Origin of the sequence: Nocardia sp. NPDC050793, from assembly GCF_040654065.1 — a bacterium.
In the GTDB taxonomy this organism is placed as follows: domain Bacteria; phylum Actinomycetota; class Actinomycetes; order Mycobacteriales; family Mycobacteriaceae; genus Nocardia.
On sequence record NZ_JBFAHG010000013.1, the window covers coordinates 111,438 to 169,108 of the forward strand.

The window sequence follows — 57,671 nt, forward strand, 5'->3', positions numbered from 1 at the left end:
GACGTCGACGGCCATCTGCATCAACTGCTCCTGGAACAGCGGCACGCCGAGTGTGCGGCCGAGCGAATTCTTCAGCGCCGGATGGTCGTAGGTCACCTCTTCTCGCTCGTTGCGGCGGCGGATGTACGGATGCACCGAACCGCCCTGGATAGGACCAGGGCGGATCAGCGCGACCTCGACCACCAAGTCGTAGAAGTCGCGCGGCTTCAGCCGGGGCAGGGTGGCCATCTGCGCCCGCGACTCCACCTGGAAGACGCCGACCGAGTCGGCGCGCGAGAGCATTTCGTAGACGGCGGCTTCCTTCAGGTCGAGCTTGTGCAGTTCCACTTCGACGCCCTTGTGCTCGCGCACCAGATCGATCATGTAGTGCAGCGCAGAGAGCATCCCGAGCCCGAGCATGTCGAACTTCACCAGTCCGACCGCGGCGCAATCGTCCTTGTCCCACTGCAATACGCTGCGGCCTGCCATTCGCGCCCACTCCACCGGGCACACATCGGCGATGGGACGGTCGCAGATCACCATGCCGCCGGAGTGGATGCCGAGATGCCTCGGCAGCCCCTCGATGTCGGCGGCCAAACGCAGGACCTCGTCGGGGATGTCGGTGCCGGTCTCGGCCGCGACGCCCGTCCAGCGGCTCACCTGCTTGCTCCACGCGTCCTGCTGTCCCGGCGAAAAGCCCAGCGCGCGTGCGGCATCGCGCACCGCCGACTTGCCGCGATAGGTGATCACATTGGCCACCTGGGCGGCGTACTCGCGGCCGTACTTGGCGTAGACGTGCTGGATCGCCTCCTCCCGGCGATCGGATTCGATGTCCACGTCGATATCGGGCGGCCCGTCACGTTCCGGCGAGAGGAAGCGTTCGAACAGCAGCTGATTGGCCACCGGATCGACATTGGTGATGCCGATGGCGTAGCAGACCGCGGAGTTGGCCGCCGAACCCCGGCCCTGGCACAGGATGTCGTTGGCCGCGCAGAAGCTGACGATGTCGTGCACCACCAGGAAGTAGCCGGGAAAACCGAGCTGCTCGATCACCGCGAGCTCGTGTTCGATCTGGCGGTAGGCCGCCGGGTTCTCCCGCGGCGAGCCGTAGCGGCGGGCCGCTCCCCTGAGCGCGAGTTCGCGCAGCCAAGTGTTCTCGTCGTGGCCGTCCGGCACGTCGAAGGGCGGCAGCTGCGGCGCGATGAGGCGCAGGTCGAAGGCGCACTCACGGGCCAGCGCCGCGGCATTGGCCACCGCGTCGGGGCAGGCCGCGAACAACCGCGCCATCTCCGCGCCGGAGCGCAGGTGCGCGCCGCCGGTGGGCGCCAACCAGCCAGCGATGTCGTCCAGGCTGCTCCTGGCCCGGATGGCGGCCAGAGCCATGGCGCGGCGGCGTTGCGCCGGAGCGGCGAAATGCGCTCCGGTGGTGGCGATCACGGGCAGACCGAGCCGGTCGGCCAGGTCGATCAGGTGGGCGTTGCGCTCATCGTCCTCCGGGACGCCGTGGTGGGTGAGTTCCACGCCGACCCGTTCGGCGCCGAAGCGTTCGGTGAGTTCGCGCAGCGCGGCTTCGGCGCGCACCAGGCGGGTGTCGCCCCCGCGCAAGTCCTCGGCGAGTGCGCGACGGAGGTGGCCTTTGCGGCAGCCGGTCAGTATGTACCAGTGCCCGTCCGCCGCCGCGGTGAGGACGTCGAGGTCGTAGCGGAGGATGCCCTTCTCTCCCGCGGCGAGGTGGGCGGCGGCAATCTCGCGAGAGAGCCGCCGATAGCCCTCCTGGCCGCGGGCCAGCACCAGCAGGTGCGGTCCGGCTGGGTCCGGCGCGCCCGTGCGCGGCGCCGAGTCCGGCGCGTCGGCGTGCGTGGCCGCCGTCGGCGCGCGCCGCCGCGTGTCCGGCAGACCCAGCGAAAGCTCCGCGCCGAAGACCGTCGCCATCCCCCATTCCTTGGCCGCTTCGGCGAAGCGCACGGTTCCGTAGAAGCCGTCGTGATCGGTGAGCGCGATCGCCTCCAGCCCCAGCCGCACCGCCTCCTCCACCAGCTCTTCGGGCTGACTGGCGCCGTCCAGGAAGCTGTAGGCCGAGTGCGCGTGCAGTTCCGCGTACGGCACCGTCGGGCCGTCGGGGCGCATCGGCTCGGCCACGTACGGCTCGCGCTTGCGCGACCACGCCGGGCTGTCGCCACCGTCGCCCAGGTACATGGCGTCCGGGCTGGTCCGGCCGGGCCGGCCGGAGAGCACCCGCTCCAGTTCCGCCCAGGTCGGGGGGCCGTTGCTCCAACCCATGACGTATCACCTCCTTCGTCGAACATACATTCGATAGAGGAGGGCTGCGCACGGGCATGTCCAACGGATACCGAGTCGCAACAGGCGGACGGCGAACCCCTCATCGATCCGCCGCCCGCCCGCGACCCCGGCCGATCAGCCCTCGCGAACGCGCTCGGTGGAGCCGGCCGCCACCGCGGTGGCCACCCGGTCCAGCCCGTCGCGAATCATCTCGCCGTAGGCATCGTCGGCCAGGATCCGCAGGTGGCCGCGCGCGATCGCCAATTGCATTCGCGCGCCGTCGAAGTCGCCGAGCCTGCGGTGACTGTCGGCCAGATTCAGGTACAGCGAGGGCAGGAAACAGCGCAGGCCCTCGTCCAGCGGGATGCCCGGGCCGAACACTGCGGCGAGCGCGCGCTGATCCCAGCTCAGCGCGTCCTCGTCTTTTTCCTGTAGGACGGCTAGATGATGCGCGATCACGCAGCGCTGCAAGGGATCACCGGACGGGTCCAATTCCTCCCACAGCGCACCGAGCGCACGCCGCGCCGCTTCCGGGTTTCCGCTGCCGAGCCGCACCGCGGCAAAGATGTCCGCCATCCGATCGTCCGCCATGCGCACGAGTATCGCACATATGTTCGATCTATTCGAGGTTCCTTCGAACGCGTCCTCCAGCGTGACGAGCGCCACTTGGCGAGTAAACTTACTTCAGAGTAAGTTCGTGCCGACCCTGGCCGTCTCCATTGACGCGACAAAGGAGCAAACCCCGATGACCCAAGCTTCCGCCGACGACGCCGGTGTGCGCGGGCAGATCCGACACAACCGCCGCAACCGGGACCTGACCGGCAGGCACGTCCTCATCACCGGCGCCTCCTCCGGCATCGGCCGGGCCGCCGCGGTGGCCGTGGCCGCCAAGGGCGCCACCGTGTTCCTGCTGGCCCGCCGCGGCGACGAGCTCGCGACCGTGGTCGAGGAGATCCGCGCCGCGGGCGGCTCGGCGTACGGATACCAGTGCGACGTCACGGATTCCGATTCCGTCGACCACACCGTCAAGTCCATCCTCGACGAGCACGGCCACGTCGACATGCTGGTGAACAACGCGGGCCGCTCCATCCGCCGCGCCATTCACCGCTCCACCGACCGCCTGCACGACTTCGAGCGCACCATGGCGGTCAACTACTTCGGCGCGCTGCGCATGACGCTCGCCCTGCTGCCCCAGATGCGCGAGCGCAAGTTCGGCCACGTCGTGCAGATCAGCAGCGCGGGCGTGCAGGTCGCGACCCCCAGGTTCGCCGCGTACCTGGCCAGCAAGGCGGCGCTGGACAAGTTCACCGAGGTGGCGGCCGTGGAGACCATGGCGGACGGCGTCACCTTCACCACCATCCACATGCCGCTGGTACGCACGCCGATGATCACACCGAGCGGCGACCAGGGCCCCTCGGAATCGCCCGAATGGGCCGCGGCCACGATCGTGCGCGCGCTGACCGAACGTCCCAAGCGGATCGACGTCCCGATCGGCACCTTCGCCGAGTACGGCGCGCTGCTCACGCCCAAGCTCCGCGACCGCATCCTGCACCGCTACTACCGCGCGCTGCCGGACTCCCCCGCCGCGAAGGGCGAGATCACCGACACCGAGGACGACGCGGAACCCGTTGCCCCGCAAGCGGAACCGAAGCCGTCATCGACCACGCGCCGAGTCACCGGCACGGTGCTCCGCCGCGCCGCGCGCTGGGTCCCCGGCACCCACTGGTGACCGGGAGCTACCCCAGCACCAGGCGCGGCTCCGGCAGATAGGACCGCACCTGCGAGCGCACACCGTGCCACATCGCCAGGCCGATGGCTGGCGTGTTCGAGGCGATGTGCAGCTGCCGGTTCCCCAGATCCACCACCGCGGGCGTCACCACCGAGCCGAAGCTCATCGGCCGATTACGCAGCGCCTGCACGGCCCCGGGGTGCACGCGTTCGGAGACCAGCGCGGCCACACCCATCGCACCGCCCTTCATCCCGAACACGCTCCGCCTGCGCTGGTTCTTGGCGAAACCATTGACCTGGCGCGGAAAGTCGTCGACGGCGGCCGGTGAGATCTCTTCCAGCGTGGCGACGCACAGCACGAGATCGATCGGGTTCAGCGCGGTCGCGATCACCGCGGTGACGCCGACCAGGCTCATCAACGGACCGATCGTGTGCTGCGCGATCTGCATTCGGCCGACGGTCATGTGATGCGTCACCGCGGCGAGGTACGCCTTGACCGCGGGGGTACTGCCCGGCAATTCGAGATTCGGCGGAGCGGGATGATAGCCCGGCGGCGGAGCGGCATGCGGCGGATAGCCGGGCTGCACGGGAGCCTGCGGTGGCGGAGCGGGATACCCGGGCGGAGGCGGAGCGGGATACCCGGGTGGAGGCGGGATCGGATGACCGTGCTGTGCAGCGGGATACCCGCCGTGCGGTTCCGGCGGGTATCCGGGCACGCCACCGTGCTGCGGTCCCGGCGGATACCCCGGCGTGTGCGAGCCCCACGGCGGTGTCGTCATCTCGTCCCTCCCTCGACCGGCGCGCTTGCCGTCGGGACATTACTCGCTCCATGCCGCGGCCGGTCGCGCCGGCATTCGAAGCCGCTCGGTGGATAACCGGAAATGCGGCACAGGCGGCAGCCCAGGGATCAGGACAGCGGCTGGACGGGGTCGGCGACCAACGCGGTGACCGGTTTCGGAGCCGCGCCGCAGCTGGCTTGCCGTGGGGCGAAGGCGACCGTTCTGGCGGCGACCCGCCACCGCCTGCCGTCCCGGTGGGTGACGAGCGCACTGCCCGCATACGTGGGAGCGGCTGCGGCGGAGTTTGTTTTCAGGTTCCGAGTGCACGCTCAGGTCATCCAGACCCGCGTCGATCTCGGCGCGCACGGCGAGTTCGGCGACCTGTTCGACGGGCTTGTGTCCGCTGCGCCCGCGCAGGCCGGTGAGCGCCACCTCACCGCGGTGCACGGCGGCGACGGCCGCGGTCGCGGCAGCGGCGTCGACGCGGCCGTAGGTGAGTCCCGATGGCAGCAGCACCATGGCGGGCGCGAAACGGTGGCCGCCGGTGTGCGAGCACTCCCAGACCTGGCCGGGATGGGCGACCGACAACGCCGCGGCGATGGGACGGCCGAGCAGCGCGCAGCATTGGTCGCGCTTACCGTGCGCGCACACCAGGACCAGTGGGTCGGTCACCGGCGCACCGAGGCCCGGCGGCGGACCGTCGAGCAGGTGCAGGTCGAGGTCGAGCAACTGTTCCAGCTCGGTGATCTCGATGCGCTCGCACCAGCCGCCCTCGGCACGCGAGTTGACCAGCAGAACCGTTCGGGCGCCGGTGAATTCGTGGCGTCCGGGGCGGCGGATCAGGGTCGGGCGGACGCGCGCGGCCGCGGTGCGCGCGGCGAGCTCGGCGGTGATCTGCGCGCCGAGCACCTCGTCGCCGATCACGTCACGACCCCACGCGCCGGGATGTTCGACGCAGAGCCATCCGCTCACCCTCGTCGCGGTGCCAGGCAGCGGGACGTCGGCCGCGGCCGACGAACAGGGCAGACCGTCGAATGTGTTCACCGCGCGAGGAACGGAATGACCGCGGCTTCGAACTCGCGGTACCGGTCGCGATGGATGCTGTGACCGCAGGTGAAAGGGGTGACGGTGCAGTCGGGGACCAAGTCGAGCAGCACCGCCAGCTTCTCCGGATCGACCATGCCGCCCGGTCCGCCGCGCAACACCAGCGTTGGCGCGGTGATGTCGGACAGCCGGTCCCACCATTCCGGGTTCGGCTTGCGGAACTGTTCCAACGCGGTGCGGGTCATCGAGCGGTCGAAGGCCAGCACGGCGCGCGGATGCCGGATCAGGCTGGTCGTGGCGTGCCAGAGTTCGGGGATGGTGGGGAAGCGGCGGGTCAGCCGAAGTTCCTCGTCGCCGGAGCGCAGCGGAAGCGGGCATTCCTCGATCACCAGCCTGCGTACAAGCTCGGGCCGCTCCTGCGCGACGCAGGACGCTGCGTACCCGCCCAGCGAGTGCCCGACGAGATCCACCTGCCGCAGGTCGAGGCGCTCGCACAGGCGCAGCACGTCGGCGCCGAACTCGTCGAAACGGTAGGAATCGGTGTGCGCGCTGCGGCCGTGCCCGCGCAGGTCCGGGATGATCACCCGTCGCCCCGCCCGCGCCAACCGGCGCGCGAAGCGGTCCCAGGTGTGCCCGTCCCCACCCATGCCGTGCACCAGCACGACGGGCGTGTCGTCGACCGCCCCCGAATCGCGATAGGCGATCTGCACCCCACCGAACGCCATCCGGGCAACCGTCAGATCCACGATGTTCGAGGGTACCGACCACCACCCGGCCGCCACCCAGGATTTGTCGGCAGTATCACAGCAGCCGGACGCCGTCCCAACGACGAAATCTTGCGGGCAGTCGCCGTTCGGCGCGGTGGATGTCAGTCCTGGACGAGAGGGTGTTCCTCGCCCCACTTCAGCATGGCGTAGAGGATGCCGCTGAGACTCTCGCCGTCCTCGGTGAGTCGGTAGACGACGCGGGGCGGGACTTCGGCGTAGACGGTGCGGGTGAGGATGCGCTGATGTTCCAGGGCGCGGAGGCGGTCGGTGAGGGTCTTGGCGCTCGGCGAATTGAGTGCCGCACGCAGGTCACCGAAGCGCTTGGGACCGGTCAGCAGTTCTCGGACGATCAGCGTCGTCCACTTTCCGTCGAGAACCTTCAGCGTGCGCTCGACACCGCAACCCGAACAGGCGGCTTCTTGCAGGTATTTCAGCTGCTCAGCGCCAATGGTTTCCATGGGAAAACTATATAACTTCCTGGGTATTGCTTCATTTTCGAAACTAATGTCGCGACCATGAACACATCAACCGTGATCGTCCACGGCGCGACCGGAACCCAAGGTGCTGCCATTGTCCGCGGCCTGCTGTCGGCGGGGCACCGGGTGCGTGGCATCGTCCGCCAGAACTCGTCTTCCCGCGTGCACCCGGACGCCGAGCCGGTCCAGGCCGACCTGCTCGACTCCGGCTCGCTGGCCGACGCGTACTCGGGGGCCGACGCCGTGATCGTGCAGTTGCCGTTGGTCTTCACCGACGTCGCCGTCCGGCAGGCCGAGGCCGTGCTGGACGGACTCCGCAAGGCGGGCGTGCGGCGGGTGGTTTTCAACACCGGCAGCGTGATGCCGCCCGCGCCCGTCGGCGTTCCGTTCGTGGACGCCCGCGTGCTGCTGTCCGCCGAACTGTCCCGCTGCGCCGAGGCGGCCACGGTGGTCGCACCCGCTCGGCAGTACCTGGAGAACCTCGTCGCGCCCTGGTCCGCTCCGCTCGTGCTCGCCGGGGAGGTCGCCTACCCGTTGCCGAGGGAACTGCCTGTCCCGTGGGTCGCGCTGGACGACCTCGGAGCGGCCGTCGCGGGCTTGATCACCGCTACGGCTCCTCCGCCGCTGCGGATCGTGGCGGGACCGCAAGCGCTGACCGGAGACGAGGTCGCCGCCGAACTCAGCGCGGTCCTGGGACAGGCGGTGCGATGGAATTCCATATCTCCCAACACTTATCGGGAGATGCTCGCCCCGCACCTCGGGGTCGAGGCCGCCGAAGGGATCGCCGCGGTATACGCACCGCCACCTCCGGGAGCGCCCATGCCGCCCGAACCCGACCCGTCGGCGATCGAAACCGGAGCCACCAGCCTGCGCGACTGGGCGGCGCGCCAGGACTGGCGGGCCGATCAGTCGTAGAGTCCCTCGGCTCGCCATGACTCGTCGCTGTAGACGAGCAGCAGCACCCTGACCTCGCCCGCGTCGCCACCCAGTTGCACTTGGGCGCGGGCCGCCGCGGCGGAATCGGGGACCCACCAGTGCTCGTCCACCGGCCACGGTCCGGCCCAACCGGCCAGCGGCCAGCTGCGGCTGCCCCAGTGCAGGCGGGCCGGGTCGGCGGTGAACAGGCCGCGCTCGGTGACCAGCACGGGTGTTCCGTCGGCCGCCTCCAGACGCACCGCGGGACGGTTCACCAGCAGCACCGCGGGGGCGGGTTCCGGTAGCCGGCCGGGCCATGGCAGCTCCGGATCGGCCGCGGGCACCCGCTCGTCGCCGAGCACGACCATGGTGACGCGTTCGGCGGGTCCGCGGCCGCCGCTGAGCACTCCCACCTGGACCGCCTCGCCGCCGAGCAGTCCCTGCACCCGGACCAGTGCGCGGCGGGCCCGTTCGTCCTCCTCGCCGACGCCGCCCCACAGACCGAGTTGCAGCGCGCCCGCCCGGACGACCTCCACGGGTTCCAGGCGTAGCAGCGTGACCGGTGCGGTGGGGCGGTCGCGGCGGGTCAGCCAGCCGTCGAGCTGCCAGCGCACCCGGTCGGCGGTGTCCTCGGGGGTGAGCGGCTCGGCGCACCGCCAGATCCGGGAGAGCTGCTCGCCCGCTTCGGTTTCGGCGAAAACCGCGAGCCGGGTGCAGGCCAGCGCGGCGCCGGACAGCTTCGCGTGCAGCCGGGTGGCGAGCATGCGGCCCGCGAAGGCCGCCGCGTCGACCCGGTCGATCGGCGGGTCGCAGCGCTGCTCCACCGTGAGCTCCGGCGGCGGGCGGCGCACGGCGGGCGGGCGTTCCGGAACGGCGCGCGCGCTGCGGTGCGCGAGCACGGCGTCCGCGCCGAAGCGGGAGGAGACCTCGACGGGGCCGAGCGCCGCGAAATCACCGATCCGGCGTAAACCCAAGCGGTGCAGCAGGTCCACCAGCTCGGCGCGCTCCGGCGCGGCCAGGCTCGGCTCCAGCGCGAGTTCGGACACCGCGAGCGGCGCCAGGAATTCCGCGCCCTCGCCCCGCCGCACGATCGCCCCGCGCCGCGCCGCGATCACCGCCGTGGACAGCTCGTCGGCGATGCCGATCTGCGCTTCCACCCCGACCGCGGCCACCGCGTCGACCAGCCGTTCGGCGGCCGCCTCCTCGGAGCCGAAGAATCGGGCGGCCCCGCGCGCGCCGAGCACGAGCAGCCCGGGCCGCAGCACCTCCACGCCGGGCACCGTGGCGTCAACGGCCGCGACCACCGGCTCGAACAGTCGCGCATCCCGATCCGGATCCGCCTGCACCAGAGACAATTCCGGACACCGCGCCTGCGCCTCCCTGCGTCGCAGCCCGCGCCGCACCCCCTCGGCCCGCGCCACCGCCGAGCACGCCACCACCCGGTTGGCGGACAGCACCGCCACCGGCCGGGTCGGCGGTAGCTCGGCCACCGCCGCCGCCGCGACAGCGGGCCAGTCCTGGCACCACACCGCGAGCACCCGCGTCGCACCGCGCGACCGGCTCGGCCGAATCACGGTGCCGCACCGCCGCTCGCACCGAACCCAGCCCGAGACATTCGGCGGCAGCCGACGCCACACCGGCGGCCACCTCGCCGAGCCAACCAGAGCCGCGGGCTTTCGGCCGACACCCCGAGCACCGCTCGACCGCGCCGAAACCCTCGGGAAGGAGCGCACTCTCCCGGCCTGCACCACGGCGACGTGCACCGCACCGCGGCAGGCGACGACTGCGGAACCTCGACGCCACGCCGCCACCGCACGGAAGGCCGTGGCAAACAGCGCGCGCTCCCGGCTGCCTGCGCCACGCCGCACATCGCGCGGCACTTCGACCAACGCCCGAGGGCGCGGACCGGCCGGATACAGGACCGACGCGGCGCGGGATCGGACACCCGTACCGTGCCACGCACCCGGCTCGGCCGGATCACGGTGCCGCACGGCGACTCTCGTAGCCGCTTGGCACGACTACTCATGACGCCGCACCCCGCGCGATCGGCAGTTCGATGGGCGCGGGCGAGGTCTCCTGGGCGAACCATTCGACGCGACCACCGCTGGGGCGCAGTTCGACCCGTCCGCGCCGGGGCAGGCTCGCCCGGTGCCGCGCCTCGACCTCGAGGCTGAGGGAGCGCAGTCGGCCGTGGCCGGTGCCGAGGCCGACGTATCCGGCGATGCGGGCGTCGAGACGCAGGGTGGGGTTGGGCCAATCGCCGTCGGCGACAACCAGAGTGGCGCCCTTGCTGCGAGCACGCGCGGCGAGCACGCGAGTGCGCGCCGGAGGGACGGCGACGCCGTCGAGCCCGAGTACGACCAGGTCGAGACCGTCCAGCAGGACCGCGGCCACCTCGACCGGGTCGGGGCCGGGATCGGCGATCACGGCCAGCCGCGCCAGATCGGCGCCCATCTCCGCCGCCGCGAGCAGACCGAATCTCGGCACTCCGACCACCGCGGCGTGTCCGCCGTGCTCGGTCACCGCGGCGAGCAGACCGGCGAGCAGCGAGCGCGCCCCCGTGTAGGCGACCACGGAACCCTTGCCGAGACCGCCCTCCGGCAACAATTCCGCAAGGGCTCGGGGCACCGGCAGTGGTTCGCGGCGCATGTCCTCCGCATGCGGGGCGCGCGCGGCCGCCGACTCGCCGCGGCCTGGGATGGCGGCCATCCGACTGCGCAGCTCGTCCAGCTTCTGTTGTCTATCTGTCTCCCCCACCCGCACGTCCGAACCCATCACAACCACCTACTTCCCACGATGGACTCCGAGGCGAAGCGAGCGGACCGACCTCACCTCCACGCGGAGGAACGGAAGCCAGCACCGATCCAGCTATCGATCCATTATCGAATATACGTTCGATACGCCTTCAGTAGAAACCCACCCCCGGAATGTCGTCAAGAGCACCGGACGCGCCCGGGATCACCGCGTGCCCCGCGCCCGCTTTCCCCGCCGCCGAACGCCAGGCCGCCCGAAACCCGGCATATCGCCGGAACTTGTTCTCCCACCGCCCCTTGTCGGCACAAAGAGGCGCGGCGACGCAGGGATATTCGGATACCCTGCACACCATGATCGATCGCCCCCGTCCCATCGTCGGCCCCGAGTATCTGGTCGCAGGCCGCTACCGCCTGCGATCCAAGCTGGGCGGCGGCGGCATGGGCGCGGTGTGGCTCGCGCACGACCGGCTGCTCGACCGGGAAGTCGCCATCAAGCAGGTGCTCTCCACCGCCGGGCTGCCCGAGGCCGAGGCCACCGAGGTGCGCAACCGGATCATGCACGAGGGCCGGGTCGCGGCGAAGCTCTCGCACGAGCACGCGATCGCCGTCTACGACGTGGTGATCGAAGCGGGCGAGCCATGGCTGGTGATGGAACACCTGCCGTCGCGCAACGTGGCGCGGGCGCTGGCGCTGGTCGACACGCTTCCGGTGATCGAGGTCGCCCAGATCGGCGCCCAGGTCGCCGACGCGCTGGCCGCCGCGCACGCCGTCGGCATCGTCCACCGCGACATCAAACCGGGCAACATCCTCGTCGCCGACCGCGGCCAAGCCGTCGGCATGGCCAAGCTCAGCGACTTCGGCATCTCGCGCGGCGCGGGCGAGATCTCCGACGAGCCGGACGGCATCATCACCGGCACCCCCGCCTACCTCCCGCCGGAGGTGGCGCGCGGCGCACAGCCGACCGAGGCCAGCGACGTGTTCTCGCTCGGCGCCACGCTCTACACCGCGATCGAGGGCCAGCCGCCGTTCGGCTTGGACGAGAACAGCGACGTCCTGGTGGAGCGCGCCGCGATGGCCCAGATCATTCCGCCCTCACGCAGCGGCATCCTCACCAACGCCCTGCTGCACATGATGGAGCCCGCGCCGCAGCGCAGGCCGACCATGGCCGAGGCGCGCGACGAAATCCTCACCGCCGCTTTCGGTCCCGGCACCGGTCCTTATATCCTCGGCGCCCCCGTACGCACCGAAGACGGCACCATCCCACCTTGGGCGGCACGTAATTCGGCCTCCGGCCTACGCAGCCCGCACTCGGCCCCTCTCCCCCGCCCGCACCGCACCGCTCCGCGAACCACCCCCGCGCCCCCTCAACGAGCCCCCAAAAACCAACCCAAGAACGCCCCCCTGGCCATCGCCATCGGCCTCTTCATCGGCCTGCTCATCATCATGGGCATCATCATCATCGCGCTGTAACCGCACCTCGCAGACGTTCCACACGCCTCGCAGGGGCTGCATACGCTGCGAAGCGTGCGGAAGGTTTGCGAAGACTAATCGATGCGGCGGCGATGCGCCCAGCGGGTGAGGGCGTTGCGATTGGACTGCTGGGTTTTGCGAAGCACGTTGGAGGCGTGCGTCTCCACGGTCTTCACCGAGATGAAGAGGTTCTCGGCAATCTCGCGGTAGGTGTAGCCGCGGGCGAGCAGGCGCAGCACCTCGAGTTCGCGCGGAGTCAGCGAGTCCAGTTCCGGGTCGAGCGGCGGTTCTGGGACCGGGGACCTGCCGGTGAACGAGTCGAGCACGAATCCGGCCAGCCGCGGGCTGAAGACGGCGTCACCACCCGCGACCCTGCGGATGCCGTCGGCGAGCTCGGCGCCGGAGATGGTCTTGGTGACATAGCCGCGCGCGCCGGCGCGAATCACCGCGATCACGTCCTCCGCGGCGTCGGACACGCTGAGCGCCAAGCACACCGGGCCGTCCTCGATGCCCGCCAGCACCGCGACACCACCGCCATCGGGCATGTGCACGTCGAGCAGCACCACGTCCGGACGGGTGGACTTGATCCCGGCGATGGCCTCGGACACGCCGCCCGCCTCGCCGACCACCTCCATATCGGCCTCACGGCTCAGCTCAGCGCGCACGCCCGAACGGAACACGGCGTGATCGTCGACGAGAAAGACCCGCACGCTCACCTGCTTCTCCTCACCCTTCGGTGGAGCAATCCACCCTGACTGCGCCGACCGCCCGGAGGAGGTCCGCATTCCATCGGTACCACAACGCAGGCCCGACCACGGCATGTCCACCGCCCGCGTCTCATCGGCATCGACCACGTGTGGTCGCTTGCCGCTTCCACTCCGGTCACGCCGGTACGCGACCGTTATCGAGCGACGCGCTGCTCACGACCCCGTGGGGTTCCCGAGGCGACGAGAACGAGGGCGTCGCACCGTGGGCGAACGATAGCGGCGAACCGTCGAAGTGACGTGACCGACCGGCAGCTCCTGCGCCGCACGGCTCGGGCCCGTCGGGACCAGGCCAACCGGCACGTTCCGGCTCAGCACCGCACGACCCGATCACACCGAACCCCGGCGCACCGCGAAGGTGCGCGACCCATTCCGCACCGCGACTACTTACCGGACCGCACCGACTGCCTGATGCGCTCGGTCGGCGGATCACCGGCCACGCCCGCGGTGTCGCTGGCCTCTCCGGAGTCGCTGCGCGGCATGAAGATCCGCACCTCGGTGCCGCGGCCGGGGGTCGACAGAATCTCCACCTGGCCGCCGCGGCGTTCGATGCGGCCGCGGATGGATTTGGCGAGGCCCTGCCGGTCCTGCGGCACCGCGGCGACGTCGAATCCGGCGCCGCGGTCGCGCACGAAGACGCTCACCTGGTGCGGTTCGGCCTCGGCGAACAGATCGATGGTCGGCACGCCCGCGTGCTTGGCGGCGTTCACCATCGCCTCCCTGCTGGCGCCGAGCAGCGCGGTGAAATGTTCCTTGGGCAGGCCGCTTCCGGAGTCGTCCAAGTCCATCGAGACATCGCCGACCGTCACGGGGGTGACCTTGACGCCGTGCTGGTCCTCCACCTCGCCCGCGATGGTGCGCAGCGCCGCGGCCAGGCTCGACTGCGCGGGACCGGAATCCTCGAACAGCCACCTGCGCAGTTCCCGCTCCTGGCTGCGGGCCAGCCGCGCCACCTCCTGCGGGTCGTGCGCCTGGCGCTGGATCAGGGCCAACGTCTGCAACACGGAATCGTGCAGATGCGAGGCGATCTCCTCGCGTTCCTCGTTGCGGATGCGGGCGGCGCGCTCGGTGTTCAGCGCGCGCATCATGCGCAACCACAGCGGGACGGTCAGCAGCCCGGCGCCGATCAGGGTGACGGCCACGGCGATCAGCGCGGAACCGAGCGAGCTCAGGTCGATCCTGGCCAGCACCACCACACCGAGCCCGAGCACCACCATGGTGGCCCCGGCGACGATTCGCGCCCAGGTGACCACCGAGGGCCGCGCGGGCAGCCCGAGCAGCGAACGCGGGCCGTCGGTGTCGTATTCGCGCCAGACCAGCGCAGCGCCGACCGCGACGACGACGATCGGCACGATCACCTTCGCCGCGACGGTGCCGTTCATCAGCCAGGAGACCACCGCCGATAGTCCGAGCCCGAGCAGCGCGAGACCGACGGCCTGGCGCCGCTCGGCGTCACTCGGCTTGGCCGAATCGGCGCCGCTCGGGGTGAAGATCCACAGCAGGCCGTAGGCGATGATGCCCGCCCCCGCCAGCGCGGACAGCAGCACGAACGCCATCCGCACTTTGAACACGTCGAGCCCGAGATGGTCGGCGAGACCGCCCGCGACACCACCGACGATCCGTCCGCCCGACCGGCGCACCAGGCGCAGCTGCGGATGCCTGCCGAGATCGAGCACCGGAGCGGGCCCGAGGTCGCGCCCGGCGCCGTAGGCGCGGGAGGCGTCATACCCGGGCGCGCCCCCGAAGCCCGCAGCGGCGCCGCGGGCAGCGTCGAACGCGGGACCAGTCGGGTGCATGCTTCGATACTGGCACGCTCCCCCGACCCCGGCCATCAGGAATCACCCTGATCTTGCCGTCATACCCACAGGTTCATGACCGGACCCGCGCATCCTGGCCGCCAATGCTGTCCGGTCCGGACAAACAACCCTGCTGAGCTGGGCAGACGCAAACGTCCGCTCGGTCGTTCCCGCAGTCGGGACGCGGTGAGCCGGACCGCGCTCCTCGCCGGTCCGGAAAACCGACGCCGATGCGGCGACCAGGGCTTTCGCGCTCTTCACCCGCACGCGGCGCTGGGCCTGGGCAGCCACCGCCCCATACCTTTCCGTTGGGTCGTCGAAGACCCGGTCACCACCGGCATCACCCGGTTCGATCACCCGCATTCCGGCGGGAAAGCACTTGTTCGGGGAGGAACACATGAAGCACCTATCGGTACTCACGTTGGCATTCTCGGCCGCCGTCCTGGTGGTCTGCATGGTCCTCACGGGAAGCCCGTTCGCCGGAGCGGCACCGATGGCGCCGCACGAGAAGACGGTCGAAGGGCCGAACGGATTCCGGTTCACCGTCGGACACTCCGATCAGGCCTTCCATCCGGTGGCTCCGCTGAACGGCATGCCGACCAACCGGGAAGTATTCCTCGACGACACGTTCTACGGCCGGGTCGAGGCGGACGGAACCGGCACCTTGAAAGCCGGATACCTGGTCGCCTGCGCGGTCGACCTGACCGTCGGCATCGACCTAGGCGCCGCGATCGGCTTCGACGCGGGATTCCGGGTCGGCGGCTCGAGCAGCGGTGATTCGGCCTCGTCGAGCGTGGACGCGGGCCTCGGCCCCGACCTGAACATCGGCGCGAGCATCGATCTGTCGATAACGCCGGGCAAGGTGCAGCCCTTCGAAGTCGGCACCAAAGAGCTGCCGCCCGGCAGCACCGGTTATCTGATCAGCCGCGATTTCCACGTCGCGGTGCAGGACTGCGGCGGTCCGCTGACCATCCGCTCGTACACGATCGTCGACGCGCAGTCGCCGGAAGTCAGCGGGCGCGAAGCGGTCTACGGCGATCCGATCTTCCTGTGAGGTCGAGCTGGAAGGCGGTGCGCGACGCGGCGCACCGCCGCTGCCGGGAAGATGAGCGGCGGCCAGGCCGGGTAAATTGTCCCTGTGTTCGTACCGCCCAAACGTTTCCGTGGGTACGCGTGACAGGGGACGCGCCGCGGGGGGAAACTCGTTCGCCACGAGCGATTTTCGCTGAACGATTCGCCGACCTGTATGCCGCCGCGGGCAACCCGACGCTGCGCAGGGTCGCCGCCCAGGCGGAGAACCGCATGCGGGCCGCCGCGGCGGCGAACCCAGCGTCCGCCCAGCGGATCAGCGACTGGAAAGCGGGCCGAAATGTGCCCGCCCGCTTCGAATCCCTGTTGCCGGTGGTGCTGACGCTCATCGATCTCGCAAAGAAGCGCGGCGCCGCGCTACCCGCGAAACTCGCCGACCCGCAGGAGTGGAAGCGGCTGTGGACCGCATCGAACTCCTGGACGCCCGACGACGCCGACGACTCCACGTGCCCGTACCTGGGCCTGCAGTCCTATCGAAACACCGACAGCGACCTCTTCTTCGGACGCGAGCGGGCGACCGGAGAGCTCACCGAGCTGGTGCTGAACACCGCGCGCGACGGGGGCGGAATCGTCACGCTCATCGGCGCGTCGGGAGCCGGTAAGTCTTCGCTGCTCGCGGCGGGACTGGCATCCGAAGTTGCGCGGCGACAAGGCAACTGGCACATCGTCACAGTGACGCCCGGTGCGCATCCGTTGGACGCGTTGGCGAAGGTCCTTGGCGCGCAAGGCAAGAGCGCTGCCAGCGCAGACTCGCCGAAGACCTCCGACGTGCAGGGCAGTAGCGCCGCGGGCACAGGCTCGGTGAAGTCCTCCGACACGCACGGCAACGACGCCGAAGCGGTGAATTCCTCTGATGCGCAGGGCGAGGACGCCGCGGACACCGACTCGGCGAAGTCCTCTTACACGCAGGGCAAGGAGGCCGCAGGCACCGAAGCGGCGAATTTTCCTGGCGTGCAGACTGACGACGCTGCGCCGATCACCGGGCCTGGGCTACTGATCATCGACCAATTCGAAGAACTGTTCACCGTCTGCGCCGACGAACGGGAGCGCGACGAGTTCCTGGCGCTGCTCGATCGGCACGCAACCCAGAACGACCACATCGCCGTCGTGCTCGCCCTGCGCGCCGACTTCTACGCCCGCTGCCTCGACTACCCGATCCTGCAAGAGTCCCTGGAAAAGCGCAGCTACTTGCTCGGCCCCATGCGCGTCGACGAGCTGGCCGAGGCAATCACCGGCCCCGCCGAACGCGCCGGACTGAAACTCGAAGCCGGACTGGACGAACTCGTCATCACCGAACTCTGCGGCCTGGGCGACCACCAAGCACGCCAGAGCTACGACCCCGGAGCCCTGCCGCTGCTCTCCCACGTCATGGCCGCCACGTGGCAGCACCGGGAGGGACGCAAACTGACCATCGCGGGCTATCGGGCGGCGGGCGGTGTCGTCGGTTCCGTCGCCGCCACCGCGGAGCAGGCGTGGAGCGAACTGTCCGATCCGCAGCAGTCGGCCGCGAAAGACGTCTTGCTCGGGCTCGTCACCGTGGCGCGTGACTCCCGCGACACCCGGCGCATCGCGGCGCGCCCCACGCTCCAGCAGCGCAGCGCCGACCCGCTCTCCGCCACGGCCGCCCTGGAACTGCTCGCGCGCACCCGGCTCGTGACGCTGGACGCCGACGCGGTGTTCCTCACCCACGAGATCGTGCTCGACGCCTGGCCGCGACTGCGTGCGTGGATCGACGAGAACCGAGTCGGCTATCTGGTGCGACAGCGGGTGGAAGCGGATGCGGTCGAATGGGATTCGACGGATCGTGATCCGGCGCTGCTGTATCGGGGTTCCCGATTGGAGGCGGCGCTCGAGCATACTGCGGCGGCCGACGGGGTAGTGCGCGATTTCCTGCACGCCTCGCGCGCATCGCGTGGCCGGACCCGCCGACGCGCCTCGCTGACCCGGGTCGGTCTCGCGCTGGCGGGAGTGGTGCTGTTGATGCTCGGCCTCACCGCCTACACCCAGACCGAATTCGGGCGACGGCAGCGCGACGAGAAGAATTTCGCCGCCGTGCTGACCGAAGCTCAGCGCTTGCGCGCCATCGATCCCTCACTGTCCGCACAGCTCTATCTCGTCGCCGAACGGATGCGGCCCGGCGACGAGGCGGTGCGAAACCAGCTGCTCAGTACGCAGAATCAGCCACTCGCGACCACCGTCCCGGCCCACGTCAACGGGTACGTCGAGGTGACGCAGCAGCCAGGGGGTGCGCTGTTGGCCTCGGTCGACCACGACCGCGTCGCCTACCTGTGGGACACGCACAACGCACAGCACCCCCGCAAGCTGATGCAGCTTCCCGGCAAGATCTCGCAGGTCGGGTTCAGTCCGATCCGTCGCGTGATGGCGACGAGCGGCAACGAGGCCACACGGCTCTGGGACATATCCGAGCCGGGCACACCACGACAGCTGGCCGAGCTGCCGCGCGCCGAGGCGGGACCGTATGTGGCCACGAGCTTCAGTGCGGACGGCAACATCCTCGCCGCCGTGAACGCCGACTCGGTCACGCTGTGGAACGTCACCGATCCCGCTCGCCCGCAGCTTCGTCAGGTGCTGCCGCTGGGACGAGACATCAGTGCCGACGTGCTGTTCAGCCCTACCGAGCCAGTGCTGGCCGTCCTGACGAACAAGCTGTCTACGACCTCGCTGCCCAGCGATGGGCGGATTCAGCTGTGGGACGTCGGCCGCCCCGAGGGCCTCGTGCCGATCGGATCGCCGATCGAGGCCGACACGGCGGAACTGCGCCACATGGACTTCCGCCCGGATGGGCGAATTCTCGCAGTCGGCACCGGCGACGGGTCGCTGCGACCCGACGGGCAGGTGCAACGGGGGGCGGTGCGGCTGTGGCGGGTCGGACGAGACATATCGCCCGCACAGATCGGCGCACCGGTGGATGCCGGCGAGTCCGCCCTGTCGTCGTTCGTCTTCAGCCCGGACGGCCTGATGCTCGCGGTCGCCACCACCGAGCGGGCGGCACTGTGGACCGTGGCGGATCCGTCCCGGCCCGAACTCATCGATGAGCCGCTGGCGACCGGTCCGCTGACCTGCCAGTACTCGAACGGCTTGGCGATTCCCTGCCGTGGCGGTCCCACCGGCCTGGCGTTCGGTTCCGACGGGCGGACCCTGACCGTGGGCGGCCCGGACGGCAACCTGCGGGTCTGGTCCATGCCGCCTGGACTGGTGTCGGGCGCAGCTACAAGGTCGGCTTTTCCGTTCTTCGACGCGACAGGCCACCGCGCGGTCACCTATTCGGGCGCTGACGCGAGCGAGATCTGGGACACCCGAGATCCGTTGCGGTGGCGGCTGCTCGGTCGCTTCACGCACCGCCCCGGCACCTACCCGTTCGAGATCAGCCCAGACGGCACCATCATGCTCACCACTTGGTTCGAACGGCAGCTCACGCTGTACGACATATCCGATCCGGCGAACGTGCGTCGGCTAGGCGACTGGGCGAGAATGCTGGAGAACGCCGACCACTTCGCGATCCGGCCGGATTGGCGGATCGCCACGACGTCACAGGACGACTCGCTTCAAGTGTGGAGCCTCCAGGATCTCGCCAACCCCACCCCGCTCGGCGAAAAGATACCGCTCTCCAAGGCCGGAGACATCACGTTCAGCAGCGACGGCAGCATCCTCGCGGTTCGCACATTCGTGCCGGGCGACGGCGTCGTGCGGCATCCACTCAGGTTGTGGGACTTCACCGATCCGCGACGACCGATTCCACTCGGCGACGCCCTTCCCGAGCTGGGTACCTACCTCAACACGGTCCTGTTCGCACCTGACGGCCGGACGATGGTCCTGGTCAACAACCAGCTGATGCAGGTGTGGGACATCAGCGACCGCAGCCGAATCCGACCGATCAGCGCACCTATCGTCGCGGCCGGCCTTTCGGTCGACCGGATCTCCTTCACCGCAGACGCCCGCAGCGCCGTCAGCATCAGTCGCGATAGTCGAATAACGTTGTGGGACTTTACCGATCGCACTCAACCCCAACAGGTCGGCGCCCCCATCACACCGACCCGCGAGGGTGATACCTGGACCGCCCAATTCCTCCCCCACGGCAACCACCTCGTCATCTCCGGCGGCGGTCTCCGCGTCTGGGACCTCGACGTCTCCCACGCGATCGACCGGATCTGCGACGTCACCGGATCCCTGCTGACCGAAGACATCTGGCAACGCCACCTCCCCCAGCTCCCCTACCGCCCACCCTGTTCCTGAATCACACTCTCTTACAGGGACTTTCCAAGCATTCCTTCAGCACGCCCGACCAAGCTGAAAGCGACCACGGGGGCAGTCCGTGGTCACGCCGGGTAGGGAGCCCGGGCGTGGAACCGAGGGGGATACCCGAATGTATGGGAAGTCTGGGCTGGCCGCTGTCGCGATTGCCGTGGGTTGCCTCTCGGGGCTCGCTCCGCAGGCGGCGGCGGTCGATCTCGCACCGCACGAGAAGACGTACTCCGCCCCTGGCGGTCTGGAGTTCACGGTGGGCCACAACGAGCACGCGGCACGGCCGACCGGGTCGCTGAACGGCATGCCGACAAATCGGGACGTGTTCCTGGACAACACGTTCTACGGGCAGGTGTCGGACGGAACCGGCCACCTGAAGACCGGATACTTCGTCGCCTGCGCGGTCGACCTGGAGGCGACGCTCGATCTCGGAGCCGAGATCGGCATCGATGCGGACGCGAGCGCGCACCTGGGTTTGACGCCGGAGTCGCTGCTGCCCGGAGTCGATGTGAGCGTCGGCCCGTACCTGAGCGCGGGGATCGGCGTCGATCTCTCGATCAGCCCGGGCAAGGTGGTCGACGTGCCGGTCGGTGAGAAGGAGCTGTCGCCGGGCAGCCAGGGGTATGTGTTCAGCCGGGACCGGCGCATTCACGTCGAGGATTGCGGAGGGCCGTTGACGGTGCAGGCCTACGCGATCATCACCGTGGAAACGCCGGAGGTGATCGCGGACGGCGCGGTGTTCGGAGACCCGTTCACGATGTGATCGCCGGGACCCTCATCCGTCGGGCCGACCGGATCAGGCCGTTTTTCAGGGTTCACCCCGATGCGCCGCGCCGCTGGTCAGCCCCACTATGGGGACTATGACGAGAACAACCTTCGGCGATCAGCTGCAGCAGATGTGGCAGACGCGGCCCATCCGGTTGCCGCGGCAGGGTCCGGTCGCGGGCGTCGCGGCGGGGTTCGGGCAGCGCTACAACGTCGACCCGGTGCTGGTGCGGGTCGCGTTCGTGGTATCCACCCTCTTCGGCGGCGCGGGCATCGTGCTGTACCTGTTGGCCTGGCTGCTGCTGAACGAATCCGGCGACCGGTCCTCGGCCGCCGAATCGCTGTTCGGCAAGGGCCACAGCTCGCAGTCGCAGACCAAGACGGTCGTGCTGATCGTGGCGCTGGCCATCGCGGTCACGACGGTCGGCCCGATCGGCGTCGGGCTGGCCGGCTCCGGGATGATCAGCCTGGCCCTGATGCTCGCGGGCTGGTGGATGCTGTTCATGCGATGCCCGCAGCCGCCGCCCGGCACCAGCGCCATGGACGGCGGTTTCGCCGACAGCGGTCTCACCGACGGCCTGGCCGCGACGGGCTACCCGGGAGCGGTGTTCCCGACCGGCCCGCTGCGCAACCCCGGCTACCCGGTGCCCGACGTCCCGCCGGTGTACAGCCCGTACACCAAGCTGCCGGACGCGTACGTTCCCGATACCCCGAGCGAGCCGGAGACCACCGTGCTGCGCGCCGACGCGTCGGAGACCGTGTCGCTGGACAAAAGCGTCGACGGACCCGCCGAGGTGACCGACGCGAAACCCGAAGTGCTCGAAGCGCGGACCTCGTCACCGCAGCCGAGCGCCGGAGACTCGCTTTCGCTCGACAAGCCCGACACCGAGCCGAAAGCCCCCGCCGAGCCGAAAACGCTCGCGGAAAAGCCCGCCCACCCGACACCCGCGGCCTTCCCCGGCGTGCGGCCGCCCTCCTGGGATCCGCTCGGCGTGGCGCCGCTGGCCTGGGACCTGCCCGAGCCGGCCCCGGCCCGCCCGGTCGTCGCCTTGCCGCCGAAGCGTCCTCGTTCCCGGTTCACTCCGGTCGTGCTCGGCCTCGCCATCCTCGCCGCTGCGGTCGCGGGCGCGATCGCCGCCGCGGGTGTCGAGTGGATGACGCCCGGCCGCATCGCCGCGGTGGCCTTGGCCGTGATCGGTCTCGGCCTCGTGCTCGGCGCGTTCCTGCGGCGCGGCTACGGTCTGCTGGTCGTCACCGCTCCGCTCGCCGGCTTCGTCCTGCTCGCCTCGATGATCGGACCCATCGAATTCGACAGGGGCGCCATGGGCGAGCACGTGTGGGCGCCCGCGACGATGGCCGAACTGCAACAGGACTACCGGATCTCGATGGGTTCGGGGACGCTCGACCTGCGATCGCTGAACCTGACCGAGAACCGCACCGTGAACCTCGACTTGCAGATGGGCGAGGTCCGCATCCTGGTGCCGGAGAACATGACCGTCCGCACCGATTGCACCGTCACCATGGGCGACAACATGTGCCCGCGCGGCGTCACCGGCCCGAACACGCCGGGCGCCCCGGTGCTCGATCTCGATGTGGACGTTCAGATGGGCAGTGTGGAGGTGCAACGTGGCTGAGCAACCCCGAACCGACGAAACGAACGAGGGCCGCGGACCGTCGGCCTCCCTGCTGATCGTCGGCCTGCTGGCACTCGCGGTGAGCATATGGGGCTTCATCGGCCACGCCGCGACGGCCAGCGGAGCGATCTCCTTCGGCTGGATCGTCGTCATCGCCGCCATCGTCGTCGGCGTCCTGCTGGTGATCTCCCCCCGCAAAGGACGTTGACCGCGATGGCCCTTGTGCAGGAGAACCCCATGGCGCGAGAACAATTCGAGACAGACGTGGACGATCGGACACCGCCACCAGGACAGAGCACGCCCATCGCGCGAGTCGTGCCGGTTACGCCGGCGAAGGCCCCCGTCGGAGGTGGCATGCTACTCGGCCACCTCGTCCTCGGCCTCGGCTGGAGCCGCGCCGAGACGGTCTGAATCCCGAAACGCCGACGGCCCCCGCACACACCGTGTGCGGGGGCCGTCGAGGTCTCAGGGGATCACTCCCACTCGATGGTGCCCGGCGGCTTGCTCGTGACATCGAGCACGACGCGGTTGACCTCGGCGACCTCGTTGGTGATACGGGTCGAAATGCGCTCGAGCACTTCGTAGGGCAGGCGAGTCCAGTCGGCGGTCATAGCGTCCTCGCTGGAGACCGGGCGCAGCACGATCGGGTGACCGTAGGTGCGGCCGTCGCCCTGCACGCCGACGCTGCGCACGTCGGCGAGCAGCACCACCGGGCACTGCCAGATCTGCCGGTCCAGCCCGGCCGCGGTGAGCTCCTCGCGGGCGATCGCATCGGCCTGCCGCAGCGTGGCGAGACGATCACCGGTGACCTCGCCGACGATGCGGATGGCCAGGCCCGGACCCGGGAAAGGCTGGCGCGCAACGATTTCCTCGGGCAGGCCGAGCTCGCGGCCGACCGCGCGGACCTCGTCCTTGAACAGCAGCCGCAGCGGCTCGACGAGGTCGAACTCCAGATCCTCCGGCAGCCCGCCGACATTGTGGTGCGACTTGATGTTCGCGGTGCCGCTGCCGCCGCCCGACTCCACCACGTCCGGGTACAGCGTGCCCTGCACCAGGAACTCGACCTCGGGCGCTTGCCCGTCCTCGGCGCCGTGCTCGGCGACGACCTCGCTCACCGCGTCTTCGAAGGAGCGGATGAACTCGCGGCCGATGATCTTGCGCTTCTCCTCGGGATCGGTGACGCCCTTCAGCTCGCCGAGGAACTTGTCCACCGCGTCGACGGTGACCAGCTTGGCGCCCGTCGCGGCGACGAAATCCTGCTGTACCTGCTCGCGCTCGCCGGAGCGCAGCAGGCCGTGATCGACGAACACACAGGTCAGCCGATCGCCGATGGCGCGCTGCACGAGCGCGGCCGCGACGGCGCTGTCCACGCCGCCGGACAGGCCGCAGATCGCGTGCCCGTCGCCGACCTGCGCGCGGACCTGCGCGATCAGCGCGTCGGCGATGTTGGCCGGGGTCCACGCGGACGGGATGCCGGCGAGCTCATGGAGGAAGCGGCTGAGCACCTGCTGGCCGTGCGGCGAGTGCAGCACCTCGGGGTGGTACTGCACGCCCGCGAGGCGACGGGCGCGATCCTCGAACGCGGCGACCGGCGCGCCCGCGGTGGTGCCGGTGATCTCGAAGCCCTCCGGCGCGTCGGTGACCGCGTCACCGTGACTCATCCACACCGGCTGGATGGTGGGCAGACCGCCGTGCAGCAGACCGCCGTCGATGTTCAGCTCGGTGCGGCCGTACTCGCGGGTGCCGGTGTGCGCGACCGTACCGCCGAGCGCCTGCGCCATCGCCTGGAAGCCGTAGCAGATGCCGAAGACCGGAAGCCCGAGATCGAAGAGCCGAGCATCCAGCTGCGGCGCGCCCTCGGCGTACACGCTGGCCGGGCCGCCGGACAGAATCACCGCAAGCGGGTTCTTCTCGGCGATCTCCTCGACGGTGGTGGAATGCGGAATCACCTCGGAGTACACACTTGCCTCGCGCACCCGCCGCGCGATCAGCTGAGCGTATTGGGCGCCGAAGTCGACGACGAGGACCGGTCTCTGGGATTCTGCCACGGCCACAGTCTAGTGAGCCGGGTGCGCGCCCGAACCAACGGGCACGTCCCTGTGCAGGCACGTTGTGTGCTCTCGAAGCGGGCAACGCGAATCCCGAGTCGAGCCCGCCGTGGCTCGTTATCCTCTTGCTCGTGCCCTTCGCCCGTGCGATAGACGCCGACATCCATTACGAGGACAGCGGCGGGGACGGTCCGGTGGTGTTGCTAGCGCACGAATTCCTCATGGACCGAACCATGTTCGCTTCGCAGATGGCCGCGCTCGCGCCGGAATTCCGGATCGTCTCCTGGGATGCCCGCGGCCACGGACGCACCAAGGATCAGGGCCTACCCTTCACGTACTGGACCGCGGCGCGCGACGCGCTGACCGTGCTCGATCAGCTCGGCGCCGAGCGTGCGGTGTTCGGCGGCACGGCGCAGGGCGGCTTCACCGCGCTGCGCGCCGCGCTGATCGCGCCGGAGCGGATCGCGGGGCTCATCCTCATCAGCACCGAGGCGCACGGGCCGACGCCCGAGCAGTCCACCGCCACCCAGCGCTTCCTCGACGAGTGGTACGACGACGACAGCAGGGAGCACGCGGTCGACCGGCTCGCCACCTGGCTGATCGGCGACGACGACTGGTATCGGGCGATCTGGACCAAACGCTGGCTCGGCCGCGACCGGAGCGGTATCGAGGTCGCCGCAGGCTGCCTGCTCGCCAGGGAGTCGGTGCTCGACCGGCTTCCCGAAATCACCTGTCCCGCACTGGTCATCCACGCCACCGACAGCGGCATCACGCACGACCGCGCCGAACAACTGGCCGCGGGTCTCGCGTCGGCGACCTACGTGGAGATCGCGGGCGCTCGCCTCGCGGTCACCATGACTCACCCGGAACCGGTGAATCACACGATCCGGCAGTTCCTCCGCGATCAGGTGATCCCGACGCACGCGCGGTGACGTCTGTCCGCACGACCGGCGAGCACGGCCGAGCCCGCGCCCGATTCGTCCGGCGCGGGCTCGCGGCGAGCGGCCTCAGGCGCGAACGCTGAGTCCGACCTTCTGGAACTCCTTCAGGTCCGAGTACCCGGCCTTCGCCATCGAGCGGCGCAGGCCGCCCACCAGGTTCAGCGAGCCGAACGGGTCGTCGGACGGGCCGAAGAGCACCCGTTCCAGGCTCGGCCGCACCTGCTCGGTGGACTCGCCGCCCAGATCCCACGGATCGTCCACGTGCAGCAGCGAACCGCGCGGCACCGACGGGTGCGCGGCCGCCGACGGCCAGTACCAGCCGCGGCCGGGCGCCTCGGCGGCCAGCGCAAGCGGCACCCCGAGCATGGCGGCGTCGGCGCCGCAGGCGATCGCCTTCGCCAGCTGACCGGACGTGGCGACATCGCCGTCCGCGATGACGTGCACGTAGCGGCCGCCGGTCTCGTCCAGGTAGTCGCGGCGCGCGGCCGCGGCGTCGGCGATGGCGGTGGCCATCGGCACCCCGATGCCGAGCACCTCGCCGGTGGTCGTCGCGCCGGGGTACGAGCCGTAGCCCACGATCACGCCCGCGGCGCCGGTGCGCATCAGGTGCAGCGCGGTGCGGTGATCGCTGACGCCACCCGCGACGACGGGCACGTCCAGCTCCGCGATGAAGGTCTTCATGTTCAGCGGCTCGCCGTCACCGACGTGCTCCGCGGAAATGATGGTGCCGTGCACGACGAGCAGATCGATGCCCGCCTGCAACAGGGCGGGCGTCAGCGCGCGGGCGTTCTGCGGGCTGACCCGCACGGCGACGGTCACGCCCGCCGCACGCACCTCGGCCACCGCGGCCGCGAGCAGATCCGGCTGCATCGGCGCCGCGTGCAGCTCCTGCAGCATGGCGACGGCGCGCTCGTAGCCGCCCTTGCCGACCACCTCGAGCAGCTGATCGATCTTCGCATCGACATCGGCGTGCCTGGCCCACAGGCCCTCGCCGTTGATCACGCCGAGCCCGCCGAGACGGCCGAGCTCGATGGCGAACTTCGGCGACACGAGTGCGTCGGTCGGATGCGCGAGGAACGGAATCTCGAACCGGTAGGCGTCGAGCTGCCACGCCAGCGACACCTGCTTCGACGAGCGGGTACGCCGCGAGGGAACGATGTCGACATCGTCCAGTTCGTAGGTACGCCGGGCCGTCCGGCCCATGCCGATCTCGACCATGTCGCGCACTTGTCTGTCCTTTCGGTGTTTATTTGCGCGCTGCCGCGCGCGTGTTCGCGGCCGTGTCTTCGGCGCGCTGGCGCGCGCGTGTCCGCGGCCTTTTATGTCTCGCTTCCGAGCGGTCGAGACTCGCGACTTCGTCGCATGCGCTTCGACCGCTCGGAAGCGAGACGGCCGCGAACGGGCTCGTAAGACTCGCCCTCGAGGTGGTCGGGAGGGAGCCACGGGTTCAAGTCGCTTCGACTCGCGAACAGGTTAATCATGCACGGTTCGTCCGGGGTGATCGCAATCGCATCCGGCGCAGCGCACGGAATCCTGTCGAGCACCACGGTCCGTGCTTCGGTTGGCGGATCGCCTTCGGCCCGCCGGGTTTCTCCCGCGGCATTCAGCTGGTAGCTGCCGGAACCCGACGCTGTCAGGTCCCGGCCGCACCTGGTTACGTCAGCTACGACCGGTGTAGTTCGGCGCTTCGACCGTCATCGTGATGTCGTGCGGGTGGCTCTCCTTCAGGCCCGCCGCGGTGATCTGCACGAACTGCGCTTCCTGCAGCTCAGCAATGGACTGCGCGCCGGTGTAGCCCATGCCGGCCCGCAGGCCGCCGACGAGCTGGTGGATCACCTGGTTCACCGGGCCGCGGAAGGGCACGCGGCCCTCGATGCCCTCGGGCACCAGCTTGTCCTCGGCGAGCACGTCGTCCTGGAAGTAGCGGTCCTTGGAGAACGACTTGGCCTGGCCGCGGCCCTGCATAGCGCCCAGCGAACCCATGCCGCGGTAGCTCTTGAACTGCTTGCCGCCCACCAGGATCAGCTCGCCCGGGGATTCGGCGGTGCCCGCCAGCAGCGAGCCGAGCATCACGGTGGACGCGCCCGCGGCGATGGCCTTGGCGATGTCGCCGGAGAACTGGATGCCGCCGTCGGCGATGACCGGAACGCCGTGCGGCTTGCACGCGGCGACGGCCTCGAGGATCGCGGTGATCTGCGGCGCGCCGACGCCCGCGACCACGCGAGTGGTGCAGATGGAGCCGGGGCCGACACCCACCTTCACCGCGTCGGCGCCCGCCTCGACCAGCGCGGCCGCGCCCGCCCGGGTCGCGACGTTGCCGCCGACAACCTGGATGCGGTCGCCGACCTCGGCCTTGACCTTGGCGACCATCTGCAGCACCTGCACCTGGTGTCCGTGCGCGGTGTCGACGATGAGCACATCGACACCCGCGTCGGCCAGGGTCATCGCGCGCGACCATGCGTCCTCGCCGACACCCACCGCGGCGCCGACCAACAGGCGGCCGTCGCGGTCCTTGGTGGCGTTCGGGTATTGATCGGTCTTGACGAAGTCCTTGACGGTGATGAGCCCGCGCAGGCGGCCGTTGCCGTCCACGATCGGCAGCTTCTCCACCTTGTGGCGGCGCAGCAGCCCGAGCGCGGCCTCCGCGGTGACGCCCTCCTGGGCGGTGATCAGCGGCGCCTTGGTCATCACGTCGGCGACGCGGCGGTCCTGGTCCACCTCGAAACGCATGTCGCGGTTGGTGATGATGCCGACGAGGGCCCCGGTCTCGTCCACCACCGGAAGACCGGAGATGCGGAACCTGGCGCACATGGCGTCGACCTCGGCCAGCGTGTCGGTCGGGCGACAGGTCACCGGATCGGTCACCATGCCCGCCTCGGAGCGCTTGACCGTCTCCACCTGCGCGGCCTGGTCGGCGGCGGACAGATTGCGGTGCAGCACGCCCATACCGCCCGCGCGCGCCATGGCGATGGCCATGCGCGCCTCGGTGACGGTGTCCATGGCCGAACTGACCAGCGGGGTGCGCAGCCGGATCTCCCTGGTGAGCTGACTCGAGGTCTCCACCGAACTGGGAATCAGATCCGATGCGGCGGGCAGCAGCAGCACGTCGTCGAACGTGAGGCCGAGCATGGCGATCTTGTTCGGGTCGTCGCCACCCGTAGGGGGGCGGACTGCGAGTCGTTCGCCCGGTACGGGATTACTCATTCGGATCGACCCCTCCTGGAACGTCGAAAGCGAGAGACGCCGGACGGGCCGGCGTCGCGCACAACTGATGGGATGGACGGTGACGGCGAGGTCAGCGTGTCGGGAACTGTCCAGCGCCTGCCATCTATGGTATCTGTCCCGCAAACTCGTCGATGCACTGAGCCCAATGGGCGCGGCGCCGGAGGAAGTCCGCCTGAATACCGCGCACGCCGGAGCGCAGGCGGAGGTGCGCCCATGGGCGCCGCCGGACGAAGTCGCCCATGGACCGCGCACGGCCGGAGCGAACGCGGAGGTACGCGCAGTCGCGAAACTGGCACCCTACATAGCTGGCGCAGACCACCCTGTTCTGCGTACCGTGGGTGTGTGCGTGACCATCTACCACCTGGCTTGCCGCCGGATCCGTTTGCCGGAGACCCCTCCGACCCGTCCGCCGCGCTCGACGCCATCGAGCCCGGCGAGCCGCTGGATCCCCACGAGCGCCTTGCGGTCGAGGAGGATCTCGCCGACCTCGCGGTCTACGAAGCGCTGCTCGCGCACCGCGGAATCCGCGGACTCGTAGTCAGCTGCGAGGACTGTAGGCAGGACCATTACCACGACTGGGACATGTTGCGCGCCAACCTGCTTCAGTTGCTGGTCGACGGCACGGTGCGGCCGCACGAGCCCGCCTACGATCCGACGCCTGAGGCGTACGTCACCTGGGATTACTGCAGGGGTTACGCGGACGCGTCGATGAACGAAGCATTCCACGGCGACGGGTTCGACGGCTTCGACAGCTGATCCCGCGATCCGGACACCCGAACACGACGAAATGCCGACCGCCGGTCGGCAATCGGTCGACGCGCGTATTCGGATGACGGCTCGCAGGGCCTTCGCGACACGCCGACGCACGGCATGCGCGCATTCCTCTTCTTGGTGTCGAACGACACACGATCGTCCAACGACACGCGATCACAGTGGGATCCAACCGGCGACCGGCCAGGCGAGCAGTCACCGTTCGATGGTGAACTCGCTTACGCCCGAGCTCAGTTGCTCGGAGTCTGGCCCGTTGGCACGGTCGGAACTACGACGGTGCCCGGCCCATCCTCGATGATCGGCGACCGCGTCGCGGGCTGGGTCGTGGCTTCGGTATCTCCGCCGGTCGGCACGCCGACCGTCGTCGGCGCCTGGGTGGTGGGCGCCCCCTGGGTCGGCGGCTGTTCGACAGGCGTGGTCGGCACGGTGGTCACCGGCTGTTGCGTCGTCGGCGCGGTCGGACCGCCGGTCGGCTCGGCAGGTCCGGTAGGTCCGGCCGGCTCCGCGGTGGTCGGCGGCGTGGTCGCCGAGATCGGCGGCACCATCATGTTGGTGATGGTGGTGGTCTCGCGAGCCGGTTGCGTCGGCGTGGTGGTGGTACCGGGGGCGCCACTCGGCCGTGGTTGGTTCGTGGTGGTGGCCTGCTCGAGCGCGGCCGCCGCCTCTGGCGACAGGTCACGCAGCTGCGTCAGCAGCTTCTGCCACTCGGCCTCCAGATCCTGCTTCTTGTCCGAGTCGCTGACCTGGTCGACGTTCACCGACGCGCGCTCCAGCAGCGCCTTCGCCTGCGCCGGATTGCGCTGCGCCAGAGCCTGCTCGGCCTGGTCGAGCTCGGTGCCCGCGCGCTGCACGACGGTGGTCTGCGCCTGCTCGCTGAACACGACCTCTTTGACCCGCCACAGTGGATCGCCGGGCTCGGCACTGTAGGAGAACACCGTCACACCGCCGAAGACCAGGGCCAATGCCGCCGCGGTTCCCGCGATCGGACCGACAAGCCGAAGACGGCCACGGTTGACTGCGCCGACTCGAACCTTGCGCGCGCCGATCTCCTGGTTGACCGCGGCAGCGACCGCGTCCAGATCCGGTGCGCTCGGTAGCGGCGGCGAAACCAGTTCCGCACGCCAGTCGGCTAGCAGTGCCGCTAGCTGAAACTCCTCCGCGCTATCGGTCTGTACCGGTCCATCGCTGGCGATGGCGTCGATCAGAGCATCGTCACGGCGTACCGCGGCGATGTCCACCGGTCCGGTGTCACCAGTCCCCCCGGCGTAGGGACCGCTATTTCGCGATCCACGTCGCGCCTTCCAGTCACCCCGACCGCGCTCGCCATCCCTAGCCATACATTTCACCTGCCCTCGCCACTTGTGACTTCAGTTTCGCGAGTGCCCTGTGCTGGGCCACCCGTATCGCGCCCGCCGTACTGCCCACGGCGACTGCGGTTTCTTCCGCTGACAAACCCATGACCAATCGCAGGATCAGGATCTCTCGATGCTTTTCGGGGAGTGTCGCGAGCAAACGGTTCATCTGTCTGCTCGTCTCCGATTCGAGAGCTCGCTGCTCCGGTCCTTGGTCGGTGGATATGACATCTGGTACTTCGGCCATCGCCTCCGCCTTGTTACGGGCGGCGTTGCGATGTGCGTCGGCGACCTTGTGCGAAGCGATTCCGTATACGAAGGCCATGAAGGGCCTGCCCTGGTCCTGATACCTGGGCAAGGCTGTCATCACGGCCAGACATACCTCCTGCGCAACGTCGTCCGCGGAGAGCTGTCCGCGCTCCGCCGCGCCGATACGCGCGCGGCAATACCGGACAACCAGCGGGCGGATCAGCTCTAGTACCTGAGCTAAAGCGGATCTGTCGCCCTGCGCAGCGGCAGCGACGGCGAGGTCCAACTCTTCGCCCGTGTGCGTCATCGTCAGAGAGATTCCTGGCGTTACAAGTGGCACCGGCCCGATGACCTGTGCTTCCGCGGATGCGGCGGAACGGATCTAACAATAGCGATAGCCGCCGAGGAACCGAGCAACATGGTCACTTGTCTCGAGAACGAATCGCCGACCGTCACGCGGCGCCCGGCGGACGAAAACGCCCGCCACGACGGGCGATTCCGGCGGCGCACTCCGCCGCCTCGCCCGCGGCGGCAGGATCCGACAGCCCGGAACGCAGCATCGCGCATGCCCAGCGCAGCGGAAGCAGATCGTGCTCCCGGCATTCGGCGGCCACCGTGTCGGCCAGCGCCCTGGCGTGTTCGGCATCACCCGACGCGGCCGTCGCCGCGGCGACGAGGAGCCGGGACTTGACGCGGTGCCGCACCGAGGGCGCGGCCTCCGCGAGGGCGAGGGCTTCACGCGTGTGCGGCAACGCTTCCCCGGCCGCACCCGACGCCAAGGCGGTCTCGGCGCTGACCCAGTGCCAGCGGATCCATGCCCGCCATCGCAGGCCGTCCGGATCGAGCGCGGCGCGACTCCGGTCGAGCAGTCGGCGCGCCAGTGCCAGGCGGCCCGCGCCGAGCGCGTCGGCGGCCAGGCCGGTGAGTGCGTCGCAGACCGCGTCGACGCGATCCGGCGCGGCGGCGGGCACAGAGGCGAGTTCACCGCCGGGCAGCGCAAGCGCGGCCGCACGTCCGTCCGGACCGGACGCCGCGGCGTGCCAGCCGAGTTGACGCAGCAGCGAGCCCTCGGTGCTCGCAGCCAACGAGAGCAGCACCGGATCGGCGGTCCGCCGCCGCACCGCGGACAGTTCGGCACGGGCCGCGGCGTAGCGGCCCTGTCCCCCGAGAATCACCGCCCGAAGCCAGGAACTCAGGGCGTCTTCGGCGGCCGGCAACTCGGCAGCGGCGAGGCCTGGGCGAGCCCCGAAGGCCCCCATAGCGAGGACTTCATATCGGACATCCACGGTCGGAACTGGCGCGAACACGCGCGAACTCTATCCCGTCCGCGACCGACGACCGCGCGTAGTAAATGCCGGATCGGAGACCTGGTTACCTGCCAGCATTTCTGGTACGCCGCACATGTTTCCATCAGGTAAATCTCGCCTCGCCATTGCGAGATCATCCGCGACACAAATTCACGCGCGTTTCGCGCAATTAACCTCCGCGCCCCGTTTCCGCCATATGGGATGTGCTCGCGCACAGCCCACACGGTGGCCATCGTCACGCCGGTTACCTGTCCCCCACGGGACCAGTAACCTGTGAGCGGTCCCAAAAAAGACGGACGACCTGCGGAAACCATGACATACTCGACACAGGCGACTTCCGGCCGCGTTCTGGCCAACCGAACAGTATCACCGATACCTACGTTAAAAGTAAACAGCGGGTAGGTTAAATCTCGCCATTGCCAGATTTGGAAAACCGGTGCGCCGAACTATTGACGGAATTTCGCGGCTACCCCTAACGTAACTCATCGCCACGGACGGCGCCGCGCGAAATTGCAGCGACCAGAAGGGCGAGCCGAGGGACACCGCCGATCGCACGTGCCCCCCACCTGTTGCAGACAACTGCTCGACAACGCCGACGAGCTCGCATTACGAGGAGTTCACCATGCCCATGCCGACCCACCTCCCCGGACCGAACGCCGACGTCTGGGACTGGCAGATGCGCGGTTCCTGCCGAGGCGTGGACTCCGCCGTGTTCTTCCATCCCGACGGCGAACGCGGCCGCGCCCGCACCGCACGCGAGATGCGGGCCAAAGAGATCTGCCGCGCCTGCCCCGTGCTCATGCAGTGCCGCAGCCACGCGCTGAAAGTCAGCGAGCCCTATGGCATCTGGGGCGGCATGTCGGAGACCGAACGCGAGATGCACGCACGGCGCAATCGCCGCCGTATGGCCGTCTGAGCCGCGACCAGCCGTCGCCGCAGCACAACGCGAATCCGCGACCCATCCGTATCGCGTGGCGCGCCGAATGCCTAGCAAATAACCGGCCACTGAAACACCAGATACACATTCCGGCCGAACCGTGATGGCACACCGCTGTCCCAGTTCGGAACCGACGCCGACGCGCGGCATCAGGCGGCCACCACCGCCGGACCCGCGGTCGCGGCGAGCAGGAGCCGCGCGATTGTCGGCCCGGTGGCGAGCGGTAGCTGTTGGCGTGTCACATCTGAATTCGCCCGGCGTTTGGGAGTTCACCGCAAAGTAGCTGAGCTGCTTGCGGTTTGCTGGCACCCCACTGGAAGGAGGCGATAGCGGCACGCTACGGTAGTGACCGATGACACAGAATGGAGCGTTGTGACAACGCGGCCGCCAGCCGCAGAGGGCGACTCGTTCCGAAGAGAAGCCTTCCCACCGAGTGTGGATTCTGCGGTGTCGGCACGCGCAGCCGAAAGCATCGAACTAGCCGCTCTCTTGCATCGCTGCGGTGAGTCCGACCAAGAGGCTTTCGCCGAACTGTACGACCGGACATGCGCGCGCGTGTTCGGTCTGGTGCTCCGGGTGCTACACGATCCGGGGTACGCGGAGGAGACCACGCAAGAGGTGTATCTCCAGCTCTGGCGTACCGCAGCCAGTTTCGACCCCGCGAAGGGGTCGGCAGTGACGTGGTTGATGACGCTCGCCCATCGACGCGCCGTCGACCGGGTCCGCGCCGAGCAGGCCCACACCCAGCGCGAAGTCGCGTACGGGATAAGGGTTCTCGGCAACGAGTTCGACGAGGTGACCGAAGAGGTCGAGCGCAGGCTCGAACAGCAGGCGGTCCTCGAGGGACTCACCGGCCTCACCGAAACCCAGCGAGAAGCAATCTCACTGGCCTACTACGGTGGCCGGACCTATGCGGAGGTGGCCAACTACCTCGGCGTAGGGTTACCGACCGTCAAGTCCCGGATTCGGGATGGATTGACACGACTGAAGAAAAGTTTGGGGGTGACGTGAGATGAACGAAGCCCAGATCGATCTCGCGCACACCGTCGCGCTCGGATCGATCGACGACGAAGACCATCACGCGGTACAGGAATTGCTCGACGGCGAGGATCCGGTGCTACACGCCGAGTTCATCGCGGAGGTGCGGCAGGCCAAGGACGCCTTGGCCGCGCTCGCGGCGGTGACGGCCACCGCGCCGCCCGCCGCGCTTCGCGGTCGGTTGCTCGCGGCCATCGCTGCCGAGCAACCTCCCGTTGCCTCCTGAGCTCCACCCCTAGCCGGGCTGCGCCCCGCCACCGTCCTCCGGTGACCTCCCGCGCCGATCGCCCGAGAGACCGCACGCCACCCCGCAGGGGCTTCCGCGCGGACGTCACGTCTGCTGCGCCGAAGTCTCCGCAGCGGGCCGCGTCCCGCCGCGCCGCGACGGCTTGCGCCGTCCCATTCCGCACGATCGACCCGACACTTGTCATGTCTCACGATCCGCCCGTCCGGCTTGCCGAGCGCACCCGGAAAAGGCCCCCGAATGCGGACATCCGGGGGCCTTTCACACGCTCGACGCGTCAGTGGGCGTGACCGTGGTGACCGTGGTCGTGCGCCTCCTCGGCGGGCTTGTCGACCACGGCGCTCTCGGTGGTGAGCACCATGCGCGCGACCGACGCCGCGTTGACCACCGCGGAACGGGTCACCTTGACGGGGTCGACCACGCCGTCGGTGAGCAGATCACCGTAGGTGAGGGTCGCGGCGTTGAAGCCTTCCTTGCCCTCGGCGACCTTGCTGACCACCACGGCGCCGTCCAGGCCCGCGTTGGTGGCGATCCAGTACAGCGGCGCCTGCAGCGCCTTGCGCACCACCTCGACGCCGACGGCCTCGTCGCCGGACAGCGAGTCGCGCAGCTCGACGAGCTTGGCGCCCGCCTGCACCAGCGCGGTGCCGCCGCCGGGGACGATGCCCTCCTCGACCGCGGCCTTGGCCGCGCTCACCGCGTCCTCGACGCGGTACTTGCGCTCCTTGAGCGCGGTCTCGGTGGCGGCGCCGACCTTGATCACCGCGACGCCGCCCGCCAGCTTGGCCAGGCGCTCTTCGAGCTTCTCACGATCCCAGTCGGAGTCGGTGGCCTCGATCTCGCGGCGCAGCTGGGCGCTGCGGGCGGCGATGTCCTCCGCGGTGCCCGCGCCGTCGATGATCGTGGTGTCGTCCTTGGTGACGACAACGCGCCGGGCCTTGCCGAGCAGCTCCAGACCGGCCTCGCGCAGGGTGACGCCCAGGTCCGGGTTGATGACGGTGCCCGCGGTGACCACGGCCAGGTCGTCCAGGAACGCCTTGCGACGGTCACCGAAGAACGGCGCCTTCACCGCGACGGCCTTGAGGGTCTTGCGGATGGAGTTGACCACCAGAGTGGACAGCGCCTCGCCCTCGACGTCCTCCGCGATGATCAGCACGGCCTTGCCGCTTTCGGCGATCTTCTCCAGCAGCGGAAGGAAGTCCGGCAAGGAGCTGATCTTCTCGCGGTGCATCAGCACCAGCGCGTCCTCCAGGACGGCCTGCTGGGTGTCGGTGTCGGTGACGAAGTAGGGCGAGAGGTAGCCCTTGTCGAACTGCACGCCCTCGGTGACGACGAGCTCGGTCTCCAGCGTCGAGGACTCCTCGACGGTGACGACGCCGTCCTTGCCGACGGTGGTGAGCGCCTTGCCGACCATCGCGCCGAGCTGCTCGTCACGCGAGGACACGGTGGCGACCTGCGCGATGGCCGTCTCGCCGGAGACCGGGGTGGCCGCGGCGAGCAGCGCCTCGGAGACCGCGTCGGCGGCCTTGGCGATGCCCGCGCCGACCGCGATCGGGTTGGCCCCCGCCGCGACGTTCTTCAGGCCTGCGCGCACCAGCGCCTGGGCCAGCACGGTCGCGGTGGTGGTGCCGTCGCCCGCGACGTCGTTGGTCTTGGTCGCGACGCTCTTGACCAGCTGCGCGCCCAGGTTCTCGAACGGATCCTCGAGGTCGATGTCGCGCGCGATGGTGACGCCGTCGTTCGTGACGGTCGGGCCGCCGAACGCCTTCGCGAGCACCACGTGGCGACCGCGCGGGCCGAGGGTGACCTTCACCGCGTCGGCGAGCTTGTCGACGCCGCGTTCCAGAGCCCGGCGAGCCTTCTCGTCGAACTCGATCTGCTTTGCCATAAGTCCTTTTCCTTGGATGCCTGGGCGGGTCCGGCCCGGTAGGGCCGTGCGGACGCCGCCCGCTGGGCTGAAACGACGTTGCCCCGGCCCCGCTGGAGGGGAACCGGGGCAACGTCGTTACGACTCGATCCCGGGCGTGGCCGGGAAGCGCGATCCGATCCGGATCGCGCCGAGCGCGGTCACTTGCTGACGACAGCCAGCACGTCGCGCGCGGACAGGATCAGGTACTCCTCGCCCTGGTACTTGATCTCGGTGCCGCCGTACTTGCTGTAGATGACGACGTCACCCTCCTGGACATCCAGCGGGATGCGCTTTTCGCCCTCGTCGTCCCAGCGGCCGGGGCCGACGGCGACGACGGTGCCTTCCTGCGGCTTCTCCTTCGCCGTGTCCGGGATGACCAGGCCGGAGGCCGTCGTCGTCTCGGCCTCGTTGGCCTGGACGAGGATCTTGTCCTCGAGCGGCTTGATGTTCACGCTCGCCACGTTGAGCCCTCCACTTTCAGGGGATTTACGGTCGTCCGGAACTGTTGTCCCGGACCATCGGTTCGGTCACGGTGCTGACCCTGCGCATAGCCCCGTCGTCGCGGGTGCCGGGACCCCTGCTCAGTAGTCACAACTGCTGACACCCGGCGAATGCGGAGGGCGGACGGTTGCCCGGCCGTCCACGTTCACCAGTGCCACTAGCACTCTATACACGAGAGTGCCAGCGCTCAAGGCCGGGCGGTGCCAATGCGCGTCGGCCGCCCCACTTCGCACCCGCTTCGGTTCGGATATGCACTCACCAGGGTTGGTTGCCCCACGGCCTCAGGGCTTTCCATTGGTTCGGGAAATCTGTAACGTTCGGATAACGGATTGTGACAGTATTGACGACGGTCGTGCTTCGGCCGCCGAGTTCATCACGAACCGGCGTCCACGGGAGGCATCGAGCGTTACGAAAGAACCGGCACAGCGTCACAAATTCCGTTGCGCCACAGCTTCACCCAGAGGGCAAGTCCACACGTGATCCAAGGCCGATTCCCGCGACCCACCCGGACGCCGGTCCGGCCGGATCCCGAGTCCGGATCGCTCGCCGACCACGCGACGGTCCGGAAGTCCATTCGAGATGGTCGGCGACACGATGACCATCCGCTCGAAGGGAGGTGAACATGCGAACATCCCTCGGCATCTCCGCCGGGAACGAGGTCGTGTGCTCGGCGCTCGTCGCCACCGCGCCGAACGGCGCCCAAAGCTTCGACTACCGCGTCGTTTCCGCCGACGCGGCCCATTCCGATGTCGGTGATCTCGTCGCGTCCTCCATCGACCTGATGACCACCCAGCTGCCGAGTCAGCAAGTGCCGCACGACATCGCGTGGCCCGCCCAGCCGGTCGGCGTCCGGTTCGCAGGCACCGGCTCGGCCGGGCTGGAAGCGGCTGTGGGCAGGCCGCCGACCAGCGTCGCCGTCGCCTATCGCAGCAAGGAGCAGGCGCAGGTGATCCGTTCGGCCACCGGCAAACAGCGCGAGCTGAAGCTGGTCCCGGAAGGCACCGCCGCGCTCACCTTCCTGCGCCACACCGGGCTGCTCGATCGCTACGAGACGGTGGCCGTCGTCGATCTCGGCGCGACCGGTCTGAGCGTCACCGTCGCCGAACAGGCCGACGGCACCGTGCTTCGCTCCGAACGCATCCACGCGATCAGCGGCAACGCGATCGACGACCTGATCTACCACCACCTGGTCGACCTCCACTACGCCCGGCGCGGCACCAGGCCGAACCGCCGCATGCTGACCAATCGCGGCCGCGCCGCGAAGGAACATCTCTCGGTGGCGCCCGCGGTCACCATCGACCACGTCGCGGGCAGGCCGCTCAAACTCACCAGGGCCGATTTCGAGGAACTGATCGGAGATCTGCTGCGCGACACCGCCTTGTTCACCGCTGCGGTGTTCGCGCGGGCGCCCAGGTCCCCGGAAGCGGTGGCGGTGATCGGCGGCGGCGCCAACATCCCCGCCGTACTCGAGACCCTCGAACGCGTACTCGACGTGCCGGTGCTCACCGTCGACGATCCGGAGGCGGTCATCGCCAAGGGCGCCGCGCTGGTGGCCGACGCCGCACAGCCTTCCGCGGCACCGGTGGCGGCCGAGCTGGGCGGCGACGCGCCCGCGGGCACCTTCACCAAGGTCATCGGCACGCTCGCGGGAGCCATCGTGGTGGTCGGCCTCGTGGTCGGCTACGGCTTCAAGACCTTCGCGCCGACGTCGGACGAGGAGGTCTCACCCGCGGGCACCACGAGCAGCGCACAGCTGCCGACGACGCCGGGCACGCAGGCCCCGCAGACCGGCGCGGGGACCGTTACTTCCGGTGGCCGCGAGACCACCGACGTGGCCACCGTCGCACCGCCGCCGGTCACCCAGGACGTCGGTCTGCCGTCGACCCGCACCGGCGCCGTGTCCACCCCGACGCCGACACCGGCGCCGATCCCGTCGGTTCAGCCGACGCTGCGCCCGGACCCGAACCTGCCGCCGATCCCGTTCCCGGAACTGCTCGGCCCGCTGCTGAATCCCCCCGGTAATCCCCTGTTACCCACGCAGCAGAACCGCGAGGAGTACGGGCCGTCGACAAGCCCGGCACCCCCTCCGGCGAGTAGCCCGCCCCGGGACCCCGCGCACACCAGGATCCCGATTCCGATGCCGCGCTCCAACTCGGGCTCCGACCGGCATGGCACGACCAGCGCACTGCCGTTGCTCGAGGTCGAGTTCGGCCCGCACCGCTGAACGACACGCTCGATCCGATCGAACGAATCACCCGCGGACGGAATGCCATTCGCTGCTCGATGATCCAATTCGACCGCAGGCAGCCCGATCGGCAGACAGACCCGGCGACCTCAGCCGATCTGGCTGACCGATACCGGCAGCCCCGGATCGGTGGCGACGGTGAGGGGTGAGGGCTTCGCCCCGCCCGCGATGACGTGCGCGCCGAGCGCGGCGATCATCACGCCGTTGTCGGTGCACAGCCGTGGTTTCGGCACCCGCAGCGTCAAACCCGCTGCGGCGCAGCGCTCTTCGGCCAGCGAGCGGATCCGCGAGTTGGCGGTGGCGCCGCCGCCGAGCACCAGGGTCCCGGCCCCCACATCCTGGGCCGCGCGAACGGCCTTCATGGTCAGCACGTCGGCGACCGCCTCCTGGAAGGACGCGGCGATATCCGGAATCGGCAGGTCCTCGGCCGCGACACCGCTGCGCTGCGCGGCCTCCACGTAGCGGGCGACGGCGGTCTTGAGGCCGGAGAAGGAGAAGTCGTAGCGCGCGTCGCGCGGCCCGGTCATGCCGCGCGGGAACGCGATCGTCTTCGGATCTCCGCTCGCGGCGGCCGCGTCCAGCGCCGGTCCGCCAGGGAAGCCGAGACCGAGCAGCCTGGCCACCTTGTCGAAGGCCTCCCCCGCCGCGTCGTCGACCGTGCTGCCGAGTTCGACGATGGGCTCGCCCAGGTCGGTGACGTGCAGCAGATGGGTGTGGCCGCCGGACACCAGCAGCGCGACGCAGGGCGGCATCGGCCCGTGCTCCAAGGTGTCCACCGCGACGTGGCCGCCGAGGTGGTTCAGCGCGTAGAACGGCACATCCCAGGCCGCCGCATAGGCTTTCGCGGCCGCGACGCCGACCAGCAGCGCGCCGGCCAGGCCGGGGCCGATGGTGACCGCGAGCGCGTCGGGCTTGGCGATGCCCGCCGCCGACAGCGCCCGGCGCATGGCGGGAACAATCGCCTCCAGGTGCGCACGAGAGGCGATCTCCGGCACCACGCCGCCGAAGCGCGCGTGCTGGTCGACGCTCGAGGCGACCTCGTCGGCGAGCAGCTCGCAGCTGCCGTCCGGATGGCGGCGGACGATGCCGACTCCCGTTTCGTCGCAGGAGGACTCGATGCCCATCACGATCACGACAGCACCTCGTCGGGAAGCGGGAGCGCGGTCAGTTCCGGCCTGCGCATGGTGTAGGCGTCGGCGCCGCTGGGGTGGTAGTAGTTCTTGCGCAAGCCGATGATGTGGAATCCGTGCTTGGCGTAGAGCGCGATGGCGGGCGCGTTGTCGGTGCGCACCTCGAGGAAGACCGGTCCGCCGCGCTTGGCCGCCTCCGCGAGCAACGCCTCGAGCAGCAGCGTGCCGATGCCTGCGCGGTGGTAGTTCGGATCGACGCCGATGGTGTGCACCTCGGCCTCGGGGTGAGCGGCGTCACCGAGCAGCGCCACGCCCGCGTATCCGACCATCCGCCCGTCCTCGTCACGCGCGGTGATGTAGCGGTTGTGCCGTCCGGCCAGTTCCGAGCGGAAGGCGACCGCGTGCCAGGGATCGTCCTCCGGGAACAGCAGCTGTTCGAGTTCGACGCAGCGCTCGATGTCGTCCACATTCATCGGATCGATGCGGAAGGCCGCGGTGCGTACTTCGTCGTCCACCATCACGCTCCCGTCCTGTCGAGGGTGCGGTAGGCGTTCTCCACCGCGTCCGGCCTGCGCAGGTAGAGCGGCACCAGCGGCTCCGGCACGGCGCGCGCGAGCAGTTCGGCGGCGGCGACACGCACCAGTCCCGCGGGCGAAGGCGTCTCCACCGGCAGCACCGGCAGATCGAACAGGTCGACGTGCGAGGCGGAACCCGCGACCGCCGTCGCCGAGTCGTGGTCCAGCGCGCCGGGCTTGACCACGTCCGGCCCCGCGACACGTACCCCGGCGCGGTAGCGCGCCCAGTACACCTCGCGCCTGCGCGCGTCGGTCACGACGAGCAGCTCGCCGTCGGCGGTGAACTCGCCCTGAGCGAAGACGTCCGAGGCGATCGCGTCCAAGCTGCACACGCCGTGCACCGGGATGCCGAGCGCGTCACCGAAGGCGGCCGCGGTCGCCATGCCGACCCGCAAGCCGGTGAACGGACCGGGCCCGACACCGGCGACTACCGCGGCGATATCGGTCCTGGAACGGCCTGCCTCGGTGAGGCATTCGAGGATCTGCGGGGTCAGCACCTCGGCGTGGGCGCGGGCATCGACCCGGACCCGCGAGGCGATGGTGCGCAGCTCGGCCGCGGTGACCGCATCGGGCGCGGCCTGCTCCAGTTCCACCAATCCCGCTGTAACGGCGGGTGTCGCGGTGTCGACAGCTAGTACAAGCATGATTGGCCCAACGATACCGGGTGGTACCTCACCGCGGTGCGGAGCTACCGGGTAGCCAAACCCGGCGGCCGAATCGGCCCGCGCACGCTGTGACCTGCGTCTACTCCACCCACTCCCAGACCGCTGTTCGCACATCGGATTCCGGTTCCCTGGTCAGCAGGACGCGCAGGTGCCGCTCGGCCAGGTGCTCGACGACCCCGAGGCCCCACTCCACGACGACCACCGCCTCGTGCAGATCGGTGTCGAGATCGAGCGCGTCGAGCGCGTCCAGATCGCCGCCGAGCCGATAGGCGTCCACGTGCACCATCGGCACCGGCGCGGCGCCGACGCGCCGGCCCGCGCGGTGCTGTCTGGCAATGATGAAAGTGGGCGAGCTCACTCGGCCCTGCACGCCGAGGCCGGCGGCGATGCCGCGCGTGAGTGCGGTCTTGCCCGCGCCGAGCGGACCGTCGAGCACCACGAGATCGCCCGCGCCGAGTTCGCCTGCCAGTTCGCGGCCGAGCGCCTCGGTGTCTTCCACGGTCGGCAGCGTTCGCCGTTGCTGCGTCACCGCCGGCCTCCGATCCGTTCTCGCCTTGCCGCTGATCCGGGTCGAGCGTACCGGCGCGGGTCGGCCCGGCCGCCAGCAGCTTCGGGATCACCGCGGCCGGCCTCGCTCACCCTGCCGAGGCCTCGTCTGCGTCGTCCTTCTCGTCGGCGCGGAAGAACCCAGCGCGCACCAGCAGCCGGTGCAGCGCGTCGTTGACGGTGCCGGGGAACTGCAGATGCGGCATGTGGGCGGCCTCGGCGAGGCGGACCAGTTCGCTGTTGGGCAGCTCACGGGAGAGGGCCCGCGAGTTGCGGAACGGGATGACCAGGTCGTGCGCGCCGCCGAGTACCAGCACAGGAAGCCCGGCCAGCGTCGGCAAGGCAGCCGACTCATCGTGCAGCTCAATGGCTTTCAGGAACTTCACGATCGTCTCCACCGGGGTGTCGTCGATCATCAGCGTGGTGAACCTGGACAGCGCCGGGCTCACCGGGCCGCGGAACGAGCTGACGTGCAGGATCGGCGTGATCAGATGCCGCACCGTGGATCGACCGGTCTGCACCAGAGCGGGCGCGGTGTGCACCGCGAGCCGGAAGCCGTCGATCGCCGGATTGCGCAGCAGCTGGGTGATGCCCGCCGCGGTGACCTCGGCGGCCGCCGTTGAGAGCAGCGCGATCGCGATCACCCGGCGCGCGAACAGCTCGGGGAACTGGGCCGCCGCGGCGAGCACCGCCATGCCGCCGAGCGAATGCCCCACCAGCGCGACCGGTCCGGTGGGCGCGCTCGCCTCGATGACAGCGGCCACGTCGCGGCCGAGCTGCGCCACGGTGCAGCTCTCGGTAACCGGCGTGCCGGAGCGCCCATGCCCGCGCAGGTCGAAGAACACCAGGCGGGCCTGCGCGCCCCAGCGCTCTTCCAGATCGCGCCGCTGGAAGTGAAAGGACTCCATGCTGTTGCAGAAGCCGTGCACGAAGACGACAGTCAGCGGCGCGTCGGCCGGACCGCATTCGCTGGTGGCGAGCCGGACGCCGTCCTCGGCGATCACCGCGCCCGCCCGGTCCTCCGTCATGAGTGCGAAGTTCTCGTCGCGGTATTCGTCGCGGCGTGCGGGCCAGAGCACCTTCGAACCGACGCGGCGCAGCGCGTGCGCACCCGCGAGCGCGCCGACCATACCGGCGGTCGCTATCCCGCCGCGCCAGATGGTCGTGTGATTGTTGTTGCCCCGCACAACTTTCGGACGTCGTGATCGCATCGAGATCCCCTCACCTGTCAGCGGCACACACGTCGACGAGTCCAGCACACGACGTCAGCGCGGGCAAGCCGGATCCGCCCCGACATGGCGTCGCGCGACCCGCCCGCGCGGCGAGCAAACGATCTCGTAGTGGATGGTGCCGAGCAGGTCAGCCCAGTCTTGCGCGCCTGGCTCGCCCGCGCCGCCGCCGAACAGAATCGCGGTGTCGCCCTGCGCCACGCCAGCGGCATTGTCGCCCAGGTCGACGACGAACTGGTCCATGCACACCCGCCCGACGTTGGGCCGCCGCATGCCGCCGAGCCACACCTCGAAGCGGCCGCTCAGCGGGCGGAACACACCGTCGGCATATCCGGCGGGGACGAGGGCGACAGTGGTGTCGCGCGGGGCGATCCACTGGTGCCCGTACGAGACGCCCTCACCCGCGGCGACCCGTTTCACGAGCGCGACCTCGGCTTGGAAGGTCATCGCGGGACGCAACCCGAAATCGCCCATCTCGGGGACCGGGCTCAGGCCGTACACCGCGATGCCCGGGCGCACCATGTCGAAGGCCAGGTCGGGCCGGGTGACCGCGGCGGCGGAGTTGGCCAGGTGCGCGACCTCGGGCGGCAGACCGTGCCGCTCTGCCGCGGCGATGGCCTCGATGAACCGGTCGCGCTGCACGTCGAGGAACGGGTGGTCGGGCTCGTCGGCGTGCGCCAAGTGGGAGAAGATCGCGCGGAAGCGCACGACGCCCTCCGACACCAGGTCGCGCAGCACGGCGAGGACCAGCGGGTATTCGTCCGGAGCGATGCCGTTGCGGTTCAACCCGGTGTCGACCTTGAGGGTGACCGTCGCGGTCCGGCCGACCCGCCGGGCGGCCGCCTCGACCGACCGCAGATGCGTCAGCGAGGAGACGCCGATCTCGATGTCGCCCGCGATCGCGGCGGCATAGTCGGAGTCGGAGTTGTTGAGCCAGCATAGAATCGGCGCGGCGATACCGGCCGCTCGCAATTGCAGCGCCTCCGGAATCGTGGTCGTGCCGAGCTCACGAGCCCCCGCCGCCAAGGCTGCCCGCGCGACCTCCACCGCGCCGTGGTTGTAGCCGTCGGCCTTGACCACCACCATCACCGCCGCGTCCCCCGCGTACTCTCGCAGGACCCGCACATTGTGGGCAATGGCGCCAAGATCGACGACGGTCTCCACTTGCGCACTCACAGCTGCCGATCCTGCCATTCCCGGAATCCGCCTCGCGAGGGAGTACCGATTCCGCAGGTCATCGAGGTATACCGGGCATCGTCGGGTGAGGAGGGAGCACGGCGTCGAAGCCCTTTCGGACGAGCAAAGCGCGGCCGGAGAAGTGAAACGTTTGTGTCCATTGGGGCGGCATTCACCCTCGTCAACGCCGTCATGGTGCGCAGCCAATCTCCGGCAATCGTCACGCGTCGTCTGCGCCCGCACCGAGGGAACCGTGCATCCGGGAAGTGGCCCGGACCGCTGGTCTATCGCCCTGCGGCCGACCGGGCGACAACCGCTCGATCAGCTTTGCGTCCGGGCCGAACGTCGACCCCGGGGAAGAGGAGCTAGCTCGGCATGGACGCCTGGTGGACGAAATGCTGAGCCCTGAGCGGGCCGCGGCTGCTCTATCGAGTCCGGCGGTATCGGTCTGAGTCGATGCCTGCTGAGCTCCCTCATCCATCGCGGCCGACAGTCGGCCCCGCGTTGCTGCGCGGGCGCGGCCGCGATATGGGCAAGGTCACTGACGTGATGGACCACGAGGTACCTGTTAGTTGGCCTCTTTCCCGGAGCCGCCGCCTCGAGCTGGGTCGGCAAGGAAGCCGTTCAGGCCAGCTCTTCAGTCGCCCAGCGAACGCAGCGTGCGTATCGCCGCGCGAAGATGGGCGAGCAGCGGGCTCGCGGAAGTGGGAGCGGCGGTCGGGTGATTCTCGTGGGCGGCGAGGTTGGCGGCCAGAGCATGCGCACGGGCCGCGGCCGCGGCGGACCACGCCGGGTCACGACCCGCCGCCAGCAGTGCGCCGATGACGCCGGAGAGCACGTCGCCCGCGCCCGCCGTGGCCGCCCAGGAACCGCCCGCCTCGTTGACAAGCACCGAGCGTCCCGGCGCGGCCACCAGGGTGGCCCGACCTTTGAGGAGAACGGTGACCTGCCACTTCTCTGCCAGGTCGCGGACCGCTCCGACGCGATCCGCGCCCACCTCCTGCCCGGTCAGCCGGGCGAATTCCCCGGCGTGCGGCGTCAGCACCGTCGGCGCGGTGCGGTCGCGCACCAGCTCGGGCGCCGCGGCGAGCAAGGTCAGCCCGTCGGCGTCCACCACCACCGGCAGGTCGGTGGCGAGGATCTGCTCGAGCCGTTCGCGCGCGTCCGCGTCCGCGCCCGCACCCGGGCCGAAGACCCAGGACTGCACCCGGCCGGTGTCGGAGACGCTCTGCGCCGCAATCACTTCCGGGAAGTGCGTGAGCACCTGCGCCGAGCCGGTACCCGCGTAGCGCACCATGCCGGACGTCGCCGCCACCGCACCGCCCGTGCACAATACGGCCGCGCCAGGATAGGTCGCGCTGCCCGCGCAGATTCCGGTGACGCCCTGGGTGTACTTGTCGTCGCCCGGTCCCGGCACCGGCCATCGCGCACCGATATGGACCGGTTCGAGGGCTGCGAGATCGGGCTCTGGAAGCCGCAAACCAATGGGCACCAACTCGATTCGTCCGCACCACGGCGCGGCCAGCGCGTGCACCGGCTTGTACGCGCCGAAGGCGACCGTCACCGCCGCGCGCACAGCGGGCCCGGCCACCGCGCCGGTGTCCGGGTCGACGCCGCTCGGCAGGTCCGCCGCAACGATCGGAACATCCACCCCCGCAACGAGTTCCGCGGCGTGCGGACGCAGCGGACCGTGACCGGAGATGCCGACGATGCCGTCCACGACCAGATCGGGCACGCCGAGTTCCTCGCGCACCCGGCCGCCCGAGGCACGCAGCGCGGCAAGCCCTTTCGCGTGCGCGCGGGCGGGATCGAGCAGTACAGCCGTCACCGCCACACCTCTTCGGCGCAGTTTCGTACCCGCCCACAGGGCGTCGCCACCGTTGTCGCCGGAGCCGACCAACAGCGTCACGGCCCGGCCTGCGACACCGCCCGTGCGCGCTCGCAGTTCCCCGGCGACGATCGTCGCCAGACCGTGCGCCGCGCGCTGCATGGGTACACCCTCGGGCACCCTCGTGAACAGTTCGGCCTCGGCCGCGCGGACTTGGTCGGCGGTGAAATAGCCCCGTTGAACGGACATCGGCGCCTCCACTGGTTCGGAACCTGCGTGCCGCGGGCCTGCCGCCCGCACGTCCGGACACTACCGTCCGGCACCCTCGAAATCCGCCGTGCCACAAGCCACGGCGGTTCCCCGTAGGGCCGACGACTAGGCTCGGACATCATGCCGATGGTCAGCCACGCCAAGCCCGCTTCGTTCGTCACCGCGTTCGCCGTGGCGGCGACGCTGTTGCTGGTGGGCTGCGGCTCCGACGATTCCGCCACCGCGCCCACCACCACCGGGCGGGCCACGCCGGCGACCGCGACCCCGACCGGCGAACGCAAGGCGGCCGCCGTCACCGTCGACGTGGACGACATGAAGTTCTCCCCCGAGAACGTCACGATCGGCGTCGGCGACACCGTCACCTGGAAGTTCTCCGACAAAGCACCGCACTCCGTGCAGGGCATTGGCGACAAGGCCATGGGCATCAACAGCCCGATCTTCGACAAGGGCGAGTGGAGCTACACCTTCACCCAAGCGGGCACCTACCGCTACCTGTGCAGCCTGCACCCGGAGATGCGCGGCACCGTCACCGTGCGGTAGTTCCGGTCACACCGGCCGATACGCCCTGGTCCGCGCACCGCACCCGGACGCCGTGTTCAGCGCCTCGACCGCCGCGACGAGCGACGCGAGTTCGCGGTCGGCCGGGGCCTCGGCGGCTCGACCGAGGGTGATCAAGCTGCCGCGCGGCTCGTTCGGTCGTCAGCCGCGGCCGTCGTCGTCTCGGCCGAAAGTGGCCAACGGGCCGGACGGCTTATAGCCCGGTCGTCCGCCAGCAGCCGGAGGACATGCCCGGCCGAGATCTATTCGACCGTCACCGATTTCGCCAGGTTCCGCGGCTTGTCGACGTCGTAGCCGCGCGCCTGCGCCACCTCGGCGGCGAAGATCTGCAACGGCACGGTCGAGAGCAGCGGCTGGAAAAGAGTCGGGGCCGAGGGGATTTCGATCAGATCGTCGGCGAACGGGCGCACCGTGTCGTCGCCCTCCTCCGCGATCACGATCGTCCGCGCGCCGCGCGCCTGGATCTCGCGGATATTACTGAGCAGCTTGGAGTGCAGAACGGCGCGGCCCTTCGGCGATGGCATCACCACAATCACCGGCAGCCCGTCCTCGATCAGCGCGATCGGGCCGTGCTTGAGCTCACCCGCGGCGAAGCCCTCGGCGTGCATGTACGCGAGTTCCTTGAGCTTGAGCGCACCCTCCAGCGCCACCGGGTAGCCCACGTGGCGGCCGAGGAACAACACGGTCGGCACGTCCGCCAGCTCTCTGGCGATCGCCCGCACCTGCGGCGCCGTTTCCAGCACCCGCTCGACCAGTTGCGGCATGGCCTCCAGCTCGCGGAATTCGCGCGCGACCTCGTCGGGGTACTTGGTGCCGCGCGCCTGCGCCAGCGCCAGACCAACGAGATAGTTCGCCGCCACCTGCGCGAGGAAAGCCTTGGTGGAGGCGACGCCGATCTCCGGGCCGGTGCGGGTGTAGAGGACCGCATCGGACTCGCGCGGGATCTGTGCGCCGTTGGTGTTGCAGATGGCGAGCACGCGCGCCTTCTGCTCCTTGGCGTGTCGCACCGCCTCCAGCGTGTCGGCGGTCTCACCGGACTGCGAGATCGCCACCACCAGCGTCGACCGGTCCAGAACCGGGTCGCGGTAGCGGAACTCGCTGGCCAGCTCGACCTCGACCGGCAGACGCGTCCAGTGCTCGATCGCGTACTTGGCCAGCAGGCCCGCGTGATACGAACTGCCGCAGGCCACCACGAAGACCTTGTCGAACTCGCGCAGCTCCTGATCGGCGAGCCGCTGCTCGTCGAGCACGATCCGGCCACCGGACTCGTCGGTGGTGAAATGCCCGATCAGGGTGTCGGCGACGGCGGTCGGCTGCTCCTCGATCTCCTTGAGCATGAAGTAGTCGTGGCCGCCCTTCTCGGCGGCCGCCAGATCCCAGTCGATGGTGAACGGGCGGGTACGCGCCCCGTCCTCGACGCCGGCGAAGTCGGTGACCCGGTAGCTGTCGGAGGTGATCACCACGGCCTGATCCTGACCGAGCTCGACCGCCTCGCGGGTGTGCTCGATGAACGCGGTGACGTCCGAGGCGATGAACATCTCGCCCTTGCCGACGCCGACAACCAGCGGGGTGTTGCGCCGCGCCGCGACGATCACGTCCGGGTGATCGGCGTGGGTGAAGACCAGCGTGAACGCACCCTCCAGACGGCGAAGCACGGCCAGCGCGCTGGCCGGGAAATCGCCTGCGGTCGGACCGTCGGCGTAAGCGCGGGCCACCAGGTGCACCGCAACCTCAGTGTCGGTATCGCTGTGCAGTTCGAACCCGGCGTCCTCGAGCTCGCGCCGCAGCGGCGCGAAGTTCTCGATGATGCCGTTGTGCACCACGGCCACCTTGCCGGTGACATCCCGGTGCGGGTGCGCGTTGCGGTCGGTCGGCGCGCCGTGCGTCGCCCAGCGTGTGTGGCCCATACCGGTGGTGCCTGCGAAGCCAGCCGCCCCGGATTCGGCCAGCTCGGCCTCCAGATTGGCCAGCCTGCCCGCCTTGCGCTCCACCGCGAGAGCGCCCTGTCCGTCCAGGATCGCGACGCCCGCGGAGTCGTATCCGCGATATTCCATGCGGCGCAATGCGTCAACGACGACGCCGAGCGCGTCCCGGTACCCGACGTAGCCAACGATTCCGCACATGGCTCCCCAGAGTACTTATCGGTTAACGTTCACGTCGTGTCGGCGTCTGTGAAATCGCTACTGAGCACCCTGACCAGCCGCGGCCCGCATCGGGTGCTGCGGGGAAATCTGGCCATCGCGGGCCAGCCCGGGGTCGTCTATACGCCCGAAAACGGACGCGGCCTACCCGCCGTCGCGTTCGGACACGGCTGGCTCACCGGCGTCGGCAACTACCGCGACCTGCTGCAACACCTAGCGTCCTGGGGTTTCGTTGTCGCCGCACCCGACACCGAACGCGGTCCGATTCCGTCACACCTGGGCCTCGCGACCGACTTGCTCACCAGCCTCGACATCTGCACCGGCGTCCGACTCGGCGACGGCGAGATCAGCGTGCACCCCGACAAGCTCGCCCTGGTCGGGCACGGCATGGGCGCGGGCGCCGCGGTCATCGCCGCGGCGCAGCGCAAGGTCGCCGCGTACGCCGCCCTCTACCCCGCGCCGACCGCCCCTGCCGCGGAAACCCTCGCCCCTGACCTCGACATCCCCGCCCTCATCGTGGCGGGCGCAACGGATGTCTCCTCCGTCAGCTCCAACGCGTTCCCCCTCACCGCCGCGTGGGGCGGCGAAGCGCTCCTGCGCACCGTCGACGGCGCCTCGCACAACGGCATCATCGAAGGCCGCCGCGCACTGGCCGCCCTCGGCGCGGGCAAGCACGAAGCCAAAACCGCCCGCACCACCCGCGCCCTCCTCGTCGGCTACCTCAACTACACCCTGCTCGGCGACAAGACCTACAAGCTCTTCGCCGACCCGGAAACCGTCATCCCGCACACCCAGCTCGTCGACCCGAACGCGCCCGTCGAAGAGGAAAAGCCGAAACTCTCCATCGGCACCCTCGCCCAACTGCTGCGGAAGTAAGAGGAAAGCGCCACCCGTCGAACGCGACGGCGCTCCCAGCTTTCAGACGCTCCCGGCCCTCAGATCAACCAGCTCTTCCGCCGGTAGTACTCCGACTCGGGATCGTCGTCCTCATCGATCGGCGTGACGACATCCTTCGACTTGCGGGCCGCGATCGAGCGGGCGATCGCCTCGCGCTGCTCCCGCGCCTCGGCAGCGAGCCGTTCCTGCTCTGCCCTGGCCTCGACCTCCCGCCGTTCCTCTTCCTCGGCTTCGGCCTGGGCCTTCGCGATCTCCTCGCCGTGCTCTTCCCAGAATTCGCGCATCGCGGCCGCGGACTGCTCGGCGAGTGCCTGACTCGTCTCGGCCGTCCTCCTGTTGATCTCGATCAAGTCTTCCGAGATCGCCGCGGATATCCGTCGGCACTCCTCGCCGATCCGGGCCATCTCCTCGGCGTAATTCACCATGACTGCACTCCTACCCGATCTCGATCATGCTGCGCGAGTCGGAATCACAGCGGGCCAGCCTCGGCCAACTGCGCGCCGCTGTCGAAAGGCTCTTCCGGTTCTTTGGTGTCCTCTTCGATGACCGGCGCCGGAATGGGCTCCGGCTTGTACTCGCCATCTTCTTCGCGCTTGGTGCCCGGCGGAACCGGCGTGGACGCACCGGGATTGCCGGTACCGCCCTCCGGATTATCGGCGGGTTTGTCCTCCCCTGGAGGAGCCTCGCCCTCGCCAGGCTTCTGCTCGGTGTCTGTAATGACCGGATTGCCGTTCTCGTCGAACTTCATGCTGTATTCGTGGGAGGTGCCATCGGCATCGGTCGCGACCAGTTTCAGCTGACCATCCGGTCCCATTTCGAACTTCAGATGCTTGCCCGCGAGATCGAACTCGGCCTTCGCCTTGTCGTCCTTGTTCTCCTCGTCGGCCTTCGCGTCGTCTTCCGCCTGCTTTGTGACCTCTTCCCACTGCGCCAAGGCCGTGTCGACGCCATCTTGAACGACACCGCTCAACGCGCTCAGACCCGAACTCAACCCTGTGGCGATGGTGCTGGCCGCCGAAGAGAGCGACGAGGCCAAGCTCGCGAGGCCCTCCAACGACGCCGATTGCGTCGAGTCGTCGTCAGTCTTCGTGTCATCCGGCGTGGTGCTCGGACCGGGGGTACTGGGTCCAGGGTTGCTCGGCCCAGGGCTAGGGCCGGGGCTGGGACCCGGGTTGTTACCCGGTGCGGGATTGGATGTCTTGGGTGTCCCAGCGGGCCGGGGATACGGCTCCTCGGAGATCTTCTTCACCGCGGAGATGATCAGGTCGTAGGCTTCCGTGACCTTGGTATCCGTCTTGTCACAGGCTTCGAGGAATTTCGTTGTCTTCGATGCGTAGTCCGGCTTGAAGACGTTGTCCAGCCAGTGCTGACATCTGTCTTTGATCATCTGCTCGTATGGCGAGCCTGGAAAGATCACGCCGCCCATGAATTGATTTGTCGCCCACCCCGTTAAGCCATCTTTGACCCCCTCCAACATATCAGGGAAGATGCGCACGACCTTGTTGGCCTCACTGTCGCCGGACCAAGTGTTGGTCCACGACACGCCCCTCGCACCCGAGATGATTGCGTCCACATCCTCCGGCGTTTTGCCGTCGATTTTCACATGTTCGCCATTCTCCAAAATCTGGAGAACCTGGTCCGACTTGATTTTGACGGCCAAACGAAGGCTCTGCGGAGCCTTTTCGAAGGCCCCGAGGATTTCCTGGGCGATCTTGGCGTCTGCGTCGGCCAGCCTGAGCTGCGTGGACATCATGTTCAGCGACGCGGTCGCCGCATCACCCTGCCATGCCTGCGAGATGCTCTGCGACGTCTTCGATTGTGCACCGTACTGCTCTTGCATCACCTTGACGACCTCTTTCAAGGCGTCCACCGTGTGCGTCAGCTTGTCCTCGTTCAGCCCGTTCTGCTCGTAGTACCGCTTGTGCAGTTCCTCATAGCTCTTCAGGTTGCTGGGTAATCGACCGAAGGCTTCTTCGTAAAGCGGCTCGAAGTGTTCGAAGTAGCGCAGCATATTCGATCCGTAGTCCAGCAACTGCGTGATAGTGCTGGAAACAGGCGCATCGGAAGTCATTCTTCGGTCCCCCGGGTCACTTGTTGTTCAGTTCGCTGGCACGCTGTTCGTCCACGGTGGAGTAGCTGACCACCGCGGCACCGATCACGTCCGCGGTGGCTCCACTCGCGTTGGACCAGTCATCGATGCGCTGACGCAGCTCCTCCAACCCGGCCTGAATGTCCTTGCCCTTGCTCGTGTACTTCGATCCGGCGTCGCCCGGCCCGAAGAGGTTGTCGCTGATCTTCTTGATCTGGTTCTTGACGACGTCGGTCGACGCCTGAAGCTCATTGCTCAATCGGCCGAGTTCACCGGTCTTCACACCAAGCGTGCTGCTCGAGTCGGTCATCAGTACGGGGCCCCTCCGTAGTCGCTTCGTCCGATCCCCAGCTCGGAACCCTAGGGAGCCTAGGCACGCCGAGTATCGCCATACCTTCTTCGACGCGCTTCGGCGTTGCTCGGTTCCGTTGGATCTTCAGCACTGCGCCGCAGTCGTACAGAGAACTTACTGGGCGCCGGAACGAGGCTCAATCGGGCTCGTGAGGACGCGGACGCAGGTTCCAATGATCCGCACGGAGATGTGCGGATCATTGCAGCCTGCGGCCTGTTTCACCCTCCGAGGGGTTCGGCGTTCGGGGGCCGTATGGGAGGGAGTGTAGCCAGAGGCGAGGGAAGTCGTCGGGTTCATATGGCGGCGCATGGCTTTCGGCCGCGTGCGGACGTGTCGTCGGCCGAGTCGGATTGGGTCTTACCAATGCAGGATCACGCGGCCGCGCGGACGTGTTTCGGAAGAGTCTGGGGCGGATGGCTTTTGGCAGCGCACCCGCCGCAAACATCGATTACTGCCCGATCTTGCCCTGATCGGTGCGCACCCATTCGGAGGATCCGTCGGGGTGGCGGTGGAACTCCCAGGCGGCGTAGTCGCCGTCCTTTTCCACGACGGTGACGTGGTCGGCGAAGCCGTCGTGGTCGTAATCGGTCCAGACCTGCATCGCGTCGTCGCCTTGGGTGGTGATGGAATCCAGGATGCCGTCGGCGTTGATGTCCTGGGTGGGCTGGTCCAGTTCGACCGCACCGAGGCCGCCCAATGGCGTGGACGCGTCGATATCGGGTAAATCCAGGCCCGGGAACTCGCCGGACGTGATCATGGCTCCTCCTCGGACGGGACTCGTGCGATGGTACGGAACTCCCGCGGGACGCGGGGAATCACTCCATCCTGTCATCCACGAGTCCCTGGCGCAGCCCCCGACCCGGTCGCGCCGGTCACTTTTTCGGAATCACCAGCCAGAGAACGAGGTACAGGATGAACTGCGGGCCGGGCAGCAGGCAGGACAGCACGAACAACAGCCGGACGATGCCTGCGTTCCAGCCGAAGTACTGTGCGATGCCGCCGCAGACTCCGGCGATCCACTTGTCGTGGGAGGTGCGGGTGAGGCGGCGGGCGGGTGCGGTCATCGGATTTCCCTCTCTGGTGTCGATCGCTGTGCCATCCACTCTCCGCGTGAACGTGCTCGCGCACATCGGTCCGTTGACCCATCGGCACCCTGAATTCTCGAAGCTCCGACTCAGGGTGGAACCCCGAATACGACCGCGAACCCGGTTCGTCCGACGGCCGGTGGGGGTCGTTCGAGTGCGGCCCCGTGCGGTGCGCTGAGGCGAGCACGGCAGACTTCTTCAGGTGAGCACCACTTTGCATGCGCGCGGACTCTCCGCCGGACACGGCGAACGCACCCTGTTCGACGAGCTGGACCTGACGCTCGCTCCCGGTGACGTGATCGGCTTGGTCGGCGTCAACGGCGCGGGCAAGTCGACGTTGCTGCGCATGCTGGCCGACCGGACGGCGCCCGCCGGCTCTATCACCCTCAGCCCGCCGGACGGGACGGTCGGCTACCTGGCGCAGGAGCCGGAGCGGATTCCCGGCGAAACCGTCCTGGAGTTCCTCGGCCGCCGGACCGGGGTCGCGGCGGCGCAGCACGCCATGGACTCCGCCGCGGAACGCCTCGCCGAGGGTGGCGCGGACGACTACACGCCCGCGTTGGAACGCTGGCTCGCGCTCGGTGGAGCCGACCTCGATCAGCGGGCCGAGGAAATCGCCGCCGACCTCGGTCTCAGCGCCGGCCTCGCGAGCGGGCTCGACACGCCGATGACCGGTCTCTCCGGCGGTCAGGCGGCACGGGCCGGTCTGGCATCGGTCTTGTTGTCCCGCTTCGACATTCTGCTGCTGGACGAGCCGACGAACGACCTGGACTTGGACGGACTGGCTCGCCTCGAACAGTTCGTCACCGGCGTGCGGGTGCCGCTGATGGTGATCAGCCATGATCGAGAGTTCTTGGCGCGCACCGTCAACCGGATCGTCGAACTGGATCTGGCGCAGCAGCAGGTCGGTATCTACGACGGCGGCTACGAGTCGTACCTCGCCGAACGGGCGATCGCCCGCCAGCACGCCAGGGACGCCTACGAGGAGTACGCCGACACCAAAGCGGGCCTGGAAGCGCGTGCGCAGATGCAGCGCAACTGGCTCGAGCACGGTGTGCGCAACGCCCGCCGCAAGGCACGCGATCCGAAGAAGCTGGATTCCGACAAGGCGGGCCGCAAGATGCGCGCGGAGTCGACCGAGAAGCAGGCGGCCAAAGCCCGTCAGACGCAACGCCGTATCGAGCGGCTGGAGGTGGTGGAGGAGCCGCGCAAGGAGTGGGAGCTGCGGATGTCCATCGCCGCCGCGCCGCGCAGCGGGTCGGTGGTCGCCACGGTCTCCGACGCGACGGTCACCCGCGGTGACTTCACCCTCGGCCCGGTGACGACCCAGGTCGACTGGGCGGATCGGATCGTGCTGACCGGAGCGAACGGTTCCGGCAAGTCGACGCTGCTCGCACTGCTGCTCGGCAAGATCCGGCCCGACTCGGGGACCGCGACGCTCGGCTCCGGTGTCGAGATCGGCGAGGTCGATCAGGCGCGCGGCCTCTTCCGCGGAACCGACTCCCTCGCGGACACTTTCGGCGCGCAGATGCCGGACTGGCCGGACGCGGAGGTGCGCACACTGCTGGCGAAGTTCGGGCTGCGCGGGCCACACGTGCCACGCGCCTGCGACACCCTCTCGCCCGGCGAGCGCACCCGCGCCGCGCTTGCGCTGTTGCAAGCACGCGGCGTGAATCTGCTCGTGCTGGACGAGCCGACGAACCACCTCGACCTGCCCGCGATCGAACAGCTCGAACAGGCCGTCGAATCCTTCACCGGCACAATGCTGCTGGTCACCCACGACCGGCGGATGCTGGATTCGGTGCGCGCGACGCGACGTTGGCATATGGACCACGGCAGACTCATCGAGGACTGACCGGCTTACCGGCGCTGCGGGGCCTGGGAGTTGGGCACGCATTGCTCACCGTCCCCTCATCGCGCACCGGATGGGCTCGACGAAGTTTTGTGGTCGCAGGTACACGTCGGTGGCGGTCGCGTAGTAGACAGTCCAGCCGTCCGCCGAGAGCCAGTTGTGCCGCAGGTCGTCGCGTGCTGCCGCTGCTTCGCCGGAATGCCATGTCGCGCTGTCGTACTCCAGGCCGATACGCCACTCCGGCCAGCCGAGATCGAGTCGCCGAAGCCCGTTCCCGGTCGACACCTCGACCTGCGGCTCAGGACGCGGCAGTCCGGCGTCTATACAGCGCAGCCGCGTTCGCGACTCCATCGGCGACTCCGCGCGACCGTCCGCGAGTTCGATCAGCTCCACCGCCTGCACGTAGCCGCGACGCCCTCGGTGCCGCTCGCTTTCCGCGAGCAGAGCTGTCCGGGAGATGCCGTGGCGCAGTGCGGAGTCCAGCGTCGCGAGTGTGTCGAGCCGGTCGGCGGTACGTGCGACGTCGACGGCGGTGCGGATCGCGTTCGTGGCCACGATGCCGTTGCTCAGTTCCAGATCTCCCCGCTCGGTCCGATCGCTGTGCACGACCAGGCGCGAGGTTCTCGATCGTTGAGCGCCGAGCACATGCGTTGCTGTGCTTTCGCATACTGCGAAACCGTGGAGTTCCGCGGCAGTCTCGTATGCGGCGGCCAGCGACTGGGCGCCGATCGATAGCCGCGCTGCCTCCACCCGCAGTTGCGGAATCGGCGTTGTGGTGTTTTCGCGGTAGACGCCGTGGAACACGCGCACCCATTCGCCGCGGTCGACGCGAGTGCGCATTTCGGCGCGGGTGTACTCGCACAAAGCCTGCCAGGCGGTGAAGGCGCCGAATTGCTTGTCTCGAACTTCCGTCAGTCCCGGTCGCATGGGACCACCATCGGCTACGTGCGGCGTGGGCCGGATTTGGTGACCTGCGGAAACTGTTGGGCGGTGGATAACTTGGGGGCTGTGGACAACTCGCCTGTCGGTGCAGGTCCGGACTCCGGTTGGTTGCGGGTCGTGGGCAACGCGCGCCGGGGTGATTGCTGGGACTCCGGTTGGTCGCGTTCTCTTCGGCAACTCGCGTATGGGGTGGTAGCTGGGGCGAGACTCCCAATGCTCGGCAACCTCGGGTAGCGCGCCTACCCAAGTATTCCTCGAAGCAGTGCTGGGCACGACGAGTGCCGTACCCGACTTACCTCCCGCAGTCACAAGGGTTAGCGCAACTCCCAGCCCGGTCAACCGGCTGCGGTTGCGCTCGAGGAGGCGGGATAGGCGACGGAATCGGCGGGAGAGAAATGGTGGTTCTGGTCGCGGTTTCAACCGCCATTTGACTACCGTCGAATCCATTTCTCTATCGACGGGAGTCAAATGGCGGTTAGGGGGTTGACAGGTAGTGCGGATTGGAGCGGCGCTTGCTCAAAATGGCTCAGCCGCAACACAATCAGCCCCCGACGAACACACGATCCCTTCTCCCCCAACCCGACCGAAACGCAACCACAGCCAGCCGACCATGCCGGAAGCCGAACAAACCCACCCAACAGCGGGAGGTAAGCCGGGTACGCCACACGACGCGCCCAGCACCGCTCACGGTAAAACCATGGCGGGCAGACAAATTCGAACAGGCAAAGTCCAGGAATCACGTCCCCGGACGCAACCCGGCGGCTCAGCCGCCGTCACCCGCTAACCAAGCCCGAGCCAACCGAACCAGCAGAAGCCCCACGCGAACCCCATCCTCGCAGAGCTTCCCAACGCTTCGCAGCGCGTACAGCTGCTGCGAAGCGTACGAAGCCCCTGCGAAGCACCCGACCGATCAGCGAAACCTAGACCGACGCAACTCGCTTTGCCAGGTCGTCCGCAAGCTGCTTGGCCTGCACAAGATCGGTCGCCTCGACCATCACCCGCACCAACTGCTCGGTACCGCTGGGACGCAACAGAACCCGTCCCGTATTACCCAGCACGCGCTCGGC

48 protein-coding genes and 2 pseudogenes (2 of these 50 cut by a window edge) are annotated in these 57,671 nt (G+C 69.1%); 17 read left to right on the forward strand and 33 right to left on the reverse strand.

The genetic code is table 11. The features are described from left to right. Both AB0H50_RS32145 and AB0H50_RS32150 read right to left on the reverse strand, forming a co-directional pair. Window positions 1-2,259: the 5' portion of an error-prone DNA polymerase gene (locus tag AB0H50_RS32145; RefSeq protein WP_357460131.1), read on the reverse strand. Its footprint begins 1,104 nt before the window's first position; the window shows 2,259 of its 3,363 coding nt (coding positions 1-2,259); the start codon lies at window positions 2,257-2,259; its stop codon lies off the left edge, out of view. Window positions 2,260-2,394: 135 nt separating this feature from the next. Further along, window positions 2,395-2,850 carry a hypothetical protein gene (locus tag AB0H50_RS32150; RefSeq protein WP_357460134.1) on the reverse strand — a complete coding sequence of 152 codons (456 nt, stop codon included), beginning with the start codon at window positions 2,848-2,850 and terminating at the stop codon, window positions 2,395-2,397. A 223-nt stretch (window positions 2,851-3,073) separates the two neighbouring features. On the opposite strand from AB0H50_RS32150, the pseudogene AB0H50_RS32155 reads away from it, so the two are divergent. Further along, window positions 3,074-3,988: pseudogene (locus AB0H50_RS32155) on the forward strand (SDR family NAD(P)-dependent oxidoreductase); the annotation flags it as partial. 7 nt (window positions 3,989-3,995) lie between these two features. Here AB0H50_RS32155 and AB0H50_RS32160 read toward each other — a convergent pair. The 4 genes and pseudogenes from AB0H50_RS32160 to AB0H50_RS32175 all read right to left on the reverse strand — a co-directional run bounded on the left by AB0H50_RS32160 (window position 3,996) and on the right by AB0H50_RS32175 (window position 7,035). Continuing rightward, the gene (locus tag AB0H50_RS32160) at window positions 3,996-4,766 is read right to left on the reverse strand and encodes a hypothetical protein (protein ID WP_357460137.1); all 771 of its coding nucleotides are present in this window, start codon (window positions 4,764-4,766) and stop codon (window positions 3,996-3,998) included. A gap of 128 nt (window positions 4,767-4,894) precedes the next feature. Beyond that, window positions 4,895-5,810 (reverse strand): annotated as a pseudogene (locus AB0H50_RS32165) (sucrase ferredoxin). Then, the gene (locus tag AB0H50_RS32170; protein WP_357460262.1) at window positions 5,807-6,535 is read right to left on the reverse strand and encodes an alpha/beta hydrolase; all 729 of its coding nucleotides are present in this window, start codon (window positions 6,533-6,535) and stop codon (window positions 5,807-5,809) included. The pseudogene AB0H50_RS32165 and the gene AB0H50_RS32170 overlap by 4 nt, the downstream one beginning before the upstream one ends. Before the next feature lie 143 nt (window positions 6,536-6,678). Next, window positions 6,679-7,035 (reverse strand): helix-turn-helix domain-containing protein, encoded by a 357-nt coding sequence (locus AB0H50_RS32175; RefSeq protein ID WP_357460138.1) that lies wholly within the window; start codon window positions 7,033-7,035, stop codon window positions 6,679-6,681. A 57-nt stretch (window positions 7,036-7,092) separates the two neighbouring features. Between AB0H50_RS32175 and AB0H50_RS32180 the strand changes: the two genes are divergently transcribed. Then, on the forward strand, window positions 7,093-7,968 hold the full coding sequence (locus AB0H50_RS32180) for an NmrA family NAD(P)-binding protein (RefSeq protein ID WP_357460140.1): 876 nt from the start codon (window positions 7,093-7,095) through the stop codon (window positions 7,966-7,968). On the opposite strand, the gene AB0H50_RS32185 is transcribed toward AB0H50_RS32180, so the two are convergent. Both AB0H50_RS32185 and AB0H50_RS32190 read right to left on the reverse strand, forming a co-directional pair. Beyond that, a complete protein-coding gene (locus AB0H50_RS32185; protein WP_357460264.1) occupies window positions 7,959-9,539 on the reverse strand; it encodes a DNA polymerase Y family protein in 1,581 nt (526 codons plus the stop codon). The genes AB0H50_RS32180 and AB0H50_RS32185 overlap by 10 nt on opposite strands. 451 nt (window positions 9,540-9,990) lie before the next feature. After that, window positions 9,991-10,743 carry a hypothetical protein gene (locus tag AB0H50_RS32190; RefSeq protein ID WP_357460142.1) on the reverse strand — a complete coding sequence of 251 codons (753 nt, stop codon included), beginning with the start codon at window positions 10,741-10,743 and terminating at the stop codon, window positions 9,991-9,993. A 329-nt stretch (window positions 10,744-11,072) separates the two neighbouring features. On the opposite strand from AB0H50_RS32190, the gene AB0H50_RS32195 reads away from it, so the two are divergent. Then, window positions 11,073-12,191, forward strand: a complete 1,119-nt coding sequence (locus AB0H50_RS32195) for a serine/threonine-protein kinase (protein ID WP_357460144.1) — start codon at window positions 11,073-11,075, stop codon at window positions 12,189-12,191. 74 nt (window positions 12,192-12,265) lie between these two features. Here the strand turns inward: AB0H50_RS32195 and AB0H50_RS32200 are convergent, their stop codons facing one another. After that, window positions 12,266-12,901, reverse strand: a complete 636-nt coding sequence (locus AB0H50_RS32200) for a response regulator transcription factor (RefSeq protein ID WP_357460267.1) — start codon at window positions 12,899-12,901, stop codon at window positions 12,266-12,268. Between the two features lie 437 nt (window positions 12,902-13,338). Beyond that, on the reverse strand, window positions 13,339-14,751 hold the full coding sequence (locus AB0H50_RS32205; protein WP_357460147.1) for a PspC domain-containing protein: 1,413 nt from the start codon (window positions 14,749-14,751) through the stop codon (window positions 13,339-13,341). Between the two features lie 397 nt (window positions 14,752-15,148). Between AB0H50_RS32205 and AB0H50_RS32210 the strand changes: the two genes are divergently transcribed. From AB0H50_RS32210 to AB0H50_RS32230, 5 genes are all read left to right on the forward strand, one after another. Continuing rightward, window positions 15,149-15,805, forward strand: coding sequence for an MspA family porin (locus tag AB0H50_RS32210; RefSeq protein ID WP_357460149.1), 657 nt, complete (start codon window positions 15,149-15,151; stop codon window positions 15,803-15,805). Window positions 15,806-15,924: 119 nt separating this feature from the next. Next, window positions 15,925-20,094, forward strand: a complete 4,170-nt coding sequence (locus AB0H50_RS32215; RefSeq protein WP_357460151.1) for an AAA family ATPase — start codon at window positions 15,925-15,927, stop codon at window positions 20,092-20,094. 130 nt (window positions 20,095-20,224) lie between these two features. Next, the gene (locus tag AB0H50_RS32220) at window positions 20,225-20,866 is read left to right on the forward strand and encodes an MspA family porin (RefSeq protein ID WP_357460153.1); all 642 of its coding nucleotides are present in this window, start codon (window positions 20,225-20,227) and stop codon (window positions 20,864-20,866) included. Window positions 20,867-20,954: 88 nt separating this feature from the next. Next, complete coding sequence (locus tag AB0H50_RS32225; RefSeq protein ID WP_357460155.1) at window positions 20,955-22,502, forward strand: PspC domain-containing protein; 1,548 nt, start codon at window positions 20,955-20,957, stop codon at window positions 22,500-22,502. After that, window positions 22,495-22,710 (forward strand): hypothetical protein, encoded by a 216-nt coding sequence (locus AB0H50_RS32230; protein WP_357460158.1) that lies wholly within the window; start codon window positions 22,495-22,497, stop codon window positions 22,708-22,710. The genes AB0H50_RS32225 and AB0H50_RS32230 overlap by 8 nt, the downstream gene beginning before the upstream one ends. Before the next feature lie 265 nt (window positions 22,711-22,975). Here AB0H50_RS32230 and guaA read toward each other — a convergent pair whose 3' ends face one another. Beyond that, window positions 22,976-24,556: a glutamine-hydrolyzing GMP synthase gene (guaA, locus tag AB0H50_RS32235; protein WP_357460160.1), complete on the reverse strand. Its 1,581-nt coding sequence runs from the start codon at window positions 24,554-24,556 to the stop codon at window positions 22,976-22,978. Window positions 24,557-24,681: 125 nt separating this feature from the next. Here guaA and AB0H50_RS32240 point away from each other — a divergent pair, with 125 nt between their 5' ends. Next, a complete protein-coding gene (locus tag AB0H50_RS32240) occupies window positions 24,682-25,482 on the forward strand; it encodes an alpha/beta hydrolase (protein WP_357460163.1) in 801 nt (266 codons plus the stop codon). A 75-nt stretch (window positions 25,483-25,557) separates the two neighbouring features. On the opposite strand, the gene AB0H50_RS32245 is transcribed toward AB0H50_RS32240, so the two are convergent. Together AB0H50_RS32245 and guaB are read right to left on the reverse strand one after the other, a co-directional pair. Next, window positions 25,558-26,718 carry a GuaB3 family IMP dehydrogenase-related protein gene (locus tag AB0H50_RS32245; RefSeq protein ID WP_357460165.1) on the reverse strand — a complete coding sequence of 387 codons (1,161 nt, stop codon included), beginning with the start codon at window positions 26,716-26,718 and terminating at the stop codon, window positions 25,558-25,560. A gap of 432 nt (window positions 26,719-27,150) precedes the next feature. Further along, window positions 27,151-28,695 carry an IMP dehydrogenase gene (guaB, locus tag AB0H50_RS32250; protein ID WP_357460167.1) on the reverse strand — a complete coding sequence of 515 codons (1,545 nt, stop codon included), beginning with the start codon at window positions 28,693-28,695 and terminating at the stop codon, window positions 27,151-27,153. A 363-nt stretch (window positions 28,696-29,058) separates the two neighbouring features. On the opposite strand from guaB, the gene AB0H50_RS32255 reads away from it, so the two are divergent. Then, window positions 29,059-29,472, forward strand: a complete 414-nt coding sequence (locus AB0H50_RS32255; protein WP_011207424.1) for a DUF5319 domain-containing protein — start codon at window positions 29,059-29,061, stop codon at window positions 29,470-29,472. 245 nt (window positions 29,473-29,717) lie between these two features. Here AB0H50_RS32255 and AB0H50_RS32260 read toward each other — a convergent pair whose 3' ends face one another. From AB0H50_RS32260 to AB0H50_RS32270, 3 genes are all read right to left on the reverse strand, one after another. Continuing rightward, window positions 29,718-30,725: an anti-sigma-D factor RsdA gene (locus AB0H50_RS32260; RefSeq protein ID WP_357460169.1), complete on the reverse strand. Its 1,008-nt coding sequence runs from the start codon at window positions 30,723-30,725 to the stop codon at window positions 29,718-29,720. A gap of 91 nt (window positions 30,726-30,816) precedes the next feature. After that, the gene (locus AB0H50_RS32265; RefSeq protein WP_067784912.1) at window positions 30,817-31,395 is read right to left on the reverse strand and encodes a sigma-70 family RNA polymerase sigma factor; all 579 of its coding nucleotides are present in this window, start codon (window positions 31,393-31,395) and stop codon (window positions 30,817-30,819) included. Between the two features lie 145 nt (window positions 31,396-31,540). Continuing rightward, window positions 31,541-32,395 (reverse strand): hypothetical protein, encoded by an 855-nt coding sequence (locus tag AB0H50_RS32270; protein ID WP_357460171.1) that lies wholly within the window; start codon window positions 32,393-32,395, stop codon window positions 31,541-31,543. A gap of 622 nt (window positions 32,396-33,017) precedes the next feature. Here AB0H50_RS32270 and AB0H50_RS32275 point away from each other — a divergent pair. The 3 genes from AB0H50_RS32275 to AB0H50_RS32285 all read left to right on the forward strand — a co-directional run bounded on the left by AB0H50_RS32275 (window position 33,018) and on the right by AB0H50_RS32285 (window position 34,596). After that, entirely contained in the window at window positions 33,018-33,311 is a 294-nt protein-coding gene (locus tag AB0H50_RS32275; RefSeq protein WP_067784918.1) for a WhiB family transcriptional regulator, read from the forward strand. 456 nt (window positions 33,312-33,767) lie between these two features. Further along, the gene (locus tag AB0H50_RS32280) at window positions 33,768-34,343 is read left to right on the forward strand and encodes a sigma-70 family RNA polymerase sigma factor (RefSeq protein ID WP_357460173.1); all 576 of its coding nucleotides are present in this window, start codon (window positions 33,768-33,770) and stop codon (window positions 34,341-34,343) included. Between the two features lies 1 nt (window position 34,344). Beyond that, entirely contained in the window at window positions 34,345-34,596 is a 252-nt protein-coding gene (locus AB0H50_RS32285; RefSeq protein WP_357407582.1) for a hypothetical protein, read from the forward strand. A 295-nt stretch (window positions 34,597-34,891) separates the two neighbouring features. Here AB0H50_RS32285 and groL read toward each other — a convergent pair whose 3' ends face one another. Beyond that, window positions 34,892-36,502 carry a chaperonin GroEL gene (groL, locus tag AB0H50_RS32290; protein ID WP_357460174.1) on the reverse strand — a complete coding sequence of 537 codons (1,611 nt, stop codon included), beginning with the start codon at window positions 36,500-36,502 and terminating at the stop codon, window positions 34,892-34,894. Between the two features lie 179 nt (window positions 36,503-36,681). After that, window positions 36,682-36,984, reverse strand: a complete 303-nt coding sequence (gene groES, locus AB0H50_RS32295) for a co-chaperone GroES (RefSeq protein WP_067784927.1) — start codon at window positions 36,982-36,984, stop codon at window positions 36,682-36,684. A 662-nt stretch (window positions 36,985-37,646) separates the two neighbouring features. On the opposite strand from groES, the gene AB0H50_RS32300 reads away from it, so the two are divergent. Continuing rightward, on the forward strand, window positions 37,647-39,248 hold the full coding sequence (locus AB0H50_RS32300) for an Hsp70 family protein (protein ID WP_357460176.1): 1,602 nt from the start codon (window positions 37,647-37,649) through the stop codon (window positions 39,246-39,248). Between the two features lie 110 nt (window positions 39,249-39,358). Here the strand turns inward: AB0H50_RS32300 and tsaD are convergent, their stop codons facing one another. The 7 genes from tsaD to AB0H50_RS32335 all read right to left on the reverse strand — a co-directional run bounded on the left by tsaD (window position 39,359) and on the right by AB0H50_RS32335 (window position 46,667). Next, window positions 39,359-40,402, reverse strand: coding sequence for a tRNA (adenosine(37)-N6)-threonylcarbamoyltransferase complex transferase subunit TsaD (gene tsaD, locus AB0H50_RS32305; RefSeq protein ID WP_357460178.1), 1,044 nt, complete (start codon window positions 40,400-40,402; stop codon window positions 39,359-39,361). After that, on the reverse strand, window positions 40,399-40,917 hold the full coding sequence (rimI, locus tag AB0H50_RS32310) for a ribosomal protein S18-alanine N-acetyltransferase (protein ID WP_357460269.1): 519 nt from the start codon (window positions 40,915-40,917) through the stop codon (window positions 40,399-40,401). The genes tsaD and rimI overlap by 4 nt, the downstream gene beginning before the upstream one ends. Then, window positions 40,917-41,618, reverse strand: a complete 702-nt coding sequence (gene tsaB, locus AB0H50_RS32315) for a tRNA (adenosine(37)-N6)-threonylcarbamoyltransferase complex dimerization subunit type 1 TsaB (RefSeq protein WP_357460180.1) — start codon at window positions 41,616-41,618, stop codon at window positions 40,917-40,919. Before tsaB ends, rimI begins: the two co-directional genes overlap by 1 nt. A 100-nt stretch (window positions 41,619-41,718) precedes the next feature. Then, window positions 41,719-42,168 (reverse strand): tRNA (adenosine(37)-N6)-threonylcarbamoyltransferase complex ATPase subunit type 1 TsaE, encoded by a 450-nt coding sequence (tsaE, locus tag AB0H50_RS32320; RefSeq protein WP_357460183.1) that lies wholly within the window; start codon window positions 42,166-42,168, stop codon window positions 41,719-41,721. Between the two features lie 106 nt (window positions 42,169-42,274). Then, window positions 42,275-43,396 carry an alpha/beta hydrolase gene (locus tag AB0H50_RS32325; protein ID WP_357460186.1) on the reverse strand — a complete coding sequence of 374 codons (1,122 nt, stop codon included), beginning with the start codon at window positions 43,394-43,396 and terminating at the stop codon, window positions 42,275-42,277. 54 nt (window positions 43,397-43,450) lie between these two features. Then, window positions 43,451-44,608 (reverse strand): alanine racemase, encoded by a 1,158-nt coding sequence (gene alr, locus AB0H50_RS32330; RefSeq protein ID WP_357460188.1) that lies wholly within the window; start codon window positions 44,606-44,608, stop codon window positions 43,451-43,453. A gap of 619 nt (window positions 44,609-45,227) precedes the next feature. Further along, complete coding sequence (locus AB0H50_RS32335; protein ID WP_357460190.1) at window positions 45,228-46,667, reverse strand: NAD(P)H-hydrate dehydratase; 1,440 nt, start codon at window positions 46,665-46,667, stop codon at window positions 45,228-45,230. Window positions 46,668-46,808: 141 nt separating this feature from the next. On the opposite strand from AB0H50_RS32335, the gene AB0H50_RS32340 reads away from it, so the two are divergent. Beyond that, window positions 46,809-47,228, forward strand: a complete 420-nt coding sequence (locus AB0H50_RS32340; protein WP_357460192.1) for a cupredoxin family copper-binding protein — start codon at window positions 46,809-46,811, stop codon at window positions 47,226-47,228. Between the two features lie 260 nt (window positions 47,229-47,488). Here AB0H50_RS32340 and glmS read toward each other — a convergent pair whose 3' ends face one another. Next, the gene (glmS, locus tag AB0H50_RS32345) at window positions 47,489-49,369 is read right to left on the reverse strand and encodes a glutamine--fructose-6-phosphate transaminase (isomerizing) (RefSeq protein WP_357460194.1); all 1,881 of its coding nucleotides are present in this window, start codon (window positions 49,367-49,369) and stop codon (window positions 47,489-47,491) included. A gap of 36 nt (window positions 49,370-49,405) precedes the next feature. Between glmS and AB0H50_RS32350 the strand changes: the two genes are divergently transcribed. Next, the gene (locus tag AB0H50_RS32350) at window positions 49,406-50,263 is read left to right on the forward strand and encodes a dienelactone hydrolase family protein (RefSeq protein WP_357460197.1); all 858 of its coding nucleotides are present in this window, start codon (window positions 49,406-49,408) and stop codon (window positions 50,261-50,263) included. Window positions 50,264-50,322: 59 nt separating this feature from the next. Here AB0H50_RS32350 and AB0H50_RS32355 read toward each other — a convergent pair whose 3' ends face one another. From AB0H50_RS32355 to AB0H50_RS32375, 5 genes are all read right to left on the reverse strand, one after another. Then, window positions 50,323-50,709 carry a hypothetical protein gene (locus AB0H50_RS32355; protein WP_357460199.1) on the reverse strand — a complete coding sequence of 129 codons (387 nt, stop codon included), beginning with the start codon at window positions 50,707-50,709 and terminating at the stop codon, window positions 50,323-50,325. A gap of 44 nt (window positions 50,710-50,753) precedes the next feature. After that, a complete protein-coding gene (locus tag AB0H50_RS32360) occupies window positions 50,754-52,355 on the reverse strand; it encodes a hypothetical protein (protein WP_357460201.1) in 1,602 nt (533 codons plus the stop codon). 16 nt (window positions 52,356-52,371) lie between these two features. After that, window positions 52,372-52,683: a hypothetical protein gene (locus AB0H50_RS32365; RefSeq protein WP_357460204.1), complete on the reverse strand. Its 312-nt coding sequence runs from the start codon at window positions 52,681-52,683 to the stop codon at window positions 52,372-52,374. Window positions 52,684-53,173: 490 nt separating this feature from the next. Next, window positions 53,174-53,482 (reverse strand): DUF6802 family protein, encoded by a 309-nt coding sequence (locus AB0H50_RS32370; protein WP_357460206.1) that lies wholly within the window; start codon window positions 53,480-53,482, stop codon window positions 53,174-53,176. Window positions 53,483-53,597: 115 nt separating this feature from the next. Then, the gene (locus AB0H50_RS32375; RefSeq protein WP_067784968.1) at window positions 53,598-53,789 is read right to left on the reverse strand and encodes a PspC domain-containing protein; all 192 of its coding nucleotides are present in this window, start codon (window positions 53,787-53,789) and stop codon (window positions 53,598-53,600) included. A 223-nt stretch (window positions 53,790-54,012) separates the two neighbouring features. Here AB0H50_RS32375 and AB0H50_RS32380 point away from each other — a divergent pair, with 223 nt between their 5' ends. Beyond that, on the forward strand, window positions 54,013-55,665 hold the full coding sequence (locus AB0H50_RS32380; RefSeq protein ID WP_357460208.1) for an ABC-F family ATP-binding cassette domain-containing protein: 1,653 nt from the start codon (window positions 54,013-54,015) through the stop codon (window positions 55,663-55,665). Between the two features lie 45 nt (window positions 55,666-55,710). On the opposite strand, the gene AB0H50_RS32385 is transcribed toward AB0H50_RS32380, so the two are convergent. Together AB0H50_RS32385 and glmM are read right to left on the reverse strand one after the other, a co-directional pair. After that, window positions 55,711-56,589, reverse strand: coding sequence for a hypothetical protein (locus AB0H50_RS32385; RefSeq protein WP_357460210.1), 879 nt, complete (start codon window positions 56,587-56,589; stop codon window positions 55,711-55,713). 935 nt (window positions 56,590-57,524) lie between these two features. Next, on the reverse strand, window positions 57,525-57,671 hold the 3' portion of the coding sequence (gene glmM / locus AB0H50_RS32390; protein ID WP_357460212.1) for a phosphoglucosamine mutase. Its footprint extends 1,230 nt past the window's final position; only the last 147 of its 1,377 coding nucleotides appear in the window; its start codon lies beyond the right edge, outside the window; it ends in the stop codon at window positions 57,525-57,527.

Coding starts and splice junctions, on each gene's coding strand:
- AB0H50_RS32150 (WP_357460134.1), bottom strand. CDS start 2,850: ATGGCGGACGATCGGATGGCGGACATCTTTGCCGCGGTGCGGCTCGGC.
- AB0H50_RS32160 (WP_357460137.1), bottom strand. CDS start 4,766: ATGACGACACCGCCGTGGGGCTCGCACACGCCGGGGTATCCGCCGGGA.
- AB0H50_RS32170 (WP_357460262.1), bottom strand. CDS start 6,535: ATGGCGTTCGGTGGGGTGCAGATCGCCTATCGCGATTCGGGGGCGGTC.
- AB0H50_RS32175 (WP_357460138.1), bottom strand. CDS start 7,035: ATGGAAACCATTGGCGCTGAGCAGCTGAAATACCTGCAAGAAGCCGCC.
- AB0H50_RS32180 (WP_357460140.1), top strand. CDS start 7,093: ATGAACACATCAACCGTGATCGTCCACGGCGCGACCGGAACCCAAGGT.
- AB0H50_RS32190 (WP_357460142.1), bottom strand. CDS start 10,743: ATGGGTTCGGACGTGCGGGTGGGGGAGACAGATAGACAACAGAAGCTG.
- AB0H50_RS32195 (WP_357460144.1), top strand. CDS start 11,073: ATGATCGATCGCCCCCGTCCCATCGTCGGCCCCGAGTATCTGGTCGCA.
- AB0H50_RS32205 (WP_357460147.1), bottom strand. CDS start 14,751: ATGCACCCGACTGGTCCCGCGTTCGACGCTGCCCGCGGCGCCGCTGCG.
- AB0H50_RS32210 (WP_357460149.1), top strand. CDS start 15,149: ATGAAGCACCTATCGGTACTCACGTTGGCATTCTCGGCCGCCGTCCTG.
- AB0H50_RS32220 (WP_357460153.1), top strand. CDS start 20,225: ATGTATGGGAAGTCTGGGCTGGCCGCTGTCGCGATTGCCGTGGGTTGC.
- AB0H50_RS32225 (WP_357460155.1), top strand. CDS start 20,955: ATGGGGACTATGACGAGAACAACCTTCGGCGATCAGCTGCAGCAGATG.
- guaB (WP_357460167.1), bottom strand. CDS start 28,695: ATGAGTAATCCCGTACCGGGCGAACGACTCGCAGTCCGCCCCCCTACG.
- AB0H50_RS32265 (WP_067784912.1), bottom strand. CDS start 31,395: ATGACGCACACGGGCGAAGAGTTGGACCTCGCCGTCGCTGCCGCTGCG.
- AB0H50_RS32275 (WP_067784918.1), top strand. CDS start 33,018: ATGCCCATGCCGACCCACCTCCCCGGACCGAACGCCGACGTCTGGGAC.
- AB0H50_RS32285 (WP_357407582.1), top strand. CDS start 34,345: ATGAACGAAGCCCAGATCGATCTCGCGCACACCGTCGCGCTCGGATCG.
- groL (WP_357460174.1), bottom strand. CDS start 36,502: ATGGCAAAGCAGATCGAGTTCGACGAGAAGGCTCGCCGGGCTCTGGAA.
- AB0H50_RS32300 (WP_357460176.1), top strand. CDS start 37,647: ATGCGAACATCCCTCGGCATCTCCGCCGGGAACGAGGTCGTGTGCTCG.
- rimI (WP_357460269.1), bottom strand. CDS start 40,917: ATGGTGGACGACGAAGTACGCACCGCGGCCTTCCGCATCGATCCGATG.
- tsaB (WP_357460180.1), bottom strand. CDS start 41,618: ATGCTTGTACTAGCTGTCGACACCGCGACACCCGCCGTTACAGCGGGA.
- AB0H50_RS32325 (WP_357460186.1), bottom strand. CDS start 43,396: ATGCGATCACGACGTCCGAAAGTTGTGCGGGGCAACAACAATCACACG.
- alr (WP_357460188.1), bottom strand. CDS start 44,608: ATGGCAGGATCGGCAGCTGTGAGTGCGCAAGTGGAGACCGTCGTCGAT.
- AB0H50_RS32335 (WP_357460190.1), bottom strand. CDS start 46,667: ATGTCCGTTCAACGGGGCTATTTCACCGCCGACCAAGTCCGCGCGGCC.
- AB0H50_RS32340 (WP_357460192.1), top strand. CDS start 46,809: ATGCCGATGGTCAGCCACGCCAAGCCCGCTTCGTTCGTCACCGCGTTC.
- glmS (WP_357460194.1), bottom strand. CDS start 49,369: ATGTGCGGAATCGTTGGCTACGTCGGGTACCGGGACGCGCTCGGCGTC.
- AB0H50_RS32355 (WP_357460199.1), bottom strand. CDS start 50,709: ATGGTGAATTACGCCGAGGAGATGGCCCGGATCGGCGAGGAGTGCCGA.
- AB0H50_RS32360 (WP_357460201.1), bottom strand. CDS start 52,355: ATGACTTCCGATGCGCCTGTTTCCAGCACTATCACGCAGTTGCTGGAC.
- AB0H50_RS32365 (WP_357460204.1), bottom strand. CDS start 52,683: ATGACCGACTCGAGCAGCACGCTTGGTGTGAAGACCGGTGAACTCGGC.
- AB0H50_RS32370 (WP_357460206.1), bottom strand. CDS start 53,482: ATGATCACGTCCGGCGAGTTCCCGGGCCTGGATTTACCCGATATCGAC.
- AB0H50_RS32375 (WP_067784968.1), bottom strand. CDS start 53,789: ATGACCGCACCCGCCCGCCGCCTCACCCGCACCTCCCACGACAAGTGG.
- AB0H50_RS32385 (WP_357460210.1), bottom strand. CDS start 56,589: ATGCGACCGGGACTGACGGAAGTTCGAGACAAGCAATTCGGCGCCTTC.